The sequence below is a fragment of the Acidovorax sp. genome (genome assembly GCF_046294525.1).
Classification (GTDB): domain Bacteria; phylum Pseudomonadota; class Gammaproteobacteria; order Burkholderiales; family Burkholderiaceae_C; genus Acidovorax.
This window is the reverse complement of sequence record NZ_JBKBKQ010000033.1, coordinates 1-46,313: the sequence shown is the minus strand read 5'-3', so window position 1 is coordinate 46,313 and position 46,313 is coordinate 1. Positions and strand designations below refer to the sequence as shown.

Here is a 46,313-nt window from a genome sequence, read left to right as displayed (position 1 = left end):
CTTGCGCGTGCGCTTGGTGGTGTTGCTCAGGCCCAGGCTGCTTTGCTTCATGTGCCTATTGTCTCGGCTTCAAGCATTCGTCGGCACATGACGCAGGGGATTCGTGAAGAGGGTCCCTAGGTGTCATATTTGCTGGAAACAGGTCTTTTTTCCCACTTTGCTGGGCGGTTTTGCCTGTTACCGTGTGGCGATCAAGAACGTGAACCATGTCAACTTTTGTCTTTCTAGCACTTGGAAGGCTTACAGGTTTGGGGCGATTTACCTGCTGTCCGCAATCTCTTGCCCACCCCCAAGGATCAATCCAGCTAATCGGGTTAGGCGCATACTGGTACAGGTTGATGCCACCGCCGAGCGCAATCGGATCCGGCGTCGTAAACGCCCCCAGGTCCGCGTCGTAGTACCGGAACGTGTTGTAGTGCAGCCCCGTCTCTCTGTCCAGGTACTGCCCCTGCATCCGCAGGTTCTGCTGAAGCTGCACGGTCTGGCTGGCTGACTGCTGCAGTGGCCGCTGAACAGGTCTTCCTGTCTCGTCGTAGCTCTGCCATTCCTCCCGAACCGTGCTGCCCCACGTGCTGTATTGCGCTGTCCACACCAGGTGGCCGTTGTTGTCGCTCAACTCTTCCGGCAGGCCGTTGGGCTGGGTGTGGAAGTAGTACACCTGCGTTGCCTGCGTCGTTGGAGTTGCGGCTGCGGCTGGGGTCTTTGCGTCCGCTCTGGCCAAGCCATCGGTGGGCCCATCGTTCGCAGCCGCCCCAACGTTGAACCGGTCGCTCCAGCCCGGGTTGGTCGTGGGCACGCTGGCCTGCTTGCCTTGTGTATTGTCTGATCCTCCGCCCAGCGCATGCGCCGCCGCAGCGTGTGGCTCTATGCCGCCACTTCCGTCGATGCGCGCCAGGGGTACGTAGCTGCCCGGCTCGTAGATGTAGGTGCTGGTGTGCTGGCCCCTGCTTTCCTGCAGCAGCCGCATGCCTTCCCAAGTGAACACGGTAGTGCCAAAGCTGTCTGTCTTGGCGACGCGCCTGCCCAAGGCGTCGTATTGGTAGCTGAAGACCTGGCTTTGGGGTTGGTCGTCTTTGCCTGCGCGCACTACCGCCACCTGGATCAGTTGGTGATGGTGGTTGTAGCGGTAGTGCTGTTCGGTGTGGCTGCCTATGCGTTTTCTGATCAGGCGGCTAAAGCCGTCGTAGTCGTAGCGTTTGTCCTGCAGGACTTTGACGCGGTTGTTGGACCCCCACTTCACTTGCTGAAGTGGGCCTTCTCTTCTCAGGTCGCCGATGCGCTCACGACTTCCGCCGGTGCTTTCCCATATGCGCGGTAAGAACTTGCGCCTCTACGGCGTGCACCATTCACTCCGTTGAGCAATTTTTTTGCCGCAGAAATCTGTTTTCGCGCACCAAATTTTATCAACTCAGCATAACCAAGATATTTTGAATCTAAGGCCAGAATTAAGGAGTCATGCAATTCATTTCCTGCAGATGTTTTTAAAGATAAATTTTTAACATAAAAATTTCTTCCTTGAAAATTTAATTCGATTAATATTTCAGATTCCTCATCCGAAATGTATAAAGCGTTAAAATCCTCTGAAAAATAGAAATTTTCTTGCGCCACCTCAAGGTCAGTTCTTCTCGTTAGGTATTTAATTTTTCGACGACCTGCAAACTTCAAAAAATGTCCGGCAAGCACGAAATTTCGCTTTCTGTCAAAAATTATCTCAAGACATGAGCCAGAATATCGTCTAGTATCGCGGACCAGTTCATTATCGACCATGCAAATAACATAGTAAGCATTTTCTATGTCGACACTTAGGCTTCCTGGAGAAAATAATTTTGACCTATATGCAGTCGATACATTTTCCACCAGCGAAAGCATTTCGTTATTTAGCGACACGGATTTGTTCCTGCTGTGTGATGTTGTCTAGCTATATCTCGCACCCTGGCCATTTCGCTAGCGCGATTTCCATTTGGATTGTTATCAACACCCATTTGTGCAATTTTCGACACTCGGTCCACTTGTTTCGGATCGTCCAGATGTTTCGCAACAGCCTCTTGGACCTTGGCCCACTGTTTTTCATTGAGATTTCGGGTGGCACCATCTTCGCGGGTCAAAATTAATCCCGTTCCACTTGCATTGGGAATGAACCCCACATGTCCACCACCATTGGGCAGGCCTGGGCCGTGAACGTTAACGTGTGCCCCTCGACTCACAGTATCGCGACCGGCAGTCTGGCCAGACACGTCATATCCCTTCGCCGCCCACCCCCATGGATCGATCCAGAAGATCGGATTGGGCGCATATTGGTGTAAGTTAATGCCTCCTTGGAGCCCAATCGGATCCGGCGTAGTAAACGCCCCCAGGTCCGCGTCGTAGTACCGGAACGTGTTGTAGTGCAGCCCCGTCTCTCTGTCCAGGTACTGCCCCTGCATCCGCAGGTTCTGCTGAAGCTGCACTGTCTGATTGGCTGAGTGCTGCTGCGGTTGCTGGACAGGTCTTCCCGCTTCGTCGTAGCTCTGCCATTCCTCCCGGACTGTGTTGCCCCATGTGCTGTATTGCGCTGTCCACACCAGGTGGCCGTTGTTGTCGCTCAGCTCTTCCGGTAGGCCGTTGGGCTGGGTGTGGAAGTAATAGATCTGCGCTGCCTGCGCGGTTGGAGTTGCGGCTGCGGCTGTGGTCTTTGCGTCCGCTCTGGCCAAGCCATCGGTGGGCCCATCGTTCGCAGCCGCCCCCACGTTGAACCGGTCGCTCCAGCCCGGGTTGGTCGTGGGCACGCTGGCTTGCTTGCCTTGTGCATTGTCTGATGCCCCGCCCAGCGCATGCGCCGCTGCAGCGTGGGGCTTTATGCCGCCACTTCCGTCGATGCGCGCCAGTGGCACGTAGCTGCCCGGCTCGTAAACATAGGTGGTGGTGCGCTGGCCTCGGCTTTCTTGCAGCAGTCGCATGCCTTCCCAGGTGAAGTGCGTGGTGCCGAAGCTGTCTGTCTTGGCGATGCGCCTGCCCAGTGCGTCGTACTGGTAGCTGAAAACCTGGTTTTGGGGCTGGCCGTCTTTGCCTGCGCGCACTACCGCCACCTGGGTCAGTTGGTGCTGGTGGTTGTAGCGGTAGTGTTGTTCGGTGTGGCTGCCTATGCGTTTTCTGATCAGGCGGCCAAAGCCGTCGTAGTCGTAGCGCTTGTCCTGCAGCACTTTGACGCGGTTGTTTTGCACCCAGCCTCTGCCCTGGGTGCTGAGGTTGCTTTCTTCCAGCGAGCTGATGCGGTTGCCGGCCAGGTCGTAGTGGAAGTGTTCGTTGCACCCAGATTGCGCTGCATGATTTTAGGTGATCCTTCCAATGCAATTTAATTCGTACTTAACAGATTTCTGTATTTTGTGAAAATTTCCAGCGCTTGCTCATCACCATCGACTAAACGCTCATAAAGCTCAATATTCTCCGCCCATTCTTTAAAAATCAGAAATGATTGAAACCCGCCAATCAACTTTCTATCCACCATTAGTTTCCAACATTGCGGCAAACTATCATCAATCACCGCAAAATATTTATAACAAACCGGCTTTGGATAAGAGTCATCATCATATTCATATATGTAATAGAAGGGAATGCTTTTCCAAAAAACCACTGCTTGGACAACATATTCTCTGCCGATTTGAATATTTTCATAAACACTCGAAAATGCGAAGCCCATTAAATTTTCTTCGAAAAATATATCGTCAATTTTTTGAGTGATTGCCTTGACTTTCATATTTTTAAGCTATCTGGGTGCGTCGCCAGAGGAGATTCTTGGTTCAGTTTTTTTAGCATAATTTCCGATGCTATCAGAGGTTCTTGCCTTGAATTTAAAGTCCGCAGTCTTCCCCGTTTGAGGATTCCGTACATAGTGAACGACCGAATCCCGCCCATCTGCGGATTTAACCTTGTATTCCCATTTCTCCCATCCTTTATATCGCTCATTCTTCATGTTATCCATGATTTTTGTGCCGGCTCCTTTCTTGGCGGCCTCCATGGTCATGCGATCTTGAATGGACGACGGTGTTTTTACCCTAGGGTCCTTATCGAATCTCCCAGTCTGATCATTTCTATAACGATCGGACTTTGGACAGTAGCTCCACCCCCAAGGATCAATCCAGCTATTCGGGTTGGGTGCGTACTGGTGCAGGTTCAATCCGCCCGCCAGCCCAATCGGATCCGGCGTAGTAAACGCCCCCAAGTCCGCGTCGTAGTACCGGAACGTGTTGTAGTGCAGCCCCGTCTCTCTGTCCAGGTACTGCCCCTGCATCCGCAGGTTCTGCTGAAGCTGCACTGTCTGATTGGCTGAGTGCTGCTGCGGTTGCTGGACAGGTCTTCCCGCTTCGTCGTAGCTCTGCCATTCCTCCCGGACTGTGTTGCCCCATGTGCTGTATTGCGCTGTCCACACCAGGTGGCCGTTGTTGTCGCTCAACTCTTCCGGCAGGCCGTTGGGCTGGGTGTGGAAGTAATAGACCTGCGCTGTTTGCGCCCCTGTTACTGCGGCCTTTGCGTCAGCTCTTCCAGGGGTATGGGTTGGCCCATCGTTGGCTGCAGTTGCAATGTTGAACCTGTCGCTCCAGCCGGGGTTGGTGGGAGGCACGCTTCCCTGCTTGCCTTGTTCCGCGTCTGCGCCCAGGGCATGCGCCCCCGCCGGGTGCGACTCTACGCTGCCGCTTCCATCAATACGTGCTAGAGGCACGTAGCTGCCCGGCTCGTAAACATAGGTGGTGGTGCGCTGGCCCCGGCTTTCTTGCAGCAGCCGCATCCTTTCCCAAGTGAACACCGTGGTGCCGAAGCTGTCTGTCTTGGCAATGCGCCTGCCCAAGGCGTCGTATTGGTAGCTGAAGACCTGGCTTTGGGGTTGGCCGTCTTTGCCTGCGCGTACCACCGCCACTTGGGTCAGTTGGTGCTGGTGGTTGTAGCGGTAGTGCTGTTCGGTGTGGCTGCCGATGCGTTTTCTGATCAGACGGCCAAAGCCGTCGTAGTCGTAGCGCTTGTCCTGCAGCACTTTGACGCGGTTGTTTTGCACCCAGCCTCGGCCCTGGGTGCTGAGGTTGCTTTCTTCCAGCGAGCTGATGCGGTTGCCGGCCAGGTCGTAGTGGAAGTGTTCGTTGCGCTCGGGCTGGGTTGCCAGCGTATGCGTGATGCGACCGGCCTGGTCGTATTGGTGGCGGGTTTGGCCTTGCTGGCTGTGTTCTACGCTGGTGAGTTCGCCGTTCTTGTCGTAGCCGTAGCGTTTGAGCAGGGTGTCTTCGGGGTTGCGGCGCTGCAGGCGTTGGGTCCAGTCGGCGCTTTGGGGGCTCCAACCTGCGCTGGCGTGTTGGTCGTTGCCGATGCCGTGGCCCACGCGCAGCATGGCAGGGCGCACCCAGGTGGCGGCTTTGCGGCCGGCGGGGTCGTAGGCGAAACGGCTGGCCAGGCGGCCCTGCGTGCGCAGCACCTCGCGGTGCAGGTGGTCGCGTTCGATGTCGGCCAGCACGGCGCCGTCCAGGTTGATCTGGTGCAGGTGGCCGCTGCCGTAGTACAGGTGGTTGAGGGTGCGGCCGTCGGGCAGTTGGGTTGCGGTGCGGTTGCCCAAGGCGTCGTATTGGTACTGCAACGTGCTGCTGTGCAGGCGGCCTTGCACCGTGTGCTCGGCCTCTTCCTTCAGCACCTGGCCCAGTGCGTCGTACTGCCATGTCTGGCGGGATTGCACTTCACCCTGCGCGCTGAATTGCTGGGCGTGCAAGATGTGGCCGGTGGGGCCGTAGCTGTAGGCCAGCCGCGCTTGCAGCACGGGCGGTGCGGCATGGGGCGTTCCGGTCGCGACGCCGGGGGTGAAGATGTTTTTTTCTATGAGCTGGCCTACCGCATCGCGCACCAGTTGGGTGTGGATGGGCTGCACCTCGCTATGACCCGGCACCGCGTCGCCCTGCCCCATGGGCATCGGGTGCTCGGTGACGCCGATGACCTGGCCCGCAGCGTCGTAGTGCAGCACTTGGCGTGTGCCATCGATGCGGGTCTCTGTGACTAGGCGGTCGGCTGTGTCGTAGGTGAACTGGTAGGCCTGGCGGTTTTCGTTGATCAGAGCGGACAGGCGCCTTGCTGTGTCGTAGCCCAGCTGGATATTGCTGCTCAGGCTGCCGACAGTTTTGCTGCGCCCGGTGAGTTGGCCTCGCTGGTTGTAGCTGTAGCTGGTGCTGTGACCCAGCGCGTCAACGGCCAGGACGCATTGGCCCGCAGCGTCGTAACTGTATCGGTACTCGGCTCCATCGGGCAGTGTCAGCCTCAATAGCCGGCCTTTTGGGTCATGCTGCAGCGCGGTGCGATGCCCCATGGCGTCAATCTCGCACTCGAGAAAGCCGTACTTGTCATACTCAAAGCGGGTCGTCTTGCCGCTGCAATCGGTGTACTCGGTCAGCAGCGACCGGCTGTCCCAACGAAGCTGCTTGCGTCCTCCATGTGCGTCGGTTATCACCACAGGCAGGCCTTGGGGATTGTTCGCGTATTGGGTAATGCTCTCCTGAGGATCAATCTCAGCCGTTAGGTTGCCAGCATCGTCATATCGGTAAGTCCAAGCAGCCCCGGCAGCGTCCGATGTCGAGATCAGCAGGCTTGCGGGTGCTGGGCTCCAGCGCCATCTTTGGACACGTCCCAAGGGGTCGGTCTCCGCAACCAGATTGCCCGCGTCGTCATAGCTGTAAGTGGTAGTGCGACCCAAAGGGTCCACATGGCTCAGCAGATGCTTGGTCTCACTCCAAGTCTGGACCGTCACTGAACCCAAAGCGTCCGCGTGGCGCGTAAGTTCATAGTCGCTGTTCCATTCCCACTGAAGAGTCCGCGATAAAGAATCCTTTGCGGTCGTTGTTCCACCGCCGTCTGCATGGAACTGGTAGGTGAACACGTATTCTTCGCCATCGTCGGTCCAGTGCCGCACGACGCGAGCATGCGGCCCGGGGCGGGCGCCCATCGGATACTCGAACTCAGCCCACTCGTAGTAGCACGTCAGGCCCGTGGGTAGCTGATGGCTCACTAACCTGCCGCCGGCATAGGCGAACCTGCGGCTGATTTGCCCCGAGCGGTCTTGCACCTGCGCCAAACCACCGGAGCTGTCATGCTCATAACGCACCAGCACGTGCGGCGTTTCTCCTTCTGCGCCGCCGCGAAGAACTACTTGCCGCAGTCGATTCGTACCGTCCGCATATTGCAGCTCTAACAAGCGCCCCGCACTATCGGCCATGTGCGTAAAACGCCCCATATCGTCGTAGCGCAGGGAGTGGTAATTTCCGTTGTGATCTTCCACCCGCAGCAGACTGAGAACCCGTGGACGCCCGGGGTGGACTTGTGCAAACCATTGGTATCGCCCATCAGCGGTAACCACAACATATTCGCCGCCGGGCGTGCGTTGCACTCCAATGCCCTCGGCCACACTGAACGTACCCCCTCCAGGCACGGGCGCATCGAAGGTGATATCCCGACCATCTGCGTCAAAAAAAACCACCTGCTCCTGCCCCTGGGCTCCATGGCCAAGGTGCAGTTCCATGGAGTACGGGGTACTCCATCCCTCGCCAAGCATGCCCCCAGGGCGCAGATCAAGGCTGTTGTAAACACGCTGCCACACCACAGGAAGCGCACCTGGCAAAACGAAGTCGAGGTCCTCTTCACCCGCCAACAACTTGGCGCCCGTAGCGATATGAACGGGGTTGCTCAGGATTGCTGGTATCGCCATGGCTGCACCGACTGCGGCCTGTCCTGCCTTTATCAGACATTCGGCGCTCTTGATCAGGGCCTTCGGGTCCTTCACCAAATTCCAAAGACATTTCGCGTTCTGGCGCAGGTTGCGCAGTTGCACCACAAACAATGCTGCCCGCAAGAACGGATTCACCTCGCTATCGAAGTCGCGGACGGTCTCCGGTTCTCCTCCGATAAAAACGTTGGGAGATCCCTCATGAATGGTTGCCCCGCACACCACCTTGTCGCCCTTGCGAGCAGCCAGTGCCGCGTTGATGACGGTTTTTTTAGGCCCTACAGCCGCGCCCTGAGCAATCAAGTTGACGGGAGTGACCGTGTGCTTGCCGCAGACCACCTCATCAAGCGGTACAGCGTTGGTTGCTCTGGCAGCCGGTATGCGGTTGACAAAGACATCCGCAGAGCCTGTGGCAATCTCCCCGGTAACCTCCCAGGTTTCGGGTACCAACCAATCCGCAATTTCTTCGCCAATAGAGCCCCCCGCGTATGCAACCGCAGCAGATGCCAACGCGCCCGTCAGCACTACTGCACCCGCAAGGATCGGTGCGGCAAGCCCACCCGTGGCGACCGTGCCCACTGCCGCCACCCCCGCTGCGACACCCGCTGCGATCGTGCCGGCACATAGAGCCCCCAATGCAGCCGCACCGGCGGCGATACCGACAACCTTAGCCAGCAGGCGAGCGTTCGCATTGCTGTGGGCGATTGGGTCGCCCAGGCGGGCAGCGGGTGGGAACTGACTCATGGGAAGAGTGCCACTTAACAAGCGCCGCCGGGCAAAGGCTGGCGGATGAGGGGTTACAGAAGGGCCAAGGGGCCACGAACGTCCAGAACGTCACCCGCTTGGGAATGAGCCCACCAGAGGAGGTGTTGAACTACTGGCTGCGAGGCTGAAAGCTGGCGCAGATGGAAGTCCACTGCTTCTTTTGCGCCTCGGTGATCGGGACCGTGGACGCGGCCGTCAAGACGAGAACCCGGGCGCGATCTGGCAAGAGCCATGTACGTTGCCGCTGATAGATGGTTTGTCCGTTTTGCTTGAATTGCTGAGCGAACTCCACGGCGGTCGCTTCTGCACTGTCTGGCAACTTCAGCACGTGCCGTTCTGCGATTTGGTAGTCACTCACCTGCAGAGAGACTGCTTTGGCCTGTCTCTCTACGAATTGCTCAAACGTCTCTCCCGGCTCCAGGCGATCACGGGTCATGATCAGACTCAAGTCAAGTCCGCTGTGCCCTGTCATCAGCATGTTCATACTGTTATCAAGGACACCATTCGGCAAAGTAAAAACGCCTTCGTTGATATGGAACTGCATATGTGGCTTCAAGAAGATATGTGGGCAGGGTTCATCCAAGCAGCCCCTAACAATTGAGCTGAATGGGCGCCCCATGAACGTCGAGCAGTTCGCTGAGCTTGATCAAGCCGTTCTTGCCCTTGATCACCACCTCACCCTTGTCGGTGAGCTTGAGTGAAGCAACTCCTTCACCCTCGCCAATCGTCAGCGTGATGCTCTCGCCCGCCTGCAAGCGGATGTGCTTGGCCGCCTTGACGAGGACCGAATCCTTGGTGGCCTGGATGTTGACGTTCTGGTCTCCAACGACGGTGGCGGTGTCCTGCTTGGAGGCGAGCGTGATGTTTTGCTGCGCCGTGAGGTTCATGTTGCCGGTCTGCGCCTCAGAGGCCACGTCCCCTTTTGCCACCGTGTTGCGCTGCCCACCTTCCGACACGTGGGTGAGCATGCCGCCTTTGGCAAGCTGTGTGAGTTGTGCCCCCGTGGACAAGGTGATGTGATCCTTGGCATGCATGGATGCACTTTGCCCGGAGCTGATCACGATGGGCTTTGGGCTGATCATCGAGTGGCCTTCAGGGCTCACGATGGAAACCACGGGTTTACTGATGTCCTTGGACAGCTCGCGCAGGGCCTGCGACTGCGGCATGGCCGGATCTGTGTTGGTGGGCATTAGCGTCTCAGCGCCACCTCCGCCTCCCCCCCCTCCGCCGCCGGCAAGCGCTGCAATGGCGGCTGCCGCCTTTGACAGCGTTGCCATGGCAGCCTTGCCGCCGGTCATTGCCGCAATCCCGGAGCTCAGCTCCATCATGTGCGAGGTCTTGAGGCCATTGATGGCCTCGATGGCACTGTTCATGGCGGAAACGGCCTCGTTCGCCTCTTCCATCAATGCAGCCGTGTTCGCAAGGCCTGCACCTAAGCCGTCAAACCCATCCGGGTTGTCATGAGCCACCTTCTGCTTGAAGTCCTGCGTGTAAGTCGTGATCAACAACCCCTTGTCCGCCCGGATCGCGCCCCACTCATTCGTGCGCAGCTCAAAGCCATAGCTGCGCTTGGCCTCGGTGCTCTGGTTCATGAGGTAGCCCATGTGCAAATGCGTATTGCCATGGTCGGTAGAGAGCTCGATGTGCTCGATGCCCTTTTGGTCCTCAAACCGCAGCATGTGTTTGCCGCCACCGCCCTTGCTCCAGTTGGTCTGAAAGCCGGACTGCGTCTTGTGCTTGGGCAGTTCCCATGGCGGCATCTGGTCGGCGTTGTAGACGCGGCCGGTGATGATAGGGTAGTCGGGGTCGCCGTTCAGAAAGTCGACGATGACTTCCTGGCCGATGCGGGGCGTGAAGATGCCGCCGTAGCGCGCCCCAGCCCAGGGGTGGGACACGCGGATCCAGCAGCTGGAGTTCTCGTCCATGGCGCCGATGCGGTCCCAGTGGAACTGCACTTTGACGCGACCGTATTTGTCGGTCCAGATTTCTTCACCCGGCGGGCCCACCACCACAGCCGTCTGCGGCCCCAGGCTGCGGGGCTTGGGCGTCACGCGGGGCGGGGTGAAGGGCAGGCTGGTGGGCTGGGCCTTGAGCACAAAACGCTGGATGGAGCCGACCTCTTCCTTGGTGGTTTTGGGCGTGGGCTTGGCCACGCTGCTGACCTCGGGGTTCTCCTGGAAGTGGTATTGCACCGCCGTGATGAGGTACTGCTGGTTCTGGTCGCCGCGGGGGTAGTTCTCCAGGTTGAAGGTGTAGCCGGGCGCCAGCGCGCGGCAGCTGGACTTGCCCTGCACCGCGCTCTGGCGGGTGAGGTTTTCCTGCAGCCGCACCTTTACATAGGTTTCACCGTCGGCATATTCGGTGTAGCCGCCCGGCCATTCGTAGACTTCGTAGCTGTCGTGCGCGTGGCCGGGCGGGTCTTTGCGCATGTTCGACAAATCGGCCTTGGGCTTCTTGAAGTCATAGTCGTCATTAAAGTGCCTGGCCGACTTGATTTCCTCTGCCAATTCCCATGCGTAGACACATTCGCGGTCGGCAATGGCGGCCTTTTCAGGCGGGTAGAAGGGAATGGACGCAGCCCCTGGCAGCGGGCTGTGGGACGCGACAATATCGTCCGCCAAGGTCAGCACATGCTGGCCGGCAGAGTGCTGGTGATAATAATAAATACCCTCATGCTCCATGAGGCGCGACACAAACTGGCAGTCGCTTTCGTTGTATTGAACGCAATAATCCCAGGTGCGATAACTGCGATTGAGTTTTTTATCCAGCGGGTAACCGTATTTACCCAGAACCTCTTCAATGATTTCTGGAACGGTTTTGTTCTGGAATACCTTGAAATCGGTTTTGCGGGTGGCCAGCCACAGCCAGGGGCTCAGGCGCGCCCGGTACGAATACATGCGGTGGTCCTGCCCCTGCATGCCAAACCGGGTGACGATGCCGTCAATGTAGCGCGTGCCGCCGCCCTCGGTTTCCACCACGATGGTGGCGTTTTTGCCCAACAAGGCCTTGGGATCGATGCTTTTGCTCTCACTGAGCAGGTCCACATCCAGCGTGAACAGCTGGCTGATCTCTTCGCTGCCCTGGAGTTGCCTGAATTTGAGCTGGTCGCCCAGGGGGGTTTGAATGGTGACGCGACGTTTCATGTGCTGCTGACTGTCCGGCCGGTTGGTGCAAAGTGGAGCGCATGATAGCGGCGGCCCGGGTATTTTCTGTTGACAGTCAGCGCGATTAATTCAGCAAAATTACCGCAAAAAGTAACATCGGTTACCAATATCGCTGATTGGAGACGCTTTGCAACAACGTGTGAATATCGAGCGATTTATGGGTTATTAGCGTGCGCTCAGCCAATAACCGGTGGGTGCGTAATAACGATCACGCCCAGGACATGACGCTCAGGTAACCCCCCAAGGTCGCAGCCATTGCCCAGAGCCAGACCGCGCCCGCTACAGCGATGAGCATCGCCAAGCGCCGCAAGGAGGCGCGCCATGCAAACAATACCGCCAGCCCCAGCGTGCCCAGGGTGAACGCAGCGGCAGCCACGGCTTGACCATAGGTCGCGGGCTGAAAGCTTGCCTGCAGCGCAGTCATCCACCCCACATAAAACGCACCCAGCGCGCCGGTCAGAGCCATGCTGGCGATGGCCACTGCGGCGCGGCGCGCCAGCGAGGTCCACCCGCGCATGGCGCAGGGAGTGAACAGCCGGCGACCGCTGAGGCTCCACGCGAAGCCGATGTAGAGCCCGGCGGCTCCAATGGCGAAAGCCAGCACATGCGCATACAAGCCGGGGTAAGCGACACCACCCCCTCCACCGCCCCTCGCCGCTTCTTTGAGCAAATAGTAGGCGCCGTCTTCGGCCGGGTACTCCCAGGCATTGAGCCCCACCTTTACCAGCGCAAGGAGCGCGCAAGTCCACAGCAGGTGCCCCAGGGGGCGTACAGACGGCGGGTGCAGGGCGCGCCCGGCCCAGACCAGCGTCACGGCCAATGCCAGCGCAGCCCCGTTCAAAAAAGGCGAAACATCCACGGCCATAGGCCCGAGCATGGGCCGAGCCTCGTTGAGTTCCGCGGTGGTCACAGCGCCAAGCAAGGCGCCGGCCGCAACCAAACCGATGGCAATCAGAGTACGTGTCACTGGCAGCGTCCTTGCCCCAGGACATCGCGGGAAAGGGCAGACAGGCAATGGGGACTCATGGAATGGCCTCCCTCAGGGGGCCGCTGGCGATGTACGCGCTGCCTCCCCTTCCGGCCCGCAGTCCGCCATCTCCGCCTCCACCTTGCGCAGCAAGTCGGCCAGGGTCTTGCCGGGCTCGGGCTGGAAGTGTTCTTCCAGCACCACCAGGTCCACGATGCGGTCGATGCGAAAGCCCCGGAAGTCGCCCCGCAGTTCGCACCAGGCCGACAGCGTCCAGACCTTGCCCCAATAGAAGCAGCCCAGCGGCCGCAGGCGGCGCTGGGTGGGGCGGCCCTGCACGTCCGCGTAGTCGATGTGCACCACATTGCGCGTGTGCACGGCCTCGCGCAGGGCTTGCAGGGTGGTGAGGGCGCGGGGGCCCAGGCCGACGGACGGGGCGTAGAGCGCCTGGGCCTCGGCGGCCACGCGGGCAGCGGGGGGCAACACGGACAGGATCTTGCCCAGGGCGCCTTCCACCTCGCGTGCCAGGCCGGTGTCCAGCCAGGCCTGGGCCAGGCGGGCGGCAGCGACCAGCGCGTTGGCCTCGCCCTGGCTGAACATGAGGGGCGGCAGGTCGAAACCAGCACCCAGGCGGTAGCCCACGCCGGCCTCGCCTTCGATGGGCACGCCCTGGTGCTGCAGGTCGGCCACGTCCCGGTAGATGGTGCGGGCCGACACCTCCAACCGCTCGGCCAGAAAGGCGGCGGTGGACAGTCGCCGCCCGCGGATGAGCTGCACGATCTGGAACAAGCGGTCAGCGCGGCGCATGGTGGGGATGTGAGATTTTTGGTGTTTTTGGGCCCTAGCGCTTGTCCATTAAGCGCTGGCAGCTATCATTTTTGCATGGGTTGCCTTTTGTGCACAGGGCGCACCGTGGTGGCAGCGCCTCGCTGCATGCTTCAGCCCGCATCGCCCGTGATGCCGATGTGAATGGCCACCTGGTCAGGGCCGCTGTAGGCCTCGAAATCTGTGCCAAACCGCCGCTGCACCTGCGGGTTGCGCGCAAAGTAGTCCCAGATGGCGCCCCAGGTGTCGATCACCATTTGCGGCATGGGCCCGCCGCCGGTGAACACGAGATAGGTGCCGGCCAACACGGGCGTTATGCAGATTTTTTCGCCGCCCGCGTCGCCCGCCGTGCTTGCGCCTGCGCCAGGGTCGGTGGCTACGCCGACGGTCACGTCAAAGGCGCCGTGGGCGTCGGACTCATACGCGCTGTAGACGCCGAAGAGGCGCCCGTCATGGCCGGCAGCGGGCAGGTGGCGCTCCCAGCTGTGGCTGAAGAACCGGTCCCATAAGGCGCCGATGCGGGCGGTGGCGGGGTCGCTTTCATCGCTGTTGCGGGTGCGCACAGAAAGGCCGGTGACCTGGAAGGCGTCGATGTGAACAGTGCGAGGACCTGGCGCGGGCTCGGCACCAAGTTGGGCCAGGGGGATGGCAGTGGCGGTGGACGTTTCCATGGGCGTTTCGCTTTCTCTCTCTGTTTTGGGGACTGGGAGAGGGATGCTCGCGCCGTGCTGCTGACAACCTGGTGTCAGCAGCCTGGCACGGCTTGCGCGGTGTCGCCTGTGGCCCACACTGTGCCGGGTGGCGGGCGCTGCGCTACCGGGCGGGTTCCGTGGTTGCGGCAGCCGCTGCCTGCGCTTCCAGAGCCTGACGGCGGCGTGCGCGCTCCAGCTGTTGGCCCACGGTGCGGGGCACCAGGCCGTACATGTCGGCAAAGGCCTCCAGGCTCTGGCCACTGGCTTCAAACGCGCGCAGCAGGGCTTCGTCCTTGGCGTTGCGGGCCGACCATTCGGCCAGGGCTTCTTCCAGGAGGGCGTTGGCGGCTTCGTCGCGGCCCTGCACGCGTTCGATGTAAGCCTCGCGGGTGAGGCCCGAGGCCTCGAACGCCGCGATCATGCGGTTGCGCAGCTTGGGCTGCAGGTCTTCGGTGGGGCGGTGTTTGCTGTTCTTGCGCCGGCGGTACACCTCCAGCAGCGCGTGGTGCACGTGCTCGGGCGCCATGTCCTCCACAGGCTGGCCTTGCAGGTCGTGGCGCTGGTCGCCGGCGGCCACGCTTTGCAGGTAGCGGGTGGACCGGGTGTGGATGCCCAGGGCCACCTTCAGCGCGTCGCGGTCAAAGGCGTCGGGGTGGGCGGCCAGCAGGTCCTGGAAGATGCCGCGCTTGAGCGGGCGAAACACCGCACCGAACAGCGCCGGGTACAGCGCGGCCAGCTTTTCGAGGAGGGGGTGCGTGCGCTGGGGGGCGCGCGCTGCGGGCTCAGGCGCCGCCGAGCCGTCGGCCGCTACCGCATGGGCAGCGGGGGCGGCACCCGGCACGCGCCGGGGGGTTCTGCGGCGGTCGCTGCCGCTGCGGCGGGGGGCGTCGCCGCGCTGCCGGGTCACGCCCGCGCGGGCGTCGATGGCGGCGGCAGGCACCGGGGCCGTTGCCGGGGCCGGTGCGGCAGGGGCTGCGGTCGGTGGTACGAGTGCGGACGCGGAATCGGTCATGGCGGTGAGCGGTGGTTGGTGGGCCGGAAAACCCTCCATCATGCCAGTGTTGGCCTGCACGGGCTTGGTGCATGGCAGCAGCGGGTGCGGCGGGCATGCATATTGTGCGCCGGGTTGCGTCGCGCGGGCCCTGGCGCTGCAGGGGCACCGGCGCGCCGCGTTTCAGGGAGAAGGGTGCAGTGCCGCGTCCAGAACCTCCACCCAGTGACGCACCGGCGTACCCGTGCCGCTTTGCAGGTGGGTGATGCAGCCGATGTTGGCCGACAGGATCACGTCGGGCGGCTGTTCTCCAAAGGCTTCGCCCAGCACGCCGAGCTTGCGGTTGCGCAGCTGGTACGACAGCGCGGGGTTGAGCACCGAATAGGTGCCCGCCGAGCCGCAGCACAGGTGCGCCTCGTTGCGCGCGGCTCTCAGCTTGAAGCCCAGCTGGTTCAAATGCGCTTCCACACCTCCGCGCAGCTTCTGACCGTGCTGCAGGGTGCAGGGCGGATGGTAGGCGTACAGGGTGTCGGGCTGGTTCACGCGGCCCCGCAGCTTGTCGGCCAGCTCGGGCAACACATCGGGCAGCAGCTCCGACAGGTCGCGCGTGAGGGCGCTGATGCGTGCGGCACGGGCGGCGTACTGCGCATCGTCCTTGAGGATGTGACCGTACTCCTTCACGGTGACGCCGCAGCCCGAGGCGTTCATCACGATGGCCTCCACGCCGCCGCCCTCCACCAGCGGCCACCAGGCGTCGATGTTGGCGCGCATCTGCGCCATGCCGCCTGCCTGGTCGTTGAGGTGGAACTTGACGGCGCCACAGCAGCCGGCCTTGGCGGCCACCACGGTCTGTATGCCCACGGCGTCCAGCACACGGGCGGTGGCGGTGTTGATGTTGGGCATCATGGCCGGCTGCACGCACCCCGCCAGCATCAGCACCTTGCGCGCATGCTGGCGCGTGGGCCAGGCGCCGGCCGCCTGCGGGGCGGGCACCTTGGCCTTCAGCGACGCGGGCAGCAGGCCGCGAACGGCCTGGCCGGCCTTCATGGCGGGGGCAAACAGGGGCGAGGGCAAGCCTTCCTTCAGCGCCCAGCGCAGCGCTTTTTCGCCCAGGGGGCGCGGCACTTTTTCATCAACGATCTTGCGGCCGATGTCCACCAGGTGGCCGTACTGCACGCCGCTGGGGCAGGTGCTTTCACAGTTGCGGCAGGTGAGGCACCGGTCCAGGTGCGATTGTGTGGCGCGCGTGGGCGTGGCGCCTTCGAGCACCTGCTTGATCAGGTAGATGCGCCCGCGCGGGCCGTCCAGCTCGTCGCCCAACAGCTGGTAGGTGGGGCAGGTGGCGGTGCAAAAGCCGCAGTGCACGCATTTGCGCAAGATGGCTTCGGCCTCGCGGCCGTCGGCGCGGGCGGCGTATTCAGGGGAGAGTTGGGTTTGCATGGTGCATGCCTGGAAGACTAAAAACGATCAGAGCGCTGGCGGACTGTGCGAAGGCGGTTGCGAGGACTGCGCCTTGCGCAGCGGCCGACGCAGGCGCGCGCGGTCGGCCCACAGCGGGGGCAGCGACAGGGCCAGCAGCACCAGCGCCAGCGGCACCACAAACACGAAGCCCACGTACTTGAACCCCGCCGCTCCCGCCACGCCACCCACCAGAAACATCGTCAGCAGGCCCGCAAACAGCCGCAGGCGCGCATGGTTGGCGCGCACCTGGGCCTCGGGGGCGGTGCCCGTGCGGTTCCAGTACAGCATCTTGCCCAGCTCAATCCCCAGGTCGGTCACCACGCCGGTCATGTGTGTGGTGCGGATCTGCGAGGACGACATCTTGGTCACGGTGGCGTTCTGCAGCCCCATGATGAAAGACAGCAGCAGCACGGTGGCCGGCACGGCAAACGGTGTGGGCCAGCTCAGCGTGAGCGCGCCCACCAGGCCAAACACCAGCATCAGCAGCGCCACCACCAGCAGGGGCAGCGCGTAGCTGCTGTGCAACTTGCGCTGGCGCGCCCAGTTGACCATGACGGCCGTGGTGGCCGCGCCGCTCACAAACGCCAGCAGCGCCCCCACGGCCCCCAGCACCAAGGCCATGTTGCCCAGCACCAGGTTGTCGGCCAGCATGGAGACGAAGCCCGTCATGTGCGAGGTGTAAAGGTGCACCACCAGAAACCCGCCCGCGTTGACCGCGCCCGCATTGAACGCCAATAGCAGGCCCAGCACCCGGTTGCCGGCGACGGTGCGGTGGTGGCCGGTGAGGTGGCGAAGACGTCGCATGCGGGGTGGGCGCGTGTGCGGGTGTGCGGGAAGGTCGATGACAGGCAGGTCAGCCGGCGTTACCGCCTACCAGCCCAGCGCCACACGGCCAGGGTTGAAGATGCCCGCCGGGTCAAAGCTGTGCTTGAGCCGCAGGTGGATCTGCTCCAGCGCACGGGATTTGAGGTCAAATTGGCCGCTAGCGCTTGATGTACATGCGCTAGCAGCTACAAAAACAGAAGCACTACCCCCCGCAGCATGGGCCATTGCCCGCAGCGTATCGCCTGCGTCCTCGGGCGCCTGTACCCAGCGCAGTGCGCCGTGCCATTCCACCAGCGGCTGCGCGCCGCCGGGCAGGGCCAGCGCGGGAGTGGTGGGCGGCACGGACAGGCGCCACAGCGCGTGCCCCGGCTGCGCGGCACGGTCGGCAAACCAGGGCAGTGTCTGTTCTCGGCAGGCCACCCAGTCGGGCGCCACGGTGGCGTTGTCCAGGCGGGTGCCGCCCATGGTCTTGCACGCGGCCTCCACCGCCGCCACGGCGCCACGCAGGCGCACATACAGCGTGCCAACGCCGCCGTCCTGCACCCAGCAGCTGGCGTTCAGCGGCAGGGGCTGGCCGCCCCAGGCATGCAGCTTGCGCAATGCGTCGGCCTGGTTGATGTCGTCAAAGCGCAGCGTGGCCTCGCCGGGCGGCACGGGCAGCACCTTGAGGCTCACCTCCGCAATCAGCCCCAGCGTTCCCCAGGCGCCCGCCATGAGGCGCGACACGTCATACCCCGCCACGTTCTTCATGACCTGGCCGCCAAAGCTCAGCAGCTCGGCCCGGCCATTGAGCACCGTGGCGCCCAGCACGTAGTCGCGCACTGCGCCCACACTGGCCCGCGCGGGGCCCGACAGGCCCGCCGCCACCATGCCGCCCACGGTGGCGGAGTCTGCAGGGGTCCTGGCGAAATGCGGGGGTTCAAAGGGCAGGCACTGGCCGTGTTCGGCGAGCAGGGCCTCCAGCTCGGCCAGCGGGGTGCCAGCGCGCACGGTGACGACCAGCTCGCTCGGCTCGTAGCTCACGACGCCGCTGAGCACGCGGGTGTCCAGCACCTCGCCGTGCAGCGCCAGACCATGAAAGTCTTTGGTGCCACCGCCGCGGATGCGCAGCGGGGTCTGGTCTGCGGCGGCGGCGCGCACGCGGTCGGCGATCTGGGCAAGGGCGTGATCCATACGCTGCATCGTAGCGGCAGGCTTGCGCCGCACGGCAGGCGCCGGGCGTGAATTTTTTGAACAGCGCGCGTGCAAAGCGCTGTGTGCCAGCGGTGCCGGGGGCTGCACTGCTGGCGGGCCAAGAAAAAAGCCCGCCGGGGGGCGGGCTGGAAGAACCGTAAGGAGTGACTCGCTTGTTCTTGTTGCGACGCTGCGGTGCCACCAGACACCGCAGCGCGTTCTGCGCAAGGCGGTCGGTCGTTCAGCGGTTGTACGCCGTTTCGCCGTGCGAGGTGATGTCCAGGCCTTCGCGTTCGGCTTCTTCGGACACCCGCAGGCCCACCAGCAGGTCGGCGATCTTGTAGGCGATGAACGCCACAACGCCGGACCAGACCATGGTGAACACCACGCTCTTGACCTGGATCCACACCTGGGCGCCCATGGCGTAGGTGTCGGGGCTCAGACCGCCGGTGCCGCCCAGGCTTTGCGATGCGAACACGCCGGTCAGGATGGCGCCGATGATGCCGCCCACGCCGTGCACGCCGAACACGTCAAACGCGTCGTCCACGTTGAGCATGCGCTTCAAGCCACCCACACCCCACAGGCAGACGATGCCGGCGATCAGGCCGATCACGATGGAGCCCATGGGGCCCACAAAACCTGCGGCAGGCGTGACGGCCACCAGGCCAGCCACGGCGCCGGACGCAGCGCCCAGCATGGAGGCCTTACCCTTGTGCAGCGCTTCACCAGCGATCCAGCTCAGCGTGGCAGCCGCAGTGGCCAGCACGGTGTTCACGAAGGCCAGGCCGGCGTTGCCGTTGGCCGCACCGGCCGAACCGGCGTTGAAGCCGAACCAGCCCACCCACAGCAGCGAAGCGCCCACCATGGTCAGCGTCAGGCTGTGGGGCGTGAGGGCCTCCTTGCCGTAGCCAATGCGCTTGCCCACCATGTAGGCGCCCACCAGGCCCGCGATACCGGCGTTGATGTGCACCACGGTGCCGCCCGCAAAGTCGAGTGCGCCGTCGGCTGCCAGCAGGCCGCCGCCCCACACGATGTGGGCCATGGGCACGTAGCTGAAGGTGAACCACAGCACCGAGAAGATCAGCACGGCCGAGAACTTGATGCGTTCGGCGAACGAGCCCACGATCAGCGCCACGGTGATGGCGGCAAACGTGCCCTGGAACGCAATGAACACGTATTCAGGAATGGTGGCCAGCGCGCCGAAGGTCTCTTGCGTCACGCCCTTGAGGAAGATCTTTTCAAAGCCGCCGAAGAACTTGCCCTCGCCCGAGAACGCCAGGCTGTAGCCGTACAACGACCACAGCAGGGAGATCAGCGAGAACACGACAAAGACCTGCATCAGCACCGACAGCATGTTCTTGCTGCGGCCCAGGCCGCCGTAGAACAGCGCCAGACCAGGGATGGTCATCAGGATCACGAGCAGGGTGGAAGTCAACATCCAGGCGGTGTCGCCGGAATCGACCTTGGGTGCAGGTGCTTCAGCGGCGGGGGCCTCGGCAGGTGCGGCAGCAGCGGCGGCAGCCACGGGGGCGGCAGCCGGCGCTTCGGCAGCGGGGGCCGAGGCCGCGGCCTCAGGGGTGGCGGGCGCCTGGGCCAGCGCGGCGGTGCCGCCGGACAACAGGCTCATTCCCAGGATGAAAGAAGCAAGCAGTTTTTTCATGGCATTTCTTCTCTTGTTCTGATGCGGCCGGGCCCTTACAGGGCTTCCTTGCCGGTTTCGCCGGTGCGAATGCGCACCACCTGCTCCAGGTGGGTCACAAAAATCTTGCCGTCACCGATCTTGCCGGTGCGGGCCGCGGTTTCGATGGACTCGATCACGCGGTCCACCAGGTCGTCTGCCACGGCGGCTTCGATCTTGACCTTGGGCAGAAAGTCGACCACGTACTCCGCGCCGCGGTACAGCTCGGTGTGGCCCTTCTGGCGGCCGAAGCCCTTGACCTCTGTGACCGTGATGCCTTGCACGCCGATGTCCGAAAGTGCTTCACGCACCTCGTCCAGCTTGAAGGGCTTGATGATGGCTGTCACCATTTTCATTTGGGATTCCTCCGGGATGGGCGCCACCGGCGCCCATTGAGACTGACTGACTAGTACTTGCGAGACGGACTCTTACAGGGTCTTGGTGAGCGTGACGATGAGGCGCGACTTGTTCACGTCACCGAAGAAGGCCTTCTTGTTGGCACCCACCACGGCCGCGCCCAGCGACAGGCCGCTGCCGAAGTCGTACGCACCGCCGATGCTGTAGTCCATGTAGTTGGGTACGCCGGTGTCCTTGATGTCGCTGGCAAAGCGGGTGAAGCCCACCGAGGCCTTCAGCGTGATGCTGGGGGCCACTTCCTGGGCGAACGACAGGCCCAGGTAGCCGGTGTTGCGGCCCTTCAGGCCTGAGCCCGCCTTGGCGCCGGCCCAGCCGAAGTAGTCCTTGGAAACGGTGTGCGAGTACTTGGCGGTGAAGGGGCCGAAGGTGGCACCAGCGTACAGCTCGGTGGTGTTGCCGTTGCTGTTGCCGGGGTAGATGTAGGTCAGCGCACCCAGGTCCAGGTCCACGTCGCCGGCCTTGAATTTGTAGCCGCCGTACAGGTCGGATTCGAGCGAGTTGTTGGCCAGCCAGTCCACGCTGGAGTTCCAGTTGCCGACATACCAGCCGGTGTCGCCGAAGGCGTAGTCAAAACCGCCTTGCAGCGCAGGCTTGACGGCCTTGGACTTGGAGGCGTCCTGGTCCTGGCCGCGGAACTTGTAGTTGCTGGTCAGGCTGACGTTGGCACTGAGTTGGGCCTGGGCCAGCAGAGGCAGGCTTGCGACAAGGGCAACGCCCAGGGTTTTGATGATGGCGCGGGTCATGTTTCCTCCGGGTTGGACAAAGTAGGGACAAGCGCTTTAAGCACGGACCGTGCCACGCGGCCACGCGCTATGGCCCCACAGGTTGCATTGCGTTACGCCGATCCCCGGTACATTGGCGGGATGCGCGCAGACGCCATGCACTTTTCTGGTGCATTTGCCCACGTGGCGGCGCTAAAAAACCATAAAACGCACCCATCTGGGGAGAAACCGCTTCATGAGTCTTGCTTTGGTGCAAAGCCGCGCCCTTCTGGGGCTGCAGGCACCTTCTGTCACCGTGGAAGTGCATCTGGCCAACGGCCTGCCCAGCTTCACGCTGGTGGGACTGGCCGAGGTGGAGGTGAAAGAAGCGCGCGAGCGGGTGCGCTCGGCGCTGCAGAACGCGGGGCTGGAGTTTCCGTCCAACAAGCGCATCACGGTGAACCTGGCACCTGCGGACTTGCCCAAGGACTCTGGCCGCTTCGATTTGCCCATCGCCCTGGGCATCCTCGCCGCAAGCGGCCAGGTGGACGCCAGCCGCCTGGCGGGCTACGAGTTTGCGGGGGAGCTGTCTCTGTCCGGCGAACTGCGCCCGGTGCGTGGCGCGTTGGCCACCAGCCTGGCGCTGCAAACGCAGCAGGTCAACGCCCACCTGGTGCTGCCCCCCGGCAGCGCCGAAGAAGCCGCCCTGGTGCCCGCCGCCCAGGTGGTGCGCGCCAGCCACTTGCTGGACGTGGTGCGCGCCTTTCTGCCACCCGGCAGCACCGCAGGGGGCGATGCCGACATCGCCAACGGCGGCTGGGTGCGCCTGCGGGCCACGCCGCTGGCGGCCGCCACGCGCGGGCCCGACATGGCGGATGTGAAGGGCCAGTCCAGCGCCAAGCGCGCGCTGGAGATCGCCGCCGCCGGCGGCCACAGCATCCTGATGGCCGGGCCGCCGGGCTCGGGCAAGTCCATGCTGGCGGTGCGCTTTGCAGGCCTGCTGCCCGCCATGACGGTCGAAGAAGCGCTGGAAAGCGCTGCCATCGCCAGCCTGGCCGGGCGCTTCAAGACCGACCAGTGGGGCCAAAGGCCCACGGCAGCGCCGCACCATACGGCCAGCGCGGTGGCGCTGGTGGGCGGTGGCTCGCCACCGCGGCCGGGCGAGATATCGCTGGCGCACAACGGGGTGCTTTTTCTCGACGAGCTCCCGGAGTTCCCCCGCGCCGCCCTGGAGGCGCTGCGCGAGCCCCTGGAGACCGGCCACATCACCATTGCCCGGGCCGCGCAGCGTGCCGACTTCCCCGCGCGGTTCCAGATGGTGGCCGCCATGAACCCCTGCCCCTGCGGCTACCTGGGCTCGCCACAGCGCGCCTGCCGCTGCACGCCCGACCAAGTGAGCCGCTACCAGGCCAAGCTCAGCGGCCCGCTGCTGGACCGCATCGACCTGCACGTGGAAGTGCCCGCCCTGCCCGCCGATCAGCTGGTGCAGGCTCCACCTGGCGAGTCCACCGACGCCATCCGCGAACGTGTGGTACGCGCCCGCGCCGCAGCACTGGCGCGCCAGGGCCAACCCAACCAGGCGCTGCAGGGCCAGGAGATCGACGCCCACGTGCTGCTGGACGACGCCGCAGCGAAGTTTCTGCACACGGCCGCAGCCCGTCTGGGCTGGTCGGCCCGCAGCACCCACCGGGCGCTGAAGGTGGCCCGCACCATTGCCGACCTGGCAGGCGCCACCACCACGCAGGTCAGCCATGTGGCCGAGGCCGTGCAGTACCGCCGCGTGCTGCGAAGCCCCGCGTAAGCCCTGTGGCGCGCGGCCGCAAAACGCGCCACACTCGGCGCAACTACCAAATTGATAGCTGCTAGCGCTTGTTGAATAAGCGCTAGAGCCGTATTTGATCTATATCTGCAAGCCCCCACCCTGCCCTCGGCACAATCGCCCCATGTCCAGCGCACGCCCTCCCCGCAAGAAATCCGCTCCCCCCGTTGATGGCCCTGTGGAAGTGCCGGCCAGCGCCGCCACCGGCACCCCGGCGGTGGACACCTGCTTTTTGCGCACGCTGGTGGGCTACAACACGCGGCGCGCCTCGCTGGCCATCATCGAAGTGTTCATGGAACGCATGGCGGTGTACGACCTGAAGGTGGTGGACTTTTCGGTGCTGTCGCTGGTGGCGCACAACCCTGGCGTCACCTCGCGCGAGCTGTGCGCCACGCTCAATGTGCTGCCGCCCAACATGGTGGGCCTGATCGCGTCGCTGGAAAAGCGCGGGCTCATAGAACGCCGCCCCCACCCCAGCGACGGCCGCGCGATGGGCGTGCACCTGACCGCTGCGGGCGCCGACCTCACAGCACAGGCCGAAGAGACCGCCGCGCAGCTGGAGGTGGACGCCACCGCGCGCCTGACGGCCACCGAGCGCAAGACGCTGATCCGGCTGCTGCAGAAGATCTATCTGCCGGCGGGGGCGTAGGCGCACGGACAAAGAAAAAGGGGCGCCGGTGCGCCCCCTTTTTTCATCGTTGCCGTGTCCCTCAGGCGATATGTGCCGCCGGCTTGGCCGCCAGCGCCGCCGCCAGCCCGCCCCACTTTTCCTGGAACAGCCCAGGGTCCATGGTCTTCACGTTGCGCATGATGGGCTTGAAGCCCATGTGCGCCAGCACGTCGCGCTCCAGGTCGATGCCGGGCGCGATCTCGATCAGCTCCAGCCCCTCAGTGGTCAGGCGAAACACCGCGCGCTCCGTTACGAACAGCACGTTCTGCTCGCGCTTGGCGGCATCCAGGCCATTGAAGGTGATCTGCTCGACCTTCTCGATGAACTTGCGCGAACGGCCTTCTTTCACAATCTCCAGCCGCCCGTCGCCCACCTTCACCTCCAGGCCGCCGGCCGTGAAGGTGCCGCAGAACACCAGGTTCTTGGTGGAGCGCGTGATGTTCACAAAGCCGCCGCAGCCCACGGGCCGGCCGTTGAACTTGCTCACGTTCACGTTGCCGTGGTTGTCGGCCTGCGCCAGGCCCAGAAAGCTCGCGTCCAGCCCGCCGCCGTCATAGAAGTCAAACTGCAGCGACTGCTCGATGATCGCGTCGGCGTTGTAGGCCGTGCCGAAGTCGCCCAGCTGCGCCGGGATGCCGCCGGTGATGCCGCTTTCCACGCTGAGGGTGAACTGGTCAGACACCCCTTCTTCCGCCGCCACGGAGGGCACACCCGCAGGAATGCCGATGCCCAGATTGGTTATGGCGCCGGGTTTCAGCTCCATCGCCGTGCGGCGGGCGATCACCTTGCGCTCGTCCAGCGGCATGGGCGCCAGCGAGTTCACCGGCACGCGCACGTCGCCGCACAGCGCGGGGTTGAACTGCGTGGTGATGGTCTGCATGTGGTTCTCGGGCTGGCTGACCACCACGTAGTCCACCGACACCCCGGGTACCTTGACTGACTTGGGGTGCAGGCTGCCCGCCTTGACGATGCGCTCCACCTGCGCGATCACGATGCCACCGCAGGCCTTGGCCGCGTGGGCGATGTTGATCTGCTCCAGCAGCACGCCTTCCTTGTCCAGCGTGAGGTTGCCGTTCTCGTCGGCCAGCGTGCCGCGGATGATGGCCACATCGACCTTGGGCGAGGGGTAGAACAGCCACTCCTCGCCGTTGAATTCGACGAGCTTGACCAGGTCTTCGGTGGACTTGCTGTTGAGCTTGCCGCCTTCGATGCGCGGGTCCACAAACGTGCCCAGGCCCACCTTGGTCAGCAGCCCGGGGCTGCGGCTGGCGATGTGGCGCGTGAGGTGCGAGAGGCTGCCCTGCGGGAAGTTGTAGGCCTCGACCTCGCCGTCGAACACCATCTTCATCATCTCGGCGCCGGTCTGGCCGAAGTGGCCGGCCACGGTGCGCTTGATCATGCCGGGGTGCGCAAAGTGCACCATGCCCGCGTCCTTGCTGTTGCCGATGGCGCCACAGGCCCAGGTGGTCACGTTCTTCGGACTGCCGTGTTCGAGGAAGTTTTTCTCGATGCCCTTGAGCACTTCCTCGGGCAGGCTGGAGACGGCCAGGCCGCCCAGAAAAATGGTGGCGTTGTCGGGGATCAGGGCGCCGGCTTCGGCGGCGGTGATGATTTTCATGGTGGCCTTCGATGAATACTATTGTTTCGATAGCTTCTAGCGCTTATTCAATAAGCGCTGGAGCCCTATTTGTGTTGGATTTCAAGCGTCCTGGTTCTCGATGAGCAAGGCAATGCCCTGCCCGCCGCCCACGCAGGCGCTGGAGATGCCCCAGCGCAGGCCGCGGCGGCGCAGCTCGCGCGCCAGGGTCACCGTCAGGCGCACGCCGGTGGCGGCCAGCGGGTGGCCCAGGGCGATGGCGCCGCCGTTCACGTTGAGCTTGTTCAAGTCCAGCCCCAGCTCGCGGCCGACGGCCAGAGTCTGTGCGCCCTGGGCTTCGTTGATTTCGAACAGGCCGATGTCATCCAGCGTGAGGCCGGTGCGCGCAAGCAGCGCGCGGATGGCCGGGGCCGGGCCGATGCCCATGTATTCGGGCGCCACGCCCACCGCCGCGACTCCACGCAGGCGCGCCAGGGGCTTGAGGCCACGCTGCTGCACATAGGCATCGCTGGCCACCACGGCGCCCACGGCGCCGTCCACCAGGGCCGAGCTGTTGCCAGCGGTCTGCACGCCGCCGGGGTAGACCGTGCGCAGCGCGGCCAAAGCTTCCACCGGCGAGGGGCGCGGGTGCGTGTCGCGGTCCAGCTGCGCCACCTTGCGGGGCAGCGTGATGCCGCGGGTGGCGTAGCCTGCGAGTTCAAACTTCTCGCTGGTCACTGGCACGATCTCGCCCGCCAGAAAGCCGTCTTCCTGCGCCTTGAGCGCGCGGGCAAAGGACTGCGAGGCATAGGCATCCACGTCTTCACGCGTGATGCCGTATTTCTTGGCCAGGTTCTCGGCCGTTTCGATCATCGTGACTGGGCCTGCGGTGTCGATCAGCGCTTCCATGAGGAAATCCTTGAACTCCACGGGCGCGCCCAGCTTGAAGCCGGTGCGGTGCGTGTAGGCCGCAATCGGGTTGCGCGTCATCGATTCGGTACCCACCACCAGCGCCACGTCGGTGTAGCCCAGCGCGATCTGGTCGGCGGCTTGGCGGAACAGCTCAAAGCCCGTGCCGCAGATGCGCTGCACCAGGATGGAGGGCACGTCCAGCGGCACGCCCGCATACAGGCCAATGTGGCGCGGCAGCACGTAAGCGTCAAAGTCCGCCTGGGCCATGGAACCGGTGATGACCGAGCCCACATCGGTGGCTGGCACGCCGCTCTTCTCCAGCACGGCACGCGCCACCTTGATGCCCAGGTCGGTGGGCGACACATGGCCCAGCGCGCCGCAGTAGTCCACCAGCGGCGTTCGCACGCCGTCCACCAGCCAGGCGTTCAGGGGGGCGGAGAAGGAGCTTTTCGAAGCGTTGGTCATGGTCAGGCCTTGGAGGTGGTCTTGCTGTCGGTCACGCGCAGCACGGTCGCATAGCCGGTGTCACCGGCCGCGCAGCCGGTGAACAGGCCCACGCCGCCGCCGCGCAGCACCAGCTCTTCAATCAGTTCGATGATGGCGCGCAGGCCCGTGGGCGCCTGCGGGTGGCCCCAGATGATGGAGCTGCCGTAGTTGTTCATGCGCTCCCAGGCAAAGCCGGTGTCCCGCGCCAGGGCGATGTCGTTCACGGCAAAGGGGTTGTGCGTCTTGATGGCAACCACATCGCTGATGGACAGGCCCGCGCTCTTGAGTGCGTTGAACGCGGCGGGCGATGGCGCCATGGGCATGAAGCCCGCCTCCACGCGCGCCATGCCAAAGCCCAGGATCTCCACTTCGATGCCGGGGTCGGTGGCTACGGCGCGCGCACGCTCGCGCGTGGTGACGATGGCGCCCGCGTTGCCGTCGGCCGGGTGGGTCTGGCCGCCAAAGGTCACGGTGCCGCCTTCCTTCACGGGCTTGAGCTTGGCCAGACCCTCGGCGGTGGTCGGGAAGATGCCTTCGTCGGTGCTCAGCGTGCCGGTCTGCTTGCGGAACTTGGAGTCCGTCACCGGCACGTCGGCCATGTAGCGCTTCTGGAACGCGCGGTCGTTGGCAAGCGCCTCCTGGTACTGGTGGTAGCGGTGCAGCTTGAGGGCGTGCTGCTCTTCGGTGGTGATGCCGTAGCGCGCAGCCACGTTCTCACCGGTCTGCAGCATGGGGTTCTTGGCGTAGGGATCGTGGCCCATGTTGTCGGGCACCCAGTGCTCGGTGATGCCGTAGCCGCCGGTGCCGCTCGAATCCGGGTAGTACACCACCGGGCCGTTGGACTGGCGGTCGGCCATCACCAGCAGCGCGCTGGTGGCCGTGCCGCAGGCCACCTCTTGCGCGGCCATCTGCAGCGCGCGCACGCTGGTGGCGCAGGCCTGCTGCACCGTGGGGCCCGCCACGCGGTCGATGCCCATCAGGCCCGTGACCCAGGGCAGGCCGTAGAAGCTGCCCTTTTGCGGGTTGGTGATGCCGAGGATGGCCAGGTCCACAGCCGAGAGGTCGTAGCCGCGCGCGGTGAGCGCCTGCTTGCCCACGGCGGCCGCCAGCGGCAGCGCGTTGAGGTTAGCCAGCGAGCCTTGCCACTTGGCAAAGGGGGACGACCAGTAGATACCGTAGGGGATGAAGGCGTTCATGGCAGGTCCTTGGCGCGTCGCGCTGCATTTTAGTTATTTATCATAACCAAATCACGTTGCTGAAGAGCTAGGGAAACCACCTAGCAAAGAACGCCTCGGCGGCCTTGTTTTAGTTATTTTCAATAACCATAATTTCCTCAACTCACTCACACCACCATGACCAAGACTTCCGACCTCTCCCTAGAAATCCGCGGCGAACGCGAGGAAATCGCGGTCATCCGCCTTACCCGCCCCGCCAAGCGCAACGCGCTGAACGACGGCCTGATCCTTGCGCTGCGCAACGTGATGGACAACCTGCCCGCCACCGTGGGCGCGGCGGTGATCGATGGCGAGGGCGACCATTTCTGCTCAGGCCTGGACCTGTCGGAACTCAAGGAGCGCGATGCCGGCCAGGGCCTGCACCACTCGCGCATGTGGCATGCCGCGCTCGACCGCGTGCAGTTCGGCCCAGTACCCGTGGTGGCCGCGCTGCACGGCGCGGTGGTGGGCGGCGGGCTGGAGCTGGCCAGCGCCTGCCACATCCGTGTGGCGGACGAGACCACCTTCTATGCGCTGCCCGAAGGCTCGCGCGGCATCTTTGTGGGCGGCGGCGGTGCGGTGCGCATTCCGCGCCTGATCGGCACGGCCCGCATGACCGACATGATGATGACCGGCCGTGTCTACAACGCGGTGGACGGCGAGAAGGTGGGCTTTGCGCAATACCTCGTGCCCACCGGCACGGCATTCGACAAGGCCTTCGAGCTGGCGCAGCGCATCGCACAGAACGCGCCGCTGACCAACTACGCCCTGATGCATGCCCTGCCCCGCATTGCCGAGCAGCCCGCCGACCAGGGCCTGATGGCCGAGGCCATGATGGCCGCCATCGCCCAGAGCGCGCCCGAGGCCAAGGCCCGCGTGCGCGCCTTCCTGGATGGCAAGGCCAACAAGGTCAAGAAACAAGACTGAGCCGCCGAACTCCTTCATCGTTCACGCGCCAGCACCAGCCCCGAGACAAGCTCCATGACGGCAAACCTCCCACCCCCCCGCTACCGGCCGCTGCGCTTTGGCGTGACCCAGGTCACCACCCGCCCGGGCGACAACGGCACGCTCTACGTGCGCGCCACGCAAGACCTGGAGCCCCATCCCGTGCGGCTGACCGACCGCCTCGCGCACTGGGCCGAGGCCACGCCCGACCGCACCTGGATGGCCCAGCGCGTGAAGAACGCCGATGGCAGCCTGGGCGACTGGCGCCACATCAGCTACCGCGATGCGTGGGACAGCGCGCGCCGCATCGCCCAGGCGCTGCTGGACCGCAACCTGAGCCCCGACCGCCCCGTGGTCATGCTCAGCGAGAACGACCTGGAGCACGCCCTGCTGTCGCTGGGCTGCTTGGTGGCCGGCGTGCCGCAATGCACGGTGTCGGCTGCCTACTCCACCGTGAGCAAGGACTACGACAAGCTGCGCCACGCCATCAACACCCTCACGCCCGGCCTGGTGTTTGCCAGCAGCGGCGAGCGCTATGCCGCCGCCATCAACGCCACGGTGGGCGCCGACGTAGAGGTGGCGCTGATCGAGGGCACGCTGCCCGGCCGCAGCACCACGCCCTTCAGCGCGCTGCAGGCCACCGAGGCCACGCCCGCCGTGGATGCAGCGCACGCGGCCATCACGCGCGAGACCATTGCCAAGTTCATGTTCACCTCGGGCTCCACCAAGGCACCCAAGGCCGTGATCATCACGCACGGCATGTGGACGGCCAACCTGCAGCAGATGAACCAGTCCATGCCCGTGCTGGCCGAGGGCCACCTAGTGCTGGTGGACTGGCTTCCGTGGAACCACACCTTCGGTGGCAACCACAACTTCGGCATCATCATCTACAACGGCGGCACGCTCTACATCGACGAGGGCCGCCCCACGCCCGCCGGCATGGCCGAGACCATCCGCAACCTGCGCGAGATCGCACCCACGGTGTACTTCAACGTGCCCACGGGTTTCGAGGTGATCGCGCACACCATGAAGACCGACGAGCGGCTGCGCAAGAACCTGCTCAGCCGCGTGAAGATGTTCTTCTTTGCCGCCGCCGCGCTGTCGCAGCCCATCTGGGATGCGCTGTTCGAAGTGGCCGAGCAGGAAGTGGGCGAGCGCATCGTGATGAACACGGGCCTGGGCATGACCGAAGGCTGCCCCTTCTGCATCGCCGTGAACAGCCCCAACGTGCAGGCCGGCGACATCGGCGTGCCCACGCCCGGGCTGGAGCTGAAGCTGGTGCCCGTGGATGGCAAGGTCGAAGTGCGCTACCGCGGCCCCAACATCACGCAGGGCTACTGGCGCAATGCAGAGGCCACGCGCGAGGCGTTTGATGAAGAAGGCTTCTACTGCTCGGGCGACGCGGTGAAGTGGATCGACGAGAACGACCTGAACAAGGGCCTGAAATTCGACGGCCGCATTGCCGAGGACTTCAAGCTCAGCACCGGCACCTTCGTCAGCGTGGGCCCCATGCGCGCCAAGATCATCGCCGCCTGCGCGCCCTATGTGCAGGACGCGGTCATCACCGGCATCAACCTCAAGGAAGTGGGCGCGCTGCTGATCCCGACGCCGCACGTGCGCACACTGGCGGGCCTGCCCGCCGACGCGAGCCTGCAGCAGGTGCTGGAGAGCGCCCCGGTGCAGCAGCATTTTCAGAAAGTGCTCAACCAGCTCGCCGCCCAGGCCACCGGCAGCGCCACCCGCGTGGCCCGCATGCACCTGATGGCCGCGCCGCCCTCGCTGGACAAGGGCGAGATCACCGACAAGGGCTCCATCAACCAGCGCGCCGTGCTCAAGCACCGCGCCAACCTGGTGGAAGCCATGCACGAGGGCAAGCTGCCATTCACCCTCGTGCCCCAGCAATGAAGTGAACTGACGCGAACTGAACCGAACGACTACCCAAGGACAAGCACATGCAGATTCAAGGACAAGCCGCCCTCGTCACCGGCGGCGCATCGGGCCTCGGTGAAGCCACCGCGCGCGCACTGGCTGCCCAGGGTGCCAAGGTGGCGGTGCTGGACCGCAACGCCGAACTGGCCGAAAAGGTTGCCAGCGAAATCGGTGGCGTGGCCTGCCCCTGCGACATCACCGACCCCGCCAGCGTGCAGGCCGCCATCGACAAGGCCGCCGCCGCCCACGGCCCCGCGCGCATCCTGATGAACGTGGCCGGCATCGGCAGCGCCAAGCGAGTGGTGCAGCGCGACGGCAGCGCCGCGCCACTGGAAGACTTCGTGCGCGTGGTCAACATCAACCTGATCGGCACCTACAACGTGAGCCGCCTGTTTGCCGCCGCCTGCAGCAAGCTCGACGTGCTGGACAACGGCGAGCGCGGCGTGATGCTGTTCACCGCCTCCGTCGCCGCGTTTGACGGCCAGGTGGGCCAGCAGGCCTACAGCGCCTCCAAGGCGGGCCTGGCCGGCATGACGCTGCCCATGGCGCGCGACCTGGCGCAGCACGCCATCCGTGTGTGCACCGTGGCGCCCGGCCTGTTCGCCACCCCGCTGATGAAGGAGCTGCCCGAGGCGGTGCAGCAGTCGCTGGCCGCCAGCATTCCCTTCCCCCCGCGCCTGGGCAAGCCCGAGGAATTCGCCGAGCTGGCCTGCCACATCGTGACCAACGGACACCTGAACGGCGAAGTCATTCGCCTGGACGGCGCCCTGCGCATGGCGCCACGCTGAACCGCGTTTTTTCCCGCCCCCGTCATCGAACCACTAAACCTCAGGAGACAACCATGACGACCACTCGACGCCAATTTGTACAAGCCCTCGGCTCGGCCGCCGCGCTCGGGGCCCTTCACCCACTGTCTGCGTTCGCGCAGGCGCTGGACCAGGTCAAGATCATGTACGGCTTTCCGGCCGGCAGCGCGGGCGACAGCGTGGCCCGCCGCGTGGCCGAGAAGCTGGGCGGCACGGCCTACAGCAAGAACCCCGGCTTTGTGGAAAACAAGCCCGGCGCGGGCGGCCGCATCGCGGTGGAGACGCTCAAGAGCTCGCCCGCCGATGGCTCGGTGCTGACGCTGGCGCCCGTGTCGGCCCTGGCCGTGTACCCGCACATCTACCCCAAGCTCAGCTACAAGCCCGATGACGTGCAGCCCGTCTCGATCGGCGCGATCATGCACCACGGCCTGGCCGTGGGGCCTGCCGTGCCCGCCGAAGTGAAGACGCTGGCGGACTTTCTGAAGTGGGCCAAGGCCAACCCCGACAAGGCCATGTACGGCACGCCGGGCGCGGGCTCCATGCCCCACCTGCTGGGTGCGCTCTTGGGCATCCGCGCGGGCGTGGAACTCAAGCAAGTGCCCTACCGCGGCACCGTGCCCAGCATCACCGACCTGGTGGGCGGCCAGATCGCCTCGGCCGTCAACCCCAGCGGCGACTACCTGCAGTACATGAAGACCGGCCGCGTGCGCGTGCTGGCCACCTCGGGCAAGAAGCGCTCGCCCTACCTGCCGGACGTGCCGACCTTCACCGAGCTGGGCTTCCCCGATGTGACGTCGGAGGAATGGTTCGGCTTCTACGCCCCCGCCAAGATCGCGCCCGCCACGCTGGCCAATGCCAATGCAGCCATCACTGCCGCACTCAAGGACAAGTCTGTCGTTGATGCCCTGGGCGTCGTCGGCCTGATCGCCCACGGCAGCACGCCGCAAGAAATGCTGGCCGACCAGAAGGCCGAGTTCGAGCGCTGGGGTCCGCTGGTCAAGCAGATCGGGTTCACCGCAGAAAGCTAGAGAACACCCCCTGAGGCGCTGCGCGCCTTCCCCCCGCTCTCGCATCGCTGCGCGATGCGGGCAGGGGGACGCAGCCAGCGCGGCGGGGCGGCCCTTGCGCGGCTGCCGCGCATTGGGGCGCGCCGGTTTCGGCGGATGGGGGCCTCCTCAAACCGCTCGGGCTGAGCCTGTCGAAGGCAGGGCACGCGCCAGTGCACTCCTTCCCGACAAGCCCACGCCAAACGGCTTAGTTCAGAAATTTCAAGCCAAAACAGGCTCCAGCGCTTATCCAACAAGCGCCGCCAGCTACCAAAACAAGAGCATCAAACCATGCCAGCACGCCAGTCCCTCGCCGACATCCAGTTCCTGATGAACGACGTGCTGCACGCCCCCGCGCAGTGGCAGGCACTGGCGCCGTTGGCGGACACCGATGCCGACCTGGCCGCGCAGGTGCTGGACGAAGCCGCCAAGTTTGTGGACACCGCCGTGGCCCCGCTGCAGCGCACGGGCGACGAGGTGGGTTGCCGCTTCGACGCAGGCCGGGTGCACACGCCGCCCGGCTTCCGCGACGCTTATCAAGCCTTTTGGCAGGGCGGTTGGCCCGCGCTGGCTTGCGCGCCGGAAGATGGCGGCCAGGGCCTGCCGGCGGTGCTCGAATGCGTGCTGTACGAATGGCTGGCGGGCGCCAACCACGGCTGGACCATGGCGCCCGGCCTGCTGCACGGCGCGTACGAATGCATCAAGCACCACGCCAGCGACGCGCTGAAAGCGCAGTACCTGGAGAAGGTCGCCACCGGCGAATGGCTGGCCACCATGTGCCTGACCGAAGCCCACGCGGGCAGCGACCTGGGCCTGGTGCGCACGCGCGGTGTGCCGCAGCCGGACGGCAGCGCGCGGGTGAATGGCAGCAAGATTTTTATCTCCGGCGGCGAGCACGACCTGACGGACAACATCGTGCACCTGGTGCTGGCGCGGCTACCCGATGCACCAGCGGGCCCCAAGGGCCTGTCGCTCTTCCTCGTGCCCAAGATGCTTCAGGACGGCACCCGCAATGCGGTCGTTTGCGAACGCATCGAGGAAAAGATGGGCCTGCACGGCAGCCCCACCTGCGTGATGCGCTTTGACGACGCCACCGGCTGGCTGGTAGGCGAGCCGAACAAAGGCCTCGCCGCCATGTTCGTGATGATGAACGCCGCACGCCTGCATGTGGGCCTGCAAGGCATCGGCCTGCTGGAGGCCGCGTGGCAAAAGGCCAGCGCCTACGCGGCCGAGCGCCGCCAGATGCGCGCCCCCGGCGCCACCGAGCCCGTGAGCCTCATCCACGACCACCCCGCCATCCGCCGCATCCTGCACACGCAGCGCGCGTGGATAGACGGCGGGCGCGTACTGGCGTACCACACCGCGCTGCAACTGGACATCGCCAAGCACAGCACCCACGCGGGCGAGCGCGCCGCCGCGCAGCGCTGGTGCGCGCTGGTCACGCCCGTGCTCAAGGCTGCGCTCACCGACCAGGGCTTTCACGGCGCCAGCGCCTGCCTGCAGGTGTTGGGCGGCCACGGCTACGTGAGCGAATGGGGCATCGAGCAGATCGTGCGCGACGCGCGCGTGGCCATGATTTACGAGGGCACCAACGAAATCCAGGCCATCGACCTGCTGGTGCGCAAGGTGCTGGCCGATGGCGGGCAGGGACTGGCGACGCTGCTGACCACGCTGCCCGGCGCGGCGCCCAGCCCCGCCGCCAGCGCACGCCGCCATGCGCTGGTGGAGATCACGCAGACCCTGGCCATTGCCGCACAGACTGACTCCGAGCTGCCCTACTGGGTGGCCGACGACTACCTGCGCGCGGTGGCGCTGGTGCTGCTGGAGTGGGCGTGGCAGCGCATTGCCACCGCCAGCAACACGCCGCGCTGGCAAGAGCCTGCCCAGGCCTTCGCGCAGTGGGTGCTGCCCGAGTTCGGCATGCGCGCGGCCATGCTGCGCCAGCGCATTGCCCAGGCGTTAGAAATCAAAGCCAAATCGACCTCTAGCGCTTGATGGACAAGCGCCAATAGCTACCAATTCAATAGCGCATAAGTTTTTGCCGATCTCCCTCCCTCAGCGTGTTGAGGCCGCGCTGCAGGGTTCCTTGCGCCTCTGACAAAGGAGACAACACCGTGAACGACAAAAGAAAAGCGAGAACGCGCACCAACCCTTTGGCCCTGACCGCGCTGTCGGCATTGCCGATTGCGCTGCTGGCCGGCTGCGGCGGTTCGTCCGAACCCGCACTGCCCCAGCTCGCGGCCGCCACGCCGGCCACGCTGCAGACCTGCGGCGAGCTGGCCAACCGCATCAACTTCCCCAACACCACCATCACCGCCGCCAACGCCGTTGCGGCAGGCACATTGACGGTGGCGGGCAAGCCTGTGCGCGCGCACTGCCAGGTCACCGGCAAGATGTTCCAACGCGTGAGCCTGGTGGACGGCAAGAACTACGCCATCGGCTTTGAAATGCGCCTGCCCAACGACTGGAACGGCCGCTTCTTCTACCAGGGCAATGGCGGCATCGACGGCAGCGTGGTGACCGCCACAGGCGCCGTCAACGGCGGCGGCGGGCTGAACAACGCGCTCAACATGGGCTTTGCGGTCATCAGCTCCGACGCAGGCCACGAAGGCTCTATGGGCCCCAATTTCGGCATCGACCCGCAGGCGCGCCTGGACTACGGCTACCAGGCCGTGGCCAAACTCACCCCCATGGCCAAGAGCGCCCTCCAGACCGCGTACGGCAAGGGCCCCGACCGTTCGTACTTTGGCGGCTGCTCCAACGGCGGGCGCCACACCATGGTGGCCGCATCCCGCTTTGCCGATCAGTACGACGGCTACCTGGTGGGCAACCCCGGCTTCAACCTGCCCAAGGCGGCCATCGCCAGCATTGCCAGCGGCAAGATTTACGCGTCGCTGGCCAGCACGCCGGGCGACCTGTCCACCGGCTTTACCACGGCCGAGCGTGCCCTGGTGTCCAACGCCGTGCTGGCCAAGTGCGACGCGCTGGACGGCAGCACTGACGGCCTGGTGCAAGACACCGGCGCCTGCCAGGCCGCCTTCAACCTCGACCGCGACGTGCCCACCTGCACCGGCGGCCGCGACGGCACCTGCCTGTCGGCAGAGCAGAAGACCGGCATCGCCAATATCTTCAGCGGGCCCACCACCAGCACGGGCAGCAAGATCTACACAAGCTTTCCGTACGACGCAGGGCTGGCAGGCGGGGGCTATGGGTTCTGGGAGTTCACCGCCCCGCTGGTGCTGGACTCTGGCGGCGTGGGCCTGATCTGGTCGGTGCCGCCCGAAGACGCCGCCACCTTCAACGGCCCCGCGTTTGCGCTGACTGGCAACGTGGACACCATGGTCGCCCGCGTCAACGCCACCAGCGCCGTGTACACCGAAAGCGCCATGTCGTTCATGACACCGCCGAACCCCAGCAACCTGTCGGCCATGAAGAACCGCGGCGCCAAGATGATGGTCTACCACGGCACCAGTGACCCCATCTTCTCCAGCGACGACACCACCGCCTGGTACGACAGCGTGCGCGCCGCCAACAACGGCGACGCCAGCAACTTTGCGCGCTTCTACCGCGTGCCCGGCATGAACCACTGCTCCGGCGGCCCCGCCACCGACCAGTTCGACATGCTGACCCCGCTGGTGAACTGGGTAGAAAAGGGCGAGGCGCCCGACACCGTACTGGCCAGCGCGCGCGGCGCAGGCAATGCGGGCGGCGTTAACGCCGACGTGCCCGCCAGCTGGTCCGCCAACCGCACCCGCCCGCTGTGCCCCTACCCCAAGGTGGCGCGCTACAACGGCACGGGGGATGTGGAGAGCGCTAGCAGTTTCAGCTGCAAGTGATCAGTTCAGTGCTTGAAAAGCGGGAAGCCCGGCGCAAGCCGGGCTCCCTTTTTTCTTTTCCTCTTTTACGCCTTGGCGCGAGGCTTCATGCGAAAGCTGACGCCCATGCGGTTGATCGCATTCATCGTGGCAATCGTGAGCGTCAGATCCACCAGGTCCTTCTCGCCAAACACGGCCAACGCGGCCGCATAGGCTTCATCGGACGCGTGCGTTTCGCTCACGCGCGTCACCTCCTCGGCCCAGGCCAGCGCGGCACGCTCCTGCTCGGAGAACAGATACGCCGCCTCATGCCACACAGGAACGAGCACCACCTTCTCCACCGACATGCCTTCGGCCAACAGGTCGCGCGTGTGGATGTCAATGCAGTGCGCGCATCCGTTGATTTGCGACACGCGCAGGAAGACCAGGTGCGTCAGCAAGCTGGGCAGGCCTGTGCCTTGGGTGACAAAGTGGTGAAGCGTCCCGACGGCCTTGGCACCCTCGGGCGATACGTTGAACCAGACAGCGCGATTCATACAGCAGTTCCTCTACGTTTAATGTTGGGCGGAGGGGTATATCGACCTCCTGCTCACAAGACGTGTGAAGTGAGGGTGCTGTGACAGTGCTGGGGAAAAGGCTGCGGACCTTTTCGTGGTCGCCTGAGAAGAACACGGCAAGGCACCAGACAACTGATGGCGAAGACACGCGGTGCAGGCGCCAATGTGGTCAACAACGAGCCGCCCGCCAGCTCGGCCGCTGTGTGCACCCGAAGCTGGCGGGCGACGTGGAGAGTGCGAGCAGTTTTCGCTGCAAGTGATTGGGCATTGAAAGTGGGAAACCCGGCTGGTGCCCGCGTTGTGTCTAGACGATTGAGCGAATAGAAGCGCTGACTCGTCGGCACTGCAGGCACTGCAATTTCCAGACTTCACGGCCCGGGCTACACACTATCTTGAAGCGAATCGCGCAGATTCATTGCCAGCTGTGGGGCGACGGCTGTAGTTTCACGAAAAGCACGTGTACTTGCCTTGTATGCGATCACCGTCGTAATCACACTGAAGCCCCCCCGCCAATCCCAATAGCCAACTCTATGCTAGTCAGGATCCAGAATCCTGCGCTTCTTTTTTTGGACGTCCAGTTGTTCTTGATTAGCCTAAAAGCCAATCTCTATTCTGCTTCTGGGGCAGATCTTGAGCTCGACTTGACCACTTTCAGTGGCACCGCCTTTGGCTTCGCCCTAGTTTTGACTGGTGGCGGCACAAGGTGCATCTGCCTTGCACTCTCTGGCAGCTCGAGGTCTTGGATGCGCCTGCCTTCCATCCCGATCCTCAAGGCGTTGTTCCGCACGTTCTTATCGTTGCTGATGATCAGCGTCGCACCCAAAGACTTGCCCGTGGCTACGAGCTGACGATCAACTTTGATCTTTTGCCAATGCTCTTCCGACTCGTCCTTCTTGTCACCTGCACCCTTGGCTGCGCGGTCAATCTGAGCAAGTTCATATGCCGCGGCTCGATTGAAATCGGCCATTAATATGCAGGCCTTCCTATCGAGCGTGTTCAAAAATTCGATCCCGGCCAAGTCTGCGCCTACGAGAAATTCTGCGACTGCAACCATCGGGAAGACGATCTTCGACTTTGCTTTCTCTGCGCTTTCAATGAAGTTTTCGATGCGGGCTCGGTCATCCGCTGGCGTTGTAGCCGTGCAGTACGCAACGATGAAGTTGGCGTCGACGACAATGACCTTGGGCAAAGGCTTCAATGGATCCCCCGTATGTTTTCCCACTCGGCGATAGGATCCTTCATCTCTGTCCACCCGTTGTCGGGTATACGAGCAGCTGCAGCTAGCACCTCACCGAGCGGGGCGTCGTCCAGAGGCTCGAAGCTGAGGACTTGGCACTTGGAAGCTTCCGGAGCCCACCCATTGTCGTTGCGCAGCCAAGCGCCACGCACTCGGAGGCGGATGGTGCCGGCGCGGAAGTGCTTTAGGATCTCGCGCGCCATTGCGTCATCGCGCACGATGAGGCGGAGGTCGCGGTCGAAGTTGTCGCGGACGTAAAGGTGCATCGAATCGTCAGCGCCCACGAGCCCGGTAACCCATCCGTCGACCGTGGCTTCTTGGTAGAGCCGCTCATTAGACGCGGCAGGCTCAGGCTTAATGCCAAAAATCGTGTGAATAACGCATCCGTCTTGATCGAGGATCTGAGCCTCCCTGATCGAGTCCTTGCCCATCAGTGTTTCGATGGCGCGGAGGTGCCGACCAGGCCTGCTGGCCTCATCATTTTTTGCTTGTGTAATCCGTGCGCGGCTCATGTGAACTCGCTCAACAGGCACGGCAGCCAAACAACCGATGCTGGCATTCTTGATGCCCTTAAATACCGGCTTGTTCTCTTCGCCTAACAGCCCAGCGAATTCCTGAAGGTACTCGCCCAGGTGCGCCAGGGGCACTCGATCAGGATTCCGATCTAGTAAGCGGAGCATGAAGCTGAATTTCCGGGCGGCCATGGGTCGATGGTATCCGTTTCACCTAGGAGCCCCTGACGGCCCCCAATGACAGTACAAATTCGGGAACGCTAAGCGTACGACTGCAACCAGCCTCAAGCGGCAGGTCCACAGCGCTGACGTTTCGCAAAGTCATAGCCAACACGGAGCTGAACTCCGGAGTTCAGGTGGTTTGCATTTGGTTGGGCTGATGCAACCAAGACCTTGCCAGCAATCAGCGCCTACTTCGACACGCCAGGCGTGCGTTCAGTTGGAAGTGGCGATCTGCTGGCCTCGTCCTTCGCCTTCTTCCCTTGGTCGTAATGCCACTTGATGGCGAAGAACATGCCGGTGCCGAACACGAGCACCTTGAAGGTGATAAAGACTATCGGGACCCAATCCATTTTTTTGGCTTTCCTAGTTGCTGATGGGCACCCACTACCGTCAAGTGCACTGCCTCAAAACGCTGCGTCAGCAGCTTCATCGTCGGATCGCGCATCGACACCATTGGGCCAATGATCTGAAAACTTGGGCTCGATGCTATCGGGCCTGCTGCGCGTGCGTAAGCATCAGTTCTGCCTAAATTTTCCGTAGCAGATGGAGATGGAAATCGCTGTGCAAGGCGGCTGCCCGGGGATCAGCGTACCAAGTCGAGCATGTCCTTGATGACCACATGCCGAATGGCCCTCAGCAGGTGCGCTTCGGCACCGCGCGTGGCCGCAGACGCCTTGCCCATCTGCGGCCAGTTGTCGTGCTCGGATTCCATGGCCTGGGCCACGCTGTCGGCGGCGTTGGCGAGCTTGCCCACCATGGCATTCACCTCCCGCTCTGCGGTTTTTTTGCCCAGCTTGAGGGCGATGCCTGTTTCGATCAGCCTGGCGCGGGTCACGCCACTGAAGAAATGAGCCCCCACGATGGGCATGGCCAGCTTTTCGTCAGGCCACACAGCCTGCTCGTTGGCCATGGATTTGGTGTGGTACACGGCAGTGCACAGCAGGTCGTAGAAGGGCGCAACGCGCGTGCCCTCGTCGTCGATCAGGAACGAAATGTTTTTGAGATGGCAGTCGGAGTTGCCAACGAGCGTGTTGAACAAGATCCAACGAAACACGTCCAGGCGCGCAGCTGCCCTGTTGCGGCACAGCTCAATCAACTGCAGCAGCTTGTCGAAGGTGGCGCTGCGGTATTTTGCGTAGGCCATTTCGTTGAGAGACTGGCAGCCATCGAGGGCGTGAACACGCTGTACGTCCGCGCCGGGCGCTGTTGTCTTGCGGTCAAAGCGCTCAATGATGTAGACCGGCTCGGGGACGTACAGGCGCCACACCTTTGGCACCTTGAGCCCCAGGGCGCCTGCCAGGCGCATCGTGAAAAGCTCGTTCACCACGGAATGGGGGAATCCATCAGCGGTGGAGTTGGGCTTGAGGATGTGGGTGGATGGGCTGCCTTTCAGCGGCTCCATCAGTTGGCCTGTGCCCGGGTCAAAAACCACCACCATCTTGTGCTGCGCCCCGGCCAGCGACATGCGCTTGGGCGCCTGGTGGGTGAGGGACGCCCGGGGCAAATTGCGGATGCGTGCAGACAACGCCTCTCGCGTCAGCTCTGCTGCCCCCTGGGGCGCATCCGGTGCACCGGGCGGCTGCAGCACCAGGGCACCTGCCGATTCCGACCCCAGCCGCTGCAGCAAGCCGAATGCATCTGCAGCCTCAACACCCTCTTCTTTGCCAATGACCTCGCGCAGACGCTCTTCGGGCAACAGGTTGTCGAAAAACCATTGAACAGGCCGCAGTGTGGCGCCGTCCAGCAAAAGCTCGGGGCCGAGGGGCAGCGCCGGAGACAGCGCGAAGGGCTTGGGCTGCTGCAGCCAGCTCTCGGCGTACTGAAATCCCCAAACGTTGTTTTGATCGAACAGCGAGCCGACCAGCTGACCGTTGATCTGGACTTGCAACTGCCGCTGGCTCATGGGTTGCCGCCCTCGTCTTGGCTTTTGCGCTTGGTTGTGGCCCGCCTCGGCGCTTGCGACTGCGCGGGCTGCTGCTCCACAGTGGCCTCTTTGGCGGCGAGTCGTGCGGCGTCGCTTTGCAATCTCTCAAAGGCTTCGTCCGGGATCTCGAGTTCCATGTGAATCCCCAGTTCGGCCAGCACTTGCAGCGCACGACCCATTTGCGCTGTCTCTTTGCCGTGCTCCAGGTCGCGCAAGTAAACGTGGCTGACACCCACGCTGCCCGCCACGTCGTCTTGGCGCACACCGCCGGCCTTGCGGACGGCGCGTACCACTTGGCCAAAGGCCGCAACGCTTTGAATGGGAATTTTTTTCATAAATCGAAGCTTTGGTTTCGATTTTACGGCGTGGATGGGCGACAAGGCAAGAAAACGAAAAGATCGTTGAGATTTCAAGGTGCTGCCCCGACGCACAGCAGAAATCGCAATGACCGCTTCTATTTCAGAGCAGGCCTCCACCGGTCGCCCGGCGAGGACGGTGCGCCCGTTAATGGCCCGCCCACGCAAAAAAGGCTTGCAAGGGTGATTCCCCATGCAAGCATTTACCTGGTTGCTGTGCCTTCTCTATGAGGCGCCCAATCGCGCCGTCACCTCAGCAAGCAGCGCACCCATATGCGCTACCGCATGCTCAGAACGGCAACCCCACATAGTTCTCCGCCAGCGACCCCAGCGCCTTCTCTGACGAGAACAGGTACGCCAGGTCCGTGTCCTGTAGCTTCTGGTCGTAGGCCAGCGACTCGGGGAAGGTGTGCAGCATGGTCGTCATCCACCACGAGAAGCGCTGGGCCTTCCAGACGCGGGCCAGGGCCTTCTCGGAGTATTTGTCGAGGCCGGTGCTGTCGCCATCTTTGTAGTGGGCGACCATGGCGTGGTACAGGTAGTAGATGTCCGACGCGGCGCTGTTCAGGCCCCGTGCGCCGGTGGGCGGCACGATGTGGGCGGCGTCGCCGGCCAGGAACAGGTTGCCGTAGCGCATGGGCTCTGCCACGAACGAGCGCAACGGGGCGATGGACTTTTCGATGGAGGGGCCGGTGATGAGTTGGGCGGCCACCTCGGCAGGCAGGCGGCGCTTCAGCTCGGCCCAGAAGGCTTCGTCGGACCAGTCTTCCACCGTGTCGGTCAGCGGCACCTGGATGTAGTAGCGGCTCAGCACCTGCGAGCGCAGCGAGCACAGCGCAAAGCCGCGCTCGTGTTTGGCGTAGATCAGCTCGGGCGAGACGGGCTTGGTGCGCGAGAGCACGCCCAGCCAGCCGAAGGGGTAGACCTTTTCATACTCCTTGAGCACGTCGCGCGGGATGGACTTGCGGCTCACGCCGTGGAAGCCGTCGGCGCCGATGACGAAGTCGCAGTCGATGCGCACCACCTCGTCGCCACTGCGGTAGGTCACATACGGGTTGGCGCTTTTGAGGTCGTGCGGCTGCACGTCTTCGGCGTTGTGGATGACGACGCCCTTCATACGGTCGCGCGCTTCGTACAGGTCGCGCGTGAGCTCGGTCTGGCCGTAGACGACCACCGAGCTGCCGCCGCTGTACTTGTGCAAATCGACCCGGTCCATCTTGCCGTCGTGGGCGATCATGAAGCCGTCGTGGATCTCGCCTTCGCGGTCCATGCGCTCGCCGCACTGGGCCTCGCGCATCAGCGCGGCAAAGCCGTGCTCCAGCACGCCGGCGCGAATGCGGCCCAGCACGTATTCGCGGCTTTGGCGCTCCAGCACGACGGTTTCAATGCCCTTGAGGTGCAAGAGCTGCGAGAGCATGAGGCCCGAAGGGCCCCCGCCGATGATGCAAACCTGGGTTTTCATGGATGTCTCCTTGCGTGTGGGGTGGTTCATGACCTTGATCAAACTGGCCTGGCAAAGATACGTGGCACAGTCGCCGCGTTGAATGGGCAAATTGATCCAGAACATGCACTTTTCGAACATCGAGGGCATCCAGTCGTACAGCCTGTTTGGCGAGTCGCAGCACCTGCCCGATGTGCTGCATTGCGAGACGATTGCCGCGCGCTCGGTGCTGCACGACTGGGAGCTGGCACCCCACCGGCACACGCGGCTGCACCAGGTGCTGCTGGTGCAGTCGGGCGGCGGCGTGGCGCACCTGGACGGTGAGCAGCACGCGCTGTTCCCCGGCGCGCTGATCAACGTGCCGGCGGGGCATGTGCATGCGTTTCGCTTCACGCAGCACACGCAGGGCTGGGTGGCCACGCTGGCCGATGAGCTGATGGACGAGATCCTGGTGCGGGTGGGCGATGTGCAGCGCGACCTGGCGCGGCCTGCCGTGGCACCCGCCACGCCGGAGCTTGCGCAGGCCATGGCCCAGGTGTGGGCCGAGTTCTCGGGCCGCGACAAGGCGCGCGCGCTGGTGCTGCGGGGGCTGAGCGCGACGCTGCTGGGATGGGTGGCGCGGGCGATGGACCTGCACCACCGCCCGGCCGAAGCGCCCGCTGCCGAGTCCAGCCTGGTGCAGCGGCTGGAGGCGCTGATCGAGGCGCACTTTCTGGAGCACTGGCAGGTGGCCGACTACGCACGGGCGCTGGCCGTGTCGCCCACGCACCTGAGTCGCGTGGCGCGGGCTGCCACGGGCGTGTCGGCCCAGCGGCTGATTGAGGCGCGCCTGATGCGCGAGGCGCGGCGCAACCTGGCCTACACGCACCTGGGCGTGGCCACGATTGCGTACACGCTGGGCTATGCGGACCCGGCGTATTTCACGCGGGCGTTCACCCGCGATGCGGGGGTGTCGCCACGCAGCTTCAGGGCGCAGGTGGCGGCGCGCGCTTCGGCACCGAAGGCCTCTTGAGGCCACACATCTCGCAGCGCCACAGCGCGTTGCAGCCCACCGCCAACGCCCTGCCAGCCTGCTGACACGCCGCTGTCAGCAGCCCCCGCAGACCATAGCGGCTCTTTGTTTTTAACCCCGAGGAGCCTTGCATGAAAAACGCCATCACCTGGTTTGAAATCCCCACCACGCAGCTGGACCGCGCCCAGGCCTTTTACGAAGCCGTGCTGGGCCAGCCCATGCACCGCGAGGCCATGGGCCCGAGCGAAGGCGCCGTGTTTGCCTACGATGGCGCGGCGGACGGTGTGGGCGGCGCGCTGCTGATGGGCCCGACGGCGCCGCGGGTATCGGACAGCGGCACACTGGTGTATCTGGACGCGTCGCCCTCACTGGACGCTGCGCTGGAGCGCGCCGTGGCCGAGGGCGACCGCGTGGCCCTGCCCCGCCAGGCGCTGCCGCCGGGTTTGGGATTCTTTGCGCACATCCATGACCTGGACGGCAACCGTGTGGGCTTGCACGCCCTTAACTGATCACCGATATCGACACCAAAAGGAGACCCACAATGGAAGCACAGGAATTGCACCGCGGACGGCTGATTGACCACATTCAACTGGTGGTGCGCGACCTGACCGCCAGCCGCACGTTCTACGCGGCCGTGTTTGACGCGCTGGACGTGCCGATGGGCGGCACGGCCGAGGACTACTTCTGGGCAGACGAGCTGTTCGTCTCTACCGCAGACAGCGTGGCCGCGCAGGGGCACCTGACAGGGCGACACCACCTGGCCTTTCAGGCACAGGACCGGGCGATGGTGGACGCTTTCTACCAGGCCGCATTGGCCCACGGCGGCAAGGACAACGGCGCGCCGGGCGAGCGGCCCTACCACCCCGGCTACTACGCTGCGTTTGTGCTGGACCCGGATGGCAACAACATCGAGGCGGTGTACCACGGCGAGGCGCAGCGCAGTGCGCCTTCGGTAAAGGTCACCTTTTAAACCGACCGGCTCGCGTACCGCCTGCGCGGTGCAGCGCCGGGCCGCCTTCAGCAGACGGCCATGAGCGTGTCGACCACCCTGCGCTGGGCCGCGCTGAGCGCGTGGTAGCCCTCGCGCAGCATGCGCAAAAGAATGGCGTTGATTTCCCTGTCGGCGTGGGGCATGGTGTTCTCCTCGAAGCATGCGTTCGTTGCGTCGCAGCACCAAGCCGCTGCGGAGCCGGGCGCGGCGCATGCCTGCCGCCGCCCGGGCCTGCCCCCAACCAGCGGCGGCCAGGCCGGTTGCCACTGTGCCCACCTGGCATGGACGCAGTGATGCGATGAATGGGGTAATGGCCCGCCATTCCTTTGGTGCGGTCGCAGCGCAGCCACCGTGGCAGGGTATTTATTCACTACCATTTTGATAGCTGCCAGCGCTTACCCATCAAGCGCTAGAGCCTAAAAACACCAAAACTTCAAGGATGCGCAGGCGCCGCACGCACGCGTGCCAGCGCCTCGGGCACATCGCGCCACGCCGGGCGGCCGGGGGCGTAGCGCTGGCGCATGTAGCCCGCCAGCTCGGTGATCTGCGCGTCGCTGAGCGCGTGGCCGAAGCCGGGCATGAAGCCGATGTCCCGCGTGGCGGGCTCGCGGATGCCGTGCACGATGACCTGCAGCAGGTTGTCGGGCCGGTCGCTGTGCAGGTTGCTGTTGAGTGCCAGGGGCACGTTCACGCCCAGGAGCTTGGGCCCGTCGCCATCGTGGTGGCAGGCGGCGCAGGCACCGTCGAACAGGCGCCGGGCCTGGCCGGGCTGCGGGGCCAGCGCGGCGGCCTGGGCCACTGCGGCTTGGGCGCGTTGCTGAGGGTCAGACACAGGCTGTGTGGCTGGCTGGATAGCGGCTTCCGCAGTGGTGAACGAGGCTAGGTAGCTTGCCATGGCGCGGATGTCGTCGTCGGGCAAGTGGGCCAGCTCGCGCACCACGGGCGCCATGGGGCCGGAGGCGCTGCCGTGCTGCGGGCTGTAGCCGTGGCGCAGGTAGCCATACAGCGCATCGGCCGTCCAGGGCACGGGCGCTTTCGACAGGCCGGTGAGCGCAGGCGCCTCCCAGCCATCGACCATGGCGCCCGAGAGGAACGCAGCACCGCCCTGCTCCGCGCCCAGCGCATTGCGCGGCGTGTGGCAGGCGCCGCAGTGGCCCACGCCCTGCACCAGGTAGGCGCCCCGGTTCCATTCGGGTGGGCGGGTCGGGTCGGGCTTGAACGGCGTGGCGTCGTGGAACAGCGCGTTCCAGCCCGCCATCAGGGGGCGCACGCTGAAGGGGAAGGCCAGCGCGGTTTGGGGCACCTCGGCCCGCACGGCGGGCTGCGCCATCAGATAGGCGTACAGCGCGGTCAGGTCGTCGTCGCTCATCTTGGCGAACGAGGTGTAGGGGAACGCGGGGTACAGGTGTTTGCCGTCGCGCGAGATGCCTTCGCGCATGGCGCGCTGGAAGGCGCTGAAGG

At 64.2% G+C, this 46,313-nt stretch carries 39 protein-coding genes and 1 pseudogene; 11 read left to right on the top strand and 29 right to left on the bottom strand.

Features of this window, described 5'->3' with window-relative positions; translation table 11 throughout:
* Positions 1–55: 55 nt before the first annotated feature.
* The 17 genes from ACK4HJ_RS20810 to ACK4HJ_RS20730 all read right to left on the bottom strand — a co-directional run bounded on the left by ACK4HJ_RS20810 (position 56) and on the right by ACK4HJ_RS20730 (position 21,424).
* On the bottom strand, positions 56–1,240 hold the full coding sequence (locus ACK4HJ_RS20810; protein ID WP_409835105.1) for an RHS repeat-associated core domain-containing protein: 1,185 nt from the start codon (positions 1,238–1,240) through the stop codon (positions 56–58).
* Positions 1,241–1,263: 23 nt separating this feature from the next.
* Positions 1,264–1,887, bottom strand: coding sequence for a hypothetical protein (locus ACK4HJ_RS20805; protein WP_409835103.1), 624 nt, complete (start codon positions 1,885–1,887; stop codon positions 1,264–1,266).
* Positions 1,878–3,200 carry an RHS repeat-associated core domain-containing protein gene (locus ACK4HJ_RS20800; protein WP_409835101.1) on the bottom strand — a complete coding sequence of 441 codons (1,323 nt, stop codon included), beginning with the start codon at positions 3,198–3,200 and terminating at the stop codon, positions 1,878–1,880. Before ACK4HJ_RS20800 ends, ACK4HJ_RS20805 begins: the two co-directional genes overlap by 10 nt.
* Before the next feature lie 131 nt (positions 3,201–3,331).
* Positions 3,332–3,733 carry a hypothetical protein gene (locus ACK4HJ_RS20795; protein ID WP_409835100.1) on the bottom strand — a complete coding sequence of 134 codons (402 nt, stop codon included), beginning with the start codon at positions 3,731–3,733 and terminating at the stop codon, positions 3,332–3,334.
* A 9-nt stretch (positions 3,734–3,742) separates the two neighbouring features.
* Entirely contained in the window at positions 3,743–8,467 is a 4,725-nt protein-coding gene (locus ACK4HJ_RS20790; protein WP_409835098.1) for an RHS repeat-associated core domain-containing protein, read from the bottom strand.
* A 130-nt stretch (positions 8,468–8,597) separates the two neighbouring features.
* Complete coding sequence (locus ACK4HJ_RS20785; protein ID WP_409835096.1) at positions 8,598–9,032, bottom strand: DcrB-related protein; 435 nt, start codon at positions 9,030–9,032, stop codon at positions 8,598–8,600.
* 46 nt (positions 9,033–9,078) lie between these two features.
* The gene (gene tssI, locus ACK4HJ_RS20780; protein ID WP_409835094.1) at positions 9,079–11,631 is read right to left on the bottom strand and encodes a type VI secretion system tip protein TssI/VgrG; all 2,553 of its coding nucleotides are present in this window, start codon (positions 11,629–11,631) and stop codon (positions 9,079–9,081) included.
* 229 nt (positions 11,632–11,860) lie between these two features.
* Complete coding sequence (locus ACK4HJ_RS20775; RefSeq protein WP_409835092.1) at positions 11,861–12,619, bottom strand: hypothetical protein; 759 nt, start codon at positions 12,617–12,619, stop codon at positions 11,861–11,863.
* Between the two features lie 72 nt (positions 12,620–12,691).
* Positions 12,692–13,426: a helix-turn-helix transcriptional regulator gene (locus ACK4HJ_RS20770; protein ID WP_409835090.1), complete on the bottom strand. Its 735-nt coding sequence runs from the start codon at positions 13,424–13,426 to the stop codon at positions 12,692–12,694.
* Positions 13,427–13,557: 131 nt separating this feature from the next.
* Positions 13,558–14,115, bottom strand: a complete 558-nt coding sequence (locus ACK4HJ_RS20765) for a GyrI-like domain-containing protein (protein ID WP_409835088.1) — start codon at positions 14,113–14,115, stop codon at positions 13,558–13,560.
* A 142-nt stretch (positions 14,116–14,257) separates the two neighbouring features.
* Entirely contained in the window at positions 14,258–15,148 is an 891-nt protein-coding gene (locus tag ACK4HJ_RS20760; protein ID WP_409835086.1) for a ProQ/FINO family protein, read from the bottom strand.
* A 162-nt stretch (positions 15,149–15,310) separates the two neighbouring features.
* Positions 15,311–16,567: a glycolate oxidase subunit GlcF gene (gene glcF, locus ACK4HJ_RS20755; RefSeq protein ID WP_409835084.1), complete on the bottom strand. Its 1,257-nt coding sequence runs from the start codon at positions 16,565–16,567 to the stop codon at positions 15,311–15,313.
* Positions 16,568–16,594: 27 nt separating this feature from the next.
* Positions 16,595–17,392 (bottom strand): YoaK family protein, encoded by a 798-nt coding sequence (locus ACK4HJ_RS20750; RefSeq protein WP_409835082.1) that lies wholly within the window; start codon positions 17,390–17,392, stop codon positions 16,595–16,597.
* A gap of 66 nt (positions 17,393–17,458) precedes the next feature.
* Positions 17,459–18,595 carry a glycolate oxidase subunit GlcE gene (gene glcE, locus ACK4HJ_RS20745; protein WP_409835081.1) on the bottom strand — a complete coding sequence of 379 codons (1,137 nt, stop codon included), beginning with the start codon at positions 18,593–18,595 and terminating at the stop codon, positions 17,459–17,461.
* A 232-nt stretch (positions 18,596–18,827) separates the two neighbouring features.
* Complete coding sequence (gene amt, locus ACK4HJ_RS20740; RefSeq protein WP_409835079.1) at positions 18,828–20,246, bottom strand: ammonium transporter; 1,419 nt, start codon at positions 20,244–20,246, stop codon at positions 18,828–18,830.
* 35 nt (positions 20,247–20,281) lie between these two features.
* Positions 20,282–20,620 (bottom strand): P-II family nitrogen regulator, encoded by a 339-nt coding sequence (gene glnK, locus ACK4HJ_RS20735; protein WP_015012094.1) that lies wholly within the window; start codon positions 20,618–20,620, stop codon positions 20,282–20,284.
* Between the two features lie 72 nt (positions 20,621–20,692).
* The gene (locus ACK4HJ_RS20730; protein WP_409835076.1) at positions 20,693–21,424 is read right to left on the bottom strand and encodes a TorF family putative porin; all 732 of its coding nucleotides are present in this window, start codon (positions 21,422–21,424) and stop codon (positions 20,693–20,695) included.
* 214 nt (positions 21,425–21,638) lie between these two features.
* Here ACK4HJ_RS20730 and ACK4HJ_RS20725 point away from each other — a divergent pair, with 214 nt between their 5' ends.
* Positions 21,639–23,183 (top strand): YifB family Mg chelatase-like AAA ATPase, encoded by a 1,545-nt coding sequence (locus ACK4HJ_RS20725; protein WP_409835074.1) that lies wholly within the window; start codon positions 21,639–21,641, stop codon positions 23,181–23,183.
* Between the two features lie 142 nt (positions 23,184–23,325).
* A complete protein-coding gene (locus tag ACK4HJ_RS20720) occupies positions 23,326–23,850 on the top strand; it encodes a MarR family winged helix-turn-helix transcriptional regulator (protein WP_409835072.1) in 525 nt (174 codons plus the stop codon).
* A 61-nt stretch (positions 23,851–23,911) separates the two neighbouring features.
* On the opposite strand, the gene ACK4HJ_RS20715 is transcribed toward ACK4HJ_RS20720, so the two are convergent.
* From ACK4HJ_RS20715 to ACK4HJ_RS20700, 4 genes and pseudogenes are all read right to left on the bottom strand, one after another.
* The gene (locus ACK4HJ_RS20715; RefSeq protein ID WP_409835070.1) at positions 23,912–25,489 is read right to left on the bottom strand and encodes an acyl CoA:acetate/3-ketoacid CoA transferase; all 1,578 of its coding nucleotides are present in this window, start codon (positions 25,487–25,489) and stop codon (positions 23,912–23,914) included.
* A gap of 81 nt (positions 25,490–25,570) precedes the next feature.
* The gene (locus tag ACK4HJ_RS20710) at positions 25,571–26,824 is read right to left on the bottom strand and encodes a thiolase family protein (RefSeq protein WP_409835069.1); all 1,254 of its coding nucleotides are present in this window, start codon (positions 26,822–26,824) and stop codon (positions 25,571–25,573) included.
* Between the two features lie 2 nt (positions 26,825–26,826).
* Positions 26,827–27,213, bottom strand: coding sequence for a hypothetical protein (locus tag ACK4HJ_RS20705; protein WP_409835107.1), 387 nt, complete (start codon positions 27,211–27,213; stop codon positions 26,827–26,829).
* 99 nt (positions 27,214–27,312) lie between these two features.
* Positions 27,313–28,041: pseudogene (locus ACK4HJ_RS20700) on the bottom strand (thiolase family protein); the annotation flags it as partial.
* Positions 28,042–28,197: 156 nt separating this feature from the next.
* On the opposite strand from ACK4HJ_RS20700, the gene ACK4HJ_RS20695 reads away from it, so the two are divergent.
* From ACK4HJ_RS20695 to ACK4HJ_RS20670, 6 genes are all read left to right on the top strand, one after another.
* The gene (locus tag ACK4HJ_RS20695; protein WP_409835067.1) at positions 28,198–28,986 is read left to right on the top strand and encodes a crotonase/enoyl-CoA hydratase family protein; all 789 of its coding nucleotides are present in this window, start codon (positions 28,198–28,200) and stop codon (positions 28,984–28,986) included.
* A gap of 54 nt (positions 28,987–29,040) precedes the next feature.
* Entirely contained in the window at positions 29,041–30,909 is a 1,869-nt protein-coding gene (locus ACK4HJ_RS20690) for a feruloyl-CoA synthase (RefSeq protein ID WP_409835065.1), read from the top strand.
* Between the two features lie 47 nt (positions 30,910–30,956).
* A complete protein-coding gene (locus ACK4HJ_RS20685; RefSeq protein WP_409835063.1) occupies positions 30,957–31,721 on the top strand; it encodes an SDR family NAD(P)-dependent oxidoreductase in 765 nt (254 codons plus the stop codon).
* Positions 31,722–31,774: 53 nt separating this feature from the next.
* The gene (locus tag ACK4HJ_RS20680) at positions 31,775–32,767 is read left to right on the top strand and encodes a tripartite tricarboxylate transporter substrate-binding protein (protein ID WP_409835061.1); all 993 of its coding nucleotides are present in this window, start codon (positions 31,775–31,777) and stop codon (positions 32,765–32,767) included.
* A 309-nt stretch (positions 32,768–33,076) separates the two neighbouring features.
* The gene (locus ACK4HJ_RS20675; RefSeq protein ID WP_409835059.1) at positions 33,077–34,780 is read left to right on the top strand and encodes an acyl-CoA dehydrogenase family protein; all 1,704 of its coding nucleotides are present in this window, start codon (positions 33,077–33,079) and stop codon (positions 34,778–34,780) included.
* 119 nt (positions 34,781–34,899) lie between these two features.
* The gene (locus ACK4HJ_RS20670; protein WP_409835057.1) at positions 34,900–36,621 is read left to right on the top strand and encodes a tannase/feruloyl esterase family alpha/beta hydrolase; all 1,722 of its coding nucleotides are present in this window, start codon (positions 34,900–34,902) and stop codon (positions 36,619–36,621) included.
* A gap of 65 nt (positions 36,622–36,686) precedes the next feature.
* Here ACK4HJ_RS20670 and ACK4HJ_RS20665 read toward each other — a convergent pair whose 3' ends face one another.
* From ACK4HJ_RS20665 to pobA, 7 genes are all read right to left on the bottom strand, one after another.
* Positions 36,687–37,136 (bottom strand): carboxymuconolactone decarboxylase family protein, encoded by a 450-nt coding sequence (locus tag ACK4HJ_RS20665; RefSeq protein WP_343736622.1) that lies wholly within the window; start codon positions 37,134–37,136, stop codon positions 36,687–36,689.
* 628 nt (positions 37,137–37,764) lie between these two features.
* Complete coding sequence (locus tag ACK4HJ_RS20660) at positions 37,765–38,346, bottom strand: PIN domain-containing protein (protein WP_409835055.1); 582 nt, start codon at positions 38,344–38,346, stop codon at positions 37,765–37,767.
* Positions 38,347–38,351: 5 nt separating this feature from the next.
* Positions 38,352–39,098 (bottom strand): hypothetical protein, encoded by a 747-nt coding sequence (locus ACK4HJ_RS20655; RefSeq protein ID WP_409835054.1) that lies wholly within the window; start codon positions 39,096–39,098, stop codon positions 38,352–38,354.
* A 218-nt stretch (positions 39,099–39,316) separates the two neighbouring features.
* Complete coding sequence (locus ACK4HJ_RS20650) at positions 39,317–39,478, bottom strand: hypothetical protein (RefSeq protein WP_409835052.1); 162 nt, start codon at positions 39,476–39,478, stop codon at positions 39,317–39,319.
* 233 nt (positions 39,479–39,711) lie between these two features.
* On the bottom strand, positions 39,712–41,031 hold the full coding sequence (locus tag ACK4HJ_RS20645; RefSeq protein WP_409835050.1) for a HipA domain-containing protein: 1,320 nt from the start codon (positions 41,029–41,031) through the stop codon (positions 39,712–39,714).
* Positions 41,028–41,603 (bottom strand): helix-turn-helix domain-containing protein, encoded by a 576-nt coding sequence (locus ACK4HJ_RS20640; RefSeq protein ID WP_409835048.1) that lies wholly within the window; start codon positions 41,601–41,603, stop codon positions 41,028–41,030. The genes ACK4HJ_RS20645 and ACK4HJ_RS20640 overlap by 4 nt, the downstream gene beginning before the upstream one ends.
* 94 nt (positions 41,604–41,697) lie before the next feature.
* Positions 41,698–42,870 carry a 4-hydroxybenzoate 3-monooxygenase gene (gene pobA, locus ACK4HJ_RS20635; RefSeq protein ID WP_409835046.1) on the bottom strand — a complete coding sequence of 391 codons (1,173 nt, stop codon included), beginning with the start codon at positions 42,868–42,870 and terminating at the stop codon, positions 41,698–41,700.
* Positions 42,871–42,973: 103 nt separating this feature from the next.
* Between pobA and ACK4HJ_RS20630 the strand changes: the two genes are divergently transcribed.
* The 3 genes from ACK4HJ_RS20630 (at position 42,974) to ACK4HJ_RS20620 (ending at position 44,831) form a co-directional block, all read left to right on the top strand.
* Entirely contained in the window at positions 42,974–43,861 is an 888-nt protein-coding gene (locus tag ACK4HJ_RS20630; RefSeq protein WP_409835044.1) for a helix-turn-helix domain-containing protein, read from the top strand.
* Positions 43,862–43,992: 131 nt separating this feature from the next.
* Positions 43,993–44,370 (top strand): VOC family protein, encoded by a 378-nt coding sequence (locus ACK4HJ_RS20625; protein ID WP_409835042.1) that lies wholly within the window; start codon positions 43,993–43,995, stop codon positions 44,368–44,370.
* A 32-nt stretch (positions 44,371–44,402) separates the two neighbouring features.
* Complete coding sequence (locus tag ACK4HJ_RS20620) at positions 44,403–44,831, top strand: VOC family protein (protein WP_409835041.1); 429 nt, start codon at positions 44,403–44,405, stop codon at positions 44,829–44,831.
* A gap of 454 nt (positions 44,832–45,285) precedes the next feature.
* On the opposite strand, the gene ACK4HJ_RS20615 is transcribed toward ACK4HJ_RS20620, so the two are convergent.
* Positions 45,286–46,313, bottom strand: a 1,028-nt coding sequence (locus tag ACK4HJ_RS20615) for a c-type cytochrome (protein WP_409835039.1), incomplete at its 5' end; no start/stop codon positions are given.

Bases quoted from the DNA above. Each gene is read 5' to 3' on its own strand.
- ACK4HJ_RS20665 (WP_343736622.1), bottom strand. From the start codon at position 37,136: ATGAATCGCGCTGTCTGGTTCAACGTATCGCCCGAGGGTGCCAAGGCC.
- ACK4HJ_RS20680 (WP_409835061.1), top strand. From the start codon at position 31,775: ATGACGACCACTCGACGCCAATTTGTACAAGCCCTCGGCTCGGCCGCC.
- ACK4HJ_RS20795 (WP_409835100.1), bottom strand. From the start codon at position 3,733: ATGAAAGTCAAGGCAATCACTCAAAAAATTGACGATATATTTTTCGAA.
- amt (WP_409835079.1), bottom strand. From the start codon at position 20,246: ATGAAAAAACTGCTTGCTTCTTTCATCCTGGGAATGAGCCTGTTGTCC.
- ACK4HJ_RS20725 (WP_409835074.1), top strand. From the start codon at position 21,639: ATGAGTCTTGCTTTGGTGCAAAGCCGCGCCCTTCTGGGGCTGCAGGCA.
- ACK4HJ_RS20655 (WP_409835054.1), bottom strand. From the start codon at position 39,098: ATGGCCGCCCGGAAATTCAGCTTCATGCTCCGCTTACTAGATCGGAAT.
- ACK4HJ_RS20685 (WP_409835063.1), top strand. From the start codon at position 30,957: ATGCAGATTCAAGGACAAGCCGCCCTCGTCACCGGCGGCGCATCGGGC.
- ACK4HJ_RS20650 (WP_409835052.1), bottom strand. From the start codon at position 39,478: ATGGATTGGGTCCCGATAGTCTTTATCACCTTCAAGGTGCTCGTGTTC.
- ACK4HJ_RS20770 (WP_409835090.1), bottom strand. From the start codon at position 13,426: ATGCGCCGCGCTGACCGCTTGTTCCAGATCGTGCAGCTCATCCGCGGG.
- ACK4HJ_RS20720 (WP_409835072.1), top strand. From the start codon at position 23,326: ATGTCCAGCGCACGCCCTCCCCGCAAGAAATCCGCTCCCCCCGTTGAT.
- ACK4HJ_RS20710 (WP_409835069.1), bottom strand. From the start codon at position 26,824: ATGACCAACGCTTCGAAAAGCTCCTTCTCCGCCCCCCTGAACGCCTGG.
- pobA (WP_409835046.1), bottom strand. From the start codon at position 42,870: ATGAAAACCCAGGTTTGCATCATCGGCGGGGGCCCTTCGGGCCTCATG.
- glnK (WP_015012094.1), bottom strand. From the start codon at position 20,620: ATGAAAATGGTGACAGCCATCATCAAGCCCTTCAAGCTGGACGAGGTG.
- ACK4HJ_RS20695 (WP_409835067.1), top strand. From the start codon at position 28,198: ATGACCAAGACTTCCGACCTCTCCCTAGAAATCCGCGGCGAACGCGAG.
- ACK4HJ_RS20785 (WP_409835096.1), bottom strand. From the start codon at position 9,032: ATGCAGTTCCATATCAACGAAGGCGTTTTTACTTTGCCGAATGGTGTC.
- ACK4HJ_RS20790 (WP_409835098.1), bottom strand. From the start codon at position 8,467: ATGAGTCAGTTCCCACCCGCTGCCCGCCTGGGCGACCCAATCGCCCAC.
- ACK4HJ_RS20630 (WP_409835044.1), top strand. From the start codon at position 42,974: ATGCACTTTTCGAACATCGAGGGCATCCAGTCGTACAGCCTGTTTGGC.
- glcE (WP_409835081.1), bottom strand. From the start codon at position 18,595: ATGCAGCGTATGGATCACGCCCTTGCCCAGATCGCCGACCGCGTGCGC.
- ACK4HJ_RS20640 (WP_409835048.1), bottom strand. From the start codon at position 41,603: ATGGGGAATCACCCTTGCAAGCCTTTTTTGCGTGGGCGGGCCATTAAC.
- ACK4HJ_RS20765 (WP_409835088.1), bottom strand. From the start codon at position 14,115: ATGGAAACGTCCACCGCCACTGCCATCCCCCTGGCCCAACTTGGTGCC.
- ACK4HJ_RS20715 (WP_409835070.1), bottom strand. From the start codon at position 25,489: ATGAAAATCATCACCGCCGCCGAAGCCGGCGCCCTGATCCCCGACAAC.
- ACK4HJ_RS20750 (WP_409835082.1), bottom strand. From the start codon at position 17,392: ATGCGACGTCTTCGCCACCTCACCGGCCACCACCGCACCGTCGCCGGC.
- ACK4HJ_RS20675 (WP_409835059.1), top strand. From the start codon at position 33,077: ATGCCAGCACGCCAGTCCCTCGCCGACATCCAGTTCCTGATGAACGAC.
- ACK4HJ_RS20625 (WP_409835042.1), top strand. From the start codon at position 43,993: ATGAAAAACGCCATCACCTGGTTTGAAATCCCCACCACGCAGCTGGAC.
- ACK4HJ_RS20620 (WP_409835041.1), top strand. From the start codon at position 44,403: ATGGAAGCACAGGAATTGCACCGCGGACGGCTGATTGACCACATTCAA.
- ACK4HJ_RS20645 (WP_409835050.1), bottom strand. From the start codon at position 41,031: ATGAGCCAGCGGCAGTTGCAAGTCCAGATCAACGGTCAGCTGGTCGGC.
- ACK4HJ_RS20760 (WP_409835086.1), bottom strand. From the start codon at position 15,148: ATGACCGATTCCGCGTCCGCACTCGTACCACCGACCGCAGCCCCTGCC.
- tssI (WP_409835094.1), bottom strand. From the start codon at position 11,631: ATGAAACGTCGCGTCACCATTCAAACCCCCCTGGGCGACCAGCTCAAA.
- ACK4HJ_RS20730 (WP_409835076.1), bottom strand. From the start codon at position 21,424: ATGACCCGCGCCATCATCAAAACCCTGGGCGTTGCCCTTGTCGCAAGC.
- ACK4HJ_RS20690 (WP_409835065.1), top strand. From the start codon at position 29,041: ATGACGGCAAACCTCCCACCCCCCCGCTACCGGCCGCTGCGCTTTGGC.
- glcF (WP_409835084.1), bottom strand. From the start codon at position 16,567: ATGCAAACCCAACTCTCCCCTGAATACGCCGCCCGCGCCGACGGCCGC.